The 57671-nt window shown below is 47.1% G+C and carries 47 protein-coding genes (1 of these 47 running past the window's edge); 19 read left to right on the forward strand and 28 right to left on the reverse strand.

Features of this window, described 5'->3' with window-relative positions:
* Positions 1-386: 386 nt before the first annotated feature.
* The 3 genes from R3289_RS02720 to R3289_RS02730 are packed head-to-tail and all read right to left on the reverse strand — an operon-like array spanning position 387 to position 2952.
* Complete coding sequence (locus tag R3289_RS02720; RefSeq protein ID WP_318923945.1) at positions 387-1067, reverse strand: 3-oxoacid CoA-transferase subunit B; 681 nt, start codon at positions 1065-1067, stop codon at positions 387-389.
* A gap of 4 nt (positions 1068-1071) precedes the next feature.
* Entirely contained in the window at positions 1072-1722 is a 651-nt protein-coding gene (locus R3289_RS02725) for a CoA transferase subunit A (protein ID WP_318923947.1), read from the reverse strand.
* A 15-nt stretch (positions 1723-1737) separates the two neighbouring features.
* Complete coding sequence (locus tag R3289_RS02730; protein WP_318923949.1) at positions 1738-2952, reverse strand: acetyl-CoA C-acetyltransferase; 1215 nt, start codon at positions 2950-2952, stop codon at positions 1738-1740.
* A 337-nt stretch (positions 2953-3289) separates the two neighbouring features.
* Here R3289_RS02730 and R3289_RS02735 point away from each other — a divergent pair, with 337 nt between their 5' ends.
* Complete coding sequence (locus R3289_RS02735) at positions 3290-4039, forward strand: sulfite exporter TauE/SafE family protein (protein WP_318923951.1); 750 nt, start codon at positions 3290-3292, stop codon at positions 4037-4039.
* On the opposite strand, the gene R3289_RS02740 is transcribed toward R3289_RS02735, so the two are convergent.
* Together R3289_RS02740 and R3289_RS02745 are read right to left on the reverse strand one after the other, a co-directional pair.
* Positions 4028-4912, reverse strand: coding sequence for a LysR family transcriptional regulator (locus R3289_RS02740; protein WP_318923952.1), 885 nt, complete (start codon positions 4910-4912; stop codon positions 4028-4030). The two genes, R3289_RS02735 and R3289_RS02740, sit on opposite strands and share 12 nt — an antisense overlap.
* 93 nt (positions 4913-5005) lie before the next feature.
* Positions 5006-6448, reverse strand: a complete 1443-nt coding sequence (locus R3289_RS02745) for a sugar porter family MFS transporter (protein ID WP_318923954.1) — start codon at positions 6446-6448, stop codon at positions 5006-5008.
* A 567-nt stretch (positions 6449-7015) separates the two neighbouring features.
* On the opposite strand from R3289_RS02745, the gene iolE reads away from it, so the two are divergent.
* The 8 genes from iolE to R3289_RS02785 all read left to right on the forward strand — a co-directional run bounded on the left by iolE (position 7016) and on the right by R3289_RS02785 (position 16072).
* On the forward strand, positions 7016-7909 hold the full coding sequence (gene iolE / locus R3289_RS02750; RefSeq protein WP_318923956.1) for a myo-inosose-2 dehydratase: 894 nt from the start codon (positions 7016-7018) through the stop codon (positions 7907-7909).
* A 137-nt stretch (positions 7910-8046) separates the two neighbouring features.
* Positions 8047-9918, forward strand: coding sequence for a 3D-(3,5/4)-trihydroxycyclohexane-1,2-dione acylhydrolase (decyclizing) (gene iolD, locus R3289_RS02755; RefSeq protein ID WP_318923958.1), 1872 nt, complete (start codon positions 8047-8049; stop codon positions 9916-9918).
* Between the two features lie 114 nt (positions 9919-10032).
* Entirely contained in the window at positions 10033-11208 is a 1176-nt protein-coding gene (locus R3289_RS02760) for a Gfo/Idh/MocA family oxidoreductase (protein ID WP_318923960.1), read from the forward strand.
* Between the two features lie 12 nt (positions 11209-11220).
* Positions 11221-12216 (forward strand): 5-dehydro-2-deoxygluconokinase, encoded by a 996-nt coding sequence (gene iolC / locus R3289_RS02765; RefSeq protein WP_318923961.1) that lies wholly within the window; start codon positions 11221-11223, stop codon positions 12214-12216.
* Positions 12217-12426: 210 nt separating this feature from the next.
* Entirely contained in the window at positions 12427-13299 is an 873-nt protein-coding gene (locus R3289_RS02770; protein WP_318923963.1) for a 5-deoxy-glucuronate isomerase, read from the forward strand.
* 12 nt (positions 13300-13311) lie between these two features.
* Positions 13312-14139 (forward strand): class II fructose-bisphosphate aldolase, encoded by an 828-nt coding sequence (locus R3289_RS02775; protein ID WP_318923965.1) that lies wholly within the window; start codon positions 13312-13314, stop codon positions 14137-14139.
* 77 nt (positions 14140-14216) lie between these two features.
* Positions 14217-15062 carry a MurR/RpiR family transcriptional regulator gene (locus R3289_RS02780; protein ID WP_318923967.1) on the forward strand — a complete coding sequence of 282 codons (846 nt, stop codon included), beginning with the start codon at positions 14217-14219 and terminating at the stop codon, positions 15060-15062.
* Between the two features lie 131 nt (positions 15063-15193).
* Positions 15194-16072: a DMT family transporter gene (locus R3289_RS02785; RefSeq protein ID WP_318923968.1), complete on the forward strand. Its 879-nt coding sequence runs from the start codon at positions 15194-15196 to the stop codon at positions 16070-16072.
* Positions 16073-16245: 173 nt separating this feature from the next.
* Here the strand turns inward: R3289_RS02785 and R3289_RS02790 are convergent, their stop codons facing one another.
* Positions 16246-17106 carry a MurR/RpiR family transcriptional regulator gene (locus tag R3289_RS02790; RefSeq protein ID WP_318923969.1) on the reverse strand — a complete coding sequence of 287 codons (861 nt, stop codon included), beginning with the start codon at positions 17104-17106 and terminating at the stop codon, positions 16246-16248.
* Positions 17107-17671: 565 nt separating this feature from the next.
* Here R3289_RS02790 and R3289_RS02795 point away from each other — a divergent pair.
* From R3289_RS02795 to R3289_RS02810, 4 genes are all read left to right on the forward strand, one after another.
* Positions 17672-19579, forward strand: a complete 1908-nt coding sequence (locus tag R3289_RS02795; protein WP_318923970.1) for a bifunctional 5-dehydro-2-deoxygluconokinase/5-dehydro-2-deoxyphosphogluconate aldolase — start codon at positions 17672-17674, stop codon at positions 19577-19579.
* Positions 19580-19630: 51 nt separating this feature from the next.
* Positions 19631-21142 (forward strand): CoA-acylating methylmalonate-semialdehyde dehydrogenase, encoded by a 1512-nt coding sequence (locus R3289_RS02800; RefSeq protein ID WP_318923971.1) that lies wholly within the window; start codon positions 19631-19633, stop codon positions 21140-21142.
* A gap of 354 nt (positions 21143-21496) precedes the next feature.
* The gene (locus R3289_RS02805; RefSeq protein WP_318923972.1) at positions 21497-22198 is read left to right on the forward strand and encodes a hypothetical protein; all 702 of its coding nucleotides are present in this window, start codon (positions 21497-21499) and stop codon (positions 22196-22198) included.
* Between the two features lie 384 nt (positions 22199-22582).
* On the forward strand, positions 22583-23551 hold the full coding sequence (locus R3289_RS02810) for a hemolysin (RefSeq protein ID WP_318923973.1): 969 nt from the start codon (positions 22583-22585) through the stop codon (positions 23549-23551).
* 378 nt (positions 23552-23929) lie between these two features.
* On the opposite strand, the gene R3289_RS02815 is transcribed toward R3289_RS02810, so the two are convergent.
* Positions 23930-24709 carry a helix-turn-helix transcriptional regulator gene (locus tag R3289_RS02815; protein ID WP_318923974.1) on the reverse strand — a complete coding sequence of 260 codons (780 nt, stop codon included), beginning with the start codon at positions 24707-24709 and terminating at the stop codon, positions 23930-23932.
* A 218-nt stretch (positions 24710-24927) separates the two neighbouring features.
* On the opposite strand from R3289_RS02815, the gene R3289_RS02820 reads away from it, so the two are divergent.
* A complete protein-coding gene (locus R3289_RS02820) occupies positions 24928-25914 on the forward strand; it encodes a universal stress protein (RefSeq protein WP_318923975.1) in 987 nt (328 codons plus the stop codon).
* A gap of 10 nt (positions 25915-25924) precedes the next feature.
* Here R3289_RS02820 and R3289_RS02825 read toward each other — a convergent pair whose 3' ends face one another.
* Positions 25925-28759 carry a cation:proton antiporter gene (locus R3289_RS02825; RefSeq protein ID WP_318923976.1) on the reverse strand — a complete coding sequence of 945 codons (2835 nt, stop codon included), beginning with the start codon at positions 28757-28759 and terminating at the stop codon, positions 25925-25927.
* Positions 28760-28934: 175 nt separating this feature from the next.
* Here R3289_RS02825 and R3289_RS02830 point away from each other — a divergent pair, with 175 nt between their 5' ends.
* Both R3289_RS02830 and R3289_RS02835 read left to right on the forward strand, forming a co-directional pair.
* Positions 28935-30785, forward strand: a complete 1851-nt coding sequence (locus R3289_RS02830) for an adenylate/guanylate cyclase domain-containing protein (protein WP_318923977.1) — start codon at positions 28935-28937, stop codon at positions 30783-30785.
* Between the two features lie 40 nt (positions 30786-30825).
* Positions 30826-31962 (forward strand): ABC transporter substrate-binding protein, encoded by a 1137-nt coding sequence (locus R3289_RS02835; protein ID WP_318923978.1) that lies wholly within the window; start codon positions 30826-30828, stop codon positions 31960-31962.
* Positions 31963-32049: 87 nt separating this feature from the next.
* On the opposite strand, the gene glgB is transcribed toward R3289_RS02835, so the two are convergent.
* The 13 genes from glgB to R3289_RS02900 all read right to left on the reverse strand — a co-directional run bounded on the left by glgB (position 32050) and on the right by R3289_RS02900 (position 45219).
* The gene (gene glgB, locus R3289_RS02840; protein WP_318923979.1) at positions 32050-34230 is read right to left on the reverse strand and encodes a 1,4-alpha-glucan branching protein GlgB; all 2181 of its coding nucleotides are present in this window, start codon (positions 34228-34230) and stop codon (positions 32050-32052) included.
* Between the two features lie 159 nt (positions 34231-34389).
* Positions 34390-35916, reverse strand: a complete 1527-nt coding sequence (gene glgA / locus R3289_RS02845) for a glycogen synthase GlgA (protein WP_318923980.1) — start codon at positions 35914-35916, stop codon at positions 34390-34392.
* Entirely contained in the window at positions 35906-37123 is a 1218-nt protein-coding gene (glgC, locus tag R3289_RS02850) for a glucose-1-phosphate adenylyltransferase (RefSeq protein WP_318923981.1), read from the reverse strand. Before glgC ends, glgA begins: the two co-directional genes overlap by 11 nt.
* Before the next feature lie 352 nt (positions 37124-37475).
* The gene (locus R3289_RS02855; RefSeq protein WP_318923982.1) at positions 37476-38153 is read right to left on the reverse strand and encodes a TIGR00153 family protein; all 678 of its coding nucleotides are present in this window, start codon (positions 38151-38153) and stop codon (positions 37476-37478) included.
* A gap of 171 nt (positions 38154-38324) precedes the next feature.
* Entirely contained in the window at positions 38325-39182 is an 858-nt protein-coding gene (locus R3289_RS02860; RefSeq protein WP_318923983.1) for a FoF1 ATP synthase subunit gamma, read from the reverse strand.
* Complete coding sequence (locus R3289_RS02865; RefSeq protein WP_318923984.1) at positions 39179-40693, reverse strand: F0F1 ATP synthase subunit alpha; 1515 nt, start codon at positions 40691-40693, stop codon at positions 39179-39181. The genes R3289_RS02860 and R3289_RS02865 overlap by 4 nt, the downstream gene beginning before the upstream one ends.
* Positions 40680-41429 carry a F0F1 ATP synthase subunit delta gene (locus tag R3289_RS02870; protein ID WP_318923985.1) on the reverse strand — a complete coding sequence of 250 codons (750 nt, stop codon included), beginning with the start codon at positions 41427-41429 and terminating at the stop codon, positions 40680-40682. Before R3289_RS02870 ends, R3289_RS02865 begins: the two co-directional genes overlap by 14 nt.
* A gap of 50 nt (positions 41430-41479) precedes the next feature.
* Positions 41480-41746 carry an ATP F0F1 synthase subunit C gene (locus R3289_RS02875; protein WP_318923986.1) on the reverse strand — a complete coding sequence of 89 codons (267 nt, stop codon included), beginning with the start codon at positions 41744-41746 and terminating at the stop codon, positions 41480-41482.
* A complete protein-coding gene (locus R3289_RS02880) occupies positions 41739-42386 on the reverse strand; it encodes a F0F1 ATP synthase subunit A (protein ID WP_318923987.1) in 648 nt (215 codons plus the stop codon). The genes R3289_RS02875 and R3289_RS02880 overlap by 8 nt, the downstream gene beginning before the upstream one ends.
* A 54-nt stretch (positions 42387-42440) precedes the next feature.
* A complete protein-coding gene (locus R3289_RS02885; protein WP_318923988.1) occupies positions 42441-42710 on the reverse strand; it encodes an AtpZ/AtpI family protein in 270 nt (89 codons plus the stop codon).
* A gap of 4 nt (positions 42711-42714) precedes the next feature.
* Positions 42715-43062 carry a F0F1 ATP synthase subunit epsilon gene (locus R3289_RS02890; RefSeq protein WP_413466659.1) on the reverse strand — a complete coding sequence of 116 codons (348 nt, stop codon included), beginning with the start codon at positions 43060-43062 and terminating at the stop codon, positions 42715-42717.
* Between the two features lie 53 nt (positions 43063-43115).
* A complete protein-coding gene (gene atpD, locus R3289_RS02895) occupies positions 43116-44504 on the reverse strand; it encodes a F0F1 ATP synthase subunit beta (protein ID WP_318923990.1) in 1389 nt (462 codons plus the stop codon).
* A 199-nt stretch (positions 44505-44703) separates the two neighbouring features.
* Positions 44704-45219 carry a lipocalin family protein gene (locus tag R3289_RS02900; protein ID WP_318923991.1) on the reverse strand — a complete coding sequence of 172 codons (516 nt, stop codon included), beginning with the start codon at positions 45217-45219 and terminating at the stop codon, positions 44704-44706.
* Between the two features lie 661 nt (positions 45220-45880).
* Between R3289_RS02900 and R3289_RS02905 the strand changes: the two genes are divergently transcribed.
* On the forward strand, positions 45881-47290 hold the full coding sequence (locus R3289_RS02905) for a hypothetical protein (protein ID WP_318923992.1): 1410 nt from the start codon (positions 45881-45883) through the stop codon (positions 47288-47290).
* 64 nt (positions 47291-47354) lie between these two features.
* Positions 47355-48374, forward strand: coding sequence for an AraC family transcriptional regulator (locus R3289_RS02910; protein ID WP_318923993.1), 1020 nt, complete (start codon positions 47355-47357; stop codon positions 48372-48374).
* A gap of 281 nt (positions 48375-48655) precedes the next feature.
* Here R3289_RS02910 and R3289_RS02915 read toward each other — a convergent pair whose 3' ends face one another.
* Positions 48656-49039: a VOC family protein gene (locus R3289_RS02915; RefSeq protein ID WP_318923994.1), complete on the reverse strand. Its 384-nt coding sequence runs from the start codon at positions 49037-49039 to the stop codon at positions 48656-48658.
* A 485-nt stretch (positions 49040-49524) separates the two neighbouring features.
* Here R3289_RS02915 and R3289_RS02920 point away from each other — a divergent pair, with 485 nt between their 5' ends.
* Positions 49525-51276 (forward strand): diguanylate cyclase, encoded by a 1752-nt coding sequence (locus R3289_RS02920; protein WP_318923995.1) that lies wholly within the window; start codon positions 49525-49527, stop codon positions 51274-51276.
* Positions 51277-51610: 334 nt separating this feature from the next.
* On the opposite strand, the gene R3289_RS20520 is transcribed toward R3289_RS02920, so the two are convergent.
* The 6 genes from R3289_RS20520 to R3289_RS02945 form a co-directional block, all read right to left on the reverse strand.
* Positions 51611-51796: a GreA/GreB family elongation factor gene (locus R3289_RS20520; RefSeq protein WP_413466671.1), complete on the reverse strand. Its 186-nt coding sequence runs from the start codon at positions 51794-51796 to the stop codon at positions 51611-51613.
* Positions 51797-52592: 796 nt separating this feature from the next.
* Complete coding sequence (locus tag R3289_RS02925; RefSeq protein WP_318923996.1) at positions 52593-53249, reverse strand: NAD(P)H-dependent oxidoreductase; 657 nt, start codon at positions 53247-53249, stop codon at positions 52593-52595.
* 52 nt (positions 53250-53301) lie between these two features.
* Positions 53302-53916 (reverse strand): glutathione S-transferase, encoded by a 615-nt coding sequence (locus tag R3289_RS02930; protein ID WP_318923997.1) that lies wholly within the window; start codon positions 53914-53916, stop codon positions 53302-53304.
* 20 nt (positions 53917-53936) lie between these two features.
* Entirely contained in the window at positions 53937-54974 is a 1038-nt protein-coding gene (locus R3289_RS02935) for an NADP-dependent oxidoreductase (protein ID WP_318923998.1), read from the reverse strand.
* A 135-nt stretch (positions 54975-55109) separates the two neighbouring features.
* Positions 55110-55706 (reverse strand): TetR/AcrR family transcriptional regulator, encoded by a 597-nt coding sequence (locus R3289_RS02940; RefSeq protein WP_318923999.1) that lies wholly within the window; start codon positions 55704-55706, stop codon positions 55110-55112.
* A 785-nt stretch (positions 55707-56491) separates the two neighbouring features.
* A protein-coding gene (locus R3289_RS02945) for an alkaline phosphatase (RefSeq protein ID WP_318924000.1) crosses the window boundary here: on the reverse strand, positions 56492-57671 show its 3' portion. Its footprint extends 389 nt past the window's final position; the window shows 1180 of its 1569 coding nt (coding positions 390-1569); its start codon lies beyond the right edge, outside the window; it ends in the stop codon at positions 56492-56494.

Below are 57671 nucleotides of genomic sequence, written 5' to 3' on the forward strand. Positions count from 1 at the left end.
AGCTTGTTGAGCTAGAGGAATACGCGCGTTGTTCGCCGCCAGAGATGCAGCACGGAAGATTTTGTCAACTTGCTCTTGAGAGAAAGTCGCAAACTCTTTTTGAGCAGCTTTGACACGGGCAACCATTGCATCTAGTTCAGCTATATTCGTTACAGGCATAGTTAACTCCTAACTTAATATTAATAACTTTTAAATCAAAGATGTTTGCTTCAATCCAAAATACAGCAAGCGGTATCGTGGCTTCTGATGGTATTCTTGCAACAGACAGACTCAGTAGACGGGCTCAAGCGTAAATTCAGAAAAGCTCGCCGGGTTCGTTTTGACATCGTGGTGTATTTCCCCCCACAATGCCGCTGTTGTGACAAATAGAAGGAATGGTGATTCACCTAATTGAATGGTACCGCCATGATGGTTAACTGTGGTGAAATCTGTAATTCAGCTTCTGTTGCGGCCTGCACTTCCTCAATTGTTGTATCCGGTGCAATTTCAATCAGCTCCATCCCGGAGCCTGTTAGCTTAATGACACCCAGCTCGGTGATGATCAAATCAACTTGATTGGCCGCTGTCAGCGGTAAAGAGCAGTGCTTTAGAAGCTTAGGCTTACCTTTGACGGTGTGCTCCATTGCCACAATGACTTTCTTTGCTCCAACAACCAGATCCATTGCGCCTCCCATACCGGGCACCATCTTGCCGGGGATGATCCAGTTGGCAAGGTTCGCATGCTCATCGACCTGAAGCGCGCCGAGTACCGTGACATCAACATGCCCGCCGCGAATGATGGTAAATGAATCTGCACTGTCAAAATAACAAGCACCGGTTGTTGCCGTGATCGGCTGGCCTCCCGCATTAACCAAATCAGGGTCAAAACTGTCAGAGTCCGGCATTTCGCCAATCCCGATCAACCCATTTTCAGACTGCAGCAGAATTTCAATATCACTGGTCACTTCATTGGCAACCTGTGAGGGAAGGCCAATACCGAGGTTGACGACATCACCGTCATGAAGTTCCTGAGCGACACGCCACGCAATCATGCGGCGGATCTGATGTTTATCATGTTGCTTAGCCATGCTGCTATTCTCCCTGGTAGATATAGTCGACAAAGAGCCCCGGTGTATGAACAGATTCCGGTTCGATGTCACCGGCTTTAACCAGGATTTCAGCTTCGACAATGACGGTATCGGCCGCGGTTGCCATCAGCGGGTTGAAGTTCTGGGTAGTTCGCTTATAAAACACATTGCCTTTGGTATCGACGATGGAACCACGGATCAGTGCCAAGTCTGCACGAAGGGGCTTTTCAAGTAAGAAATCGGTGCCATCGACGTTGATGACCTGCTTATCTTCAGCCACTAGCGTGCCAAGACCTGTCGGGGTCAATACGCCGCCTAATCCCGCCCCTCCGGCCCGGATCTTTTCAGCCAGGCTGCCTTGTGGAACCAGTTCTACATCCAGCTCGCCGCGGTTCATCTGGTTCCCGGTTTCAGGGTTTAAACCAATATGAGAGGCATAGAGTTTGCTGACGGAACGATTTTTAATAAGCCTGCCCGAACCGGTATCGGGTGTTCCTGTATCGGTACTGATCAATGTGATATTTTTAATCCCTTTTTCGATCAGGATGTCGATCAGGCCTTCGGGGGCGCCATTGGCCATAAATCCGCCAATCATGATGGTCATGTCATCATGGAGAAGCTCGGCAATCATTTGTTTTGTAATCGCTTTTCTCATTGGTGGCTCCTTAATTTATGCTTGTTTGCAACGACGAAGGATCACCGCAGTACCCATTCCGCCACCAATACACAGTGATGCCAGCCCGTACTCATGATCCTGTCTTTCCATTTCGTAAAGCAGTGAGGTAAGAATACGGCCGCCTGATGCGCCAAGAGGATGACCAAGGGCAATTGCGCCGCCATTGGGGTTGGTTCGTTCTTGAATCCACGCTTCGGACACGGCGTGTTGTTCTGCGAGCTGCTTGACCACTCCCAGTGCCTGTGCCGCGAAGGCTTCATTTAACTCAAAGCATTGGATTTCATGAAGTGACAGGTTGGCTTTCTGGAGGGCATTGGCGATGGCGGGAACAGGCCCTAGCCCCATGACTTCAGGTGAAACACCTGCTTGGCCATATTCCACAATTTCAGCTAGCGGAGTCAGTTGATAGCGCTCTACGGCAGACTTTGACGCCAGGATAATCGCAGCAGCGCCATCATTAATACCGGACGCATTCCCTGCCGTGACTGTTCCTTCTTTCTTGAAAGCGGGGCGAAGGCTTTGCAGTCCTTCCAGCGTGGCATCAGCTTTCGGGTATTCGTCGCACTCTACCCGATACTGGTTGCGGCGGAGAGTTACTGTAACCGGCTCTATTTCACTGTTGAAGCCATGGGTTTCTAATGCTGCTGCGGCTTTCTGCTGGCTGCTAAGAGCAAAGCTATCTTGCTGCTGCCGAGTAATATTAAGTTGTTCTGCAATGTTTTCTGCAGTCATCCCCATGTGATACTGATTAAAAACATCGGTGAGACCGTCTTTGATGATGCTGTCTTCAATGGTCTGGTGCCCCATTCGTACCCCCGCACGCAATTGTGCTGACGTAATAAAAGGGGCCTGCGACATACTTTCCATGCCACAGGCGAGCACTATTTCTGCATCGCCGGCGCGGATGTGGCTGGCCGCATCCATGACGCTTTTCATTCCGCTACCGCAAATCATATTAAGGGTATAAGCGGGGACGGTGTCAGGAATACCCGCAGCAATAGCGGCCTGACGACCCGGGCCCATACCGATGCCTGCGCTGAGGACATTGCCGACAATCACTTCGTCAATCAATGTGGCGTCGAGCTGGCACTGGTTCATGGCGCCGCGAATAGCAACAGCGCCGAGCTCTGGTGCCGTCAGAGGAGCCAAAGAGCCGTTAAAACTGCCAATTGGTGTGCGCTTTGCTGCCACGATGTAAATAGGTTCCATAAACTTCAATCCTGTGAATTTTCTTATAGATACCTCATCAGTTTACGAGTCCGCCCTTGGTTAGTGTTATAGCCAAAAATTCAAATCAGATTTGCGTAAATGCAAAACCTGTGTGAGTGCCGCTTCACGAAACGCCCTTCAGGTTTGTAATAGCCTAGGCATTATTTATGTACTGTATTTAGGAAAAGTCGTCAGTTTTTATCAGAGAAAGGATTTTGTTTGTAGTCAGTGGAAGTCTGGTTGCAAGGTAAAGGTTTGATCATCGCGGGAATAAAACGATGGCAATAAGAGTCGCGCTTTCTTGCGAGAAAATGGTTTATAGGAGTCACCTTTAAGTATGTTTATCACCGATCCTTGGTTCTATCTAACGGCTATTCCTGCAGTACTGGTTTATGGGATCGGTAAAGGAGGCTTGGGTGGGGCATTGGGAATTATTGCTGTCCCGTTGATGGCGCTGGCAGTTTCTCCGACCCAAGCGGCCGCAATATTGTTACCGACCTTGTGTGTAATGGATGTATTTGCCGTCAGGCAACATTATAAGAGTGCAGACTACACCGTGATAAAAAGGATGTTACCCGGTTCGCTGCTCGGTATCCTCTTTGCCGGCCTTTTTCTAAGCATTACCCCAGAGGCAGGGCTGAAACTGCTTATAGGTGGCTTGTCGCTACTCTTTTGTATCCAATATATGTTGCAACGTGGTACTCGCCAACATCCAGCAGGGCTAGTTGCTGCGTGGTGGTGGAGCACGCTCGGCGGTTTTTCCAGTACTGCCATTCATGCCGGTGGCGGGCCTGTCAGCATCTATCTATTACCACTTCGATTAGAGAAAGTAACACTGGTGGCGACCATGGCTGTACTGTTTGCGGTTATTAATCTGGTTAAGCTGATCCCCTATGCCATGATCGGCGGATTCGATACCACCAATCTCATGACGGCATTGTTACTTACCCCGTTGGCACCTGTCGGCGTTTACATCGGGATCTGGCTCCTTCACCGGGTCAGCCAAGATTGGGTATACCGGCTATGTTATCTGTTTCTGTTTATCTCAGGGCTCAAGTTATCGATTGATGGCGTCTCAGTTTTCTAAGAGGTATTGTTTGAAATGCATGGCAACAGCTGACGCCGTCGTCGTTGAGTGGTAATACAGATTCAAGCTCCAGATACTGGTTTCAAATTCGTCCAGCAAGGAAACCAGTTCCCCATCATTGATCGCTGTTTCGACAAGAAAAGCGGGCAGGTAGGCAATGCCGGCCCCCATTTTTGCGCTTTTCAGCAGCAGATCACTGTCATTCACTTCAAGCGATTTAGGTACTTTTATCATCTGAGTCTCGCCTTTTTGGGTAAATATCCAGTCATTACTGCCTGTCAGTGTTGTCGCGAACAAGCATTGGTGCTCTGCGAGATCGGCGGGCACAACCGGAGCAGGCTTATGTTCGAGATAGCTTTTCGCTGCAACCACAACAAAGGGGCTTTGCATGATCTCTCGTCGTACTAAATGGAGATCTTTCTCTCGATAGCCCTGATAGCAGGCATTGGCACAGATGATTAAATCGCTATCGGCAATATGGTCAAGAGCCCATGGCGTTATATTGAGGTTGAATGTGACCTCTGGATTGGTGTTGAAATAATTGCTTATCTTCTGCATTAGGAAATGGTTGGCAAAAACAGGTGTACAGGCAATATCAAGATGGCCTTTATCATGATGCTGAAAATCTTGCATGGTGCGGCAAAGATGCTCTGCATCGTTGACCATCGGTGAGAATTCATCAAACAGCTTTTGCCCGGCAGGAGTGGGGGTGATTCTGCGGTTACTGCGGCGGCACAAGCTGATGCCAAAGCTCTGTTCTAGATCTTGTAACCAGCGACTGCCGGCCGACACCGATACCTTGAACTTGCGTGCGGCCGCTGAAATTGACCCTGTGCGGATCACATAGATGAAAAAAGCCATTTTATCTAACATTTTATTTTCCCCACGCATTACCGTTTGTTGAAAAAAAACAGGCTTATCAAGAGATAAGCCTGTATAAAGCGTTAACCGAAATATTTCAAATCGTTAAGCGTTGGATTCAGCAGTATGAACAGACTGTTTCTTGCCAAGTTTGGCGGCCATGACTTCTTCCATCTTTTCTAAGCTGACACCTTTCGTTTCAGGTACGTACTTAACGACAACGACCATACAAATGATAGAAAGAACCGCGAAAATCCAGAAGCTGAATGCACCATTAAAGTGCTCTTTCAGGAAGGCATTATCGTTTAGCATCGGGAACGCTTGGGTAACGATAAAACCTGTGAACCATTGTGCACCAACAGCGATTGCCATTGCGCGTGAACGGATGCTGTTCGGGAAGATTTCTGAAATCATCGTCCAACATGCACAGCCCCACGACGTCGCGTATGCCACAACATATAAACACAGTGCGAATAATGCAGCGTAGCCTTCAGTACCAGTGTAAAGCACATAACCGACAATTGTCATACCAAGAGCACAACCTAATGTACCGTATTTCATGAGTGGCAGACGGCCCACTTTATCAATCAGGTACATACCCAAGGCGTTACCCAGGATAAAGACGACACCGACAAATGTGGTCTGGAAGAGGGCATTTTCAGTACCGCCAGCAATTGGCTTCAAGATTTCAGGTGTGTAGTACATGATAACGTTGATACCGGTTAGCTGCTGGGCAGCGGCAACAAAGGTACCAATAAGTAAAATAGAGAAAAGAAGCGGAGAGCGCAGGCTTACCTTATTCTTATTCGCTGAATTGAGATCTGTTAACGATGCTTGAATTTCACTGATTAAACGGTCGGCATCTTCCGGGTTTGAAATACGGGATAGGGTTTGTTTGGCTTTACCTAGCTGGCCCTTAAGTACTAACCAGCGTGGCGATTCAGGGATCATGAAGAGCAGAACTGCGAATAACAGGGCGGGAATAATTTCAGAACCGAGCATCCAACGCCAGCCTAAATCAACCAGCCACTCTTCAGACATACCTTTTGCAATCAAATAGTTGACATAAAATACGCCCGTCTGACCAACAACCGCTGATTGTTGGAACATACTCACTGCCCGGCCACGGAAGTCTGCTGGAGCCACCTCAGACATATACATTGGCGAAACCACACAGGCCAGGCCGACAGCCACACCCCCTACAATGCGAAGCAAAACGTAGAGAATGAAAGTCGGTGCTAGGGCAGAGCCTACGGCCGAGATGGCAAATAAGATAGCGGCGATTAAAAGTGTGTTTCGACGACCATATTTAAGGGCACTCCAGCCCGCGCTGATAGCACCAAAAATACTACCGAGTACGACACTCGATACGGCCCAACCGGTTTGAGCGGACGTTAAGCCGAAGTACTCACGAATGGGCCCAATAGCACCAGAAATTACGGCGGTATCGTAGCCAAGTAAAATCCCTCCTAAAGCTGCGATACAACAAATTCTAATAATGTAGGCGAAATTATGTTTCTGGGACGGTGTCCTGGTATTGAGTGACATCTTCTACTCCTTTATTAAGATTCCCATCTCTTTCTCAACCACCGAATAAGTTTGAGTTGGGTAGTTATCCGATATCCATATGTCTGTAGGGTATTGGTATCGGGTTGCGTCATTTGCCAAGTATTTTAATAATTATAAATATTTGTTGAAAAATATTTTCCATTTGGCGTTGTTTTAATCATAGGGATTCAAAATGAATCCGGCTACCATTTAAACTTACTTTTCTCGAAAATGTTACCTTGGTCAAATTGTGGAAAATATTTTTCAAACGATAAATTCCATATAAGTCATTGTTTTTTAATGTGGTAGTCATTGTTGTGATCTTGTTCAAAAAGCTCGTCAGGCCGCGTTGGCTCTGTGTTTTTTCAGAAAATAATGGTTGTTTGAAAAAATGCTTTTGGCGTGAAAAATATTTTTCATTTCGTTCTTATTCGTTTATATTGATTTCCAGTGAAGCAAAGTGATGAAGATTGAACCGGTTTTTTGCGAAGTTGTGCAAAAGACATCATCAATAGGACCAGAGAGTCAATCTCATCTTCCTAATACTTAAAAATTGTGGAGAACAACATGAGCAAAGTGCAATACGGTATCAGCCCTTTGACCTGGACTAACGATGATATGCCAGAGCTTGGCGGTGATATCCCACTGGAAACGTGCTTGAGCGAAATGGCGGAAGCTGGATTTACCGGTACGGAACTAGGGACTAAATACCCACGTGAACCTGAAGTGTTAATTCCCCTACTGGAAAAACACGGACTGGTTTTGGCTTCTGGCTGGTACAGCGGCAACCTGATGACGCTGACTGCTGACGAAGAAATTGCGGCAATGCAAGAGCACATCAAATTACTAAAAGCGGCAGGTTGTAAGGCGATGGTGTTCGGTGAGGTGAGCAATACTGTTCACGGTGATATCAATACACCGCTGTCACAGCGCGTCATCCTGACCATGGATGAGTGGAAAATATACGCTGAAAAATTAACAACCGTAGCGGATTATCTGCTGAACGAGCACGGTATCAAGCTCTCTTTCCACCATCACGTTGGCACCATCGTCGAAACAGAAGATGACATCAATCTTCTGATGGAACTAACGGGCGACTCCGTTTATCTGACGCTGGATACCGGCCACATCACATATGGCGGTGGTAACCCTGTCACCATGATCAAACGCTGGGGTCACCGTATTGGCCACATGCACTTCAAAGATCTTCGTTTGGAAGTGATGAAGGCAGCCCGCGAGGCAGATAAATCATTCCTCAACGCAGTTCTTGATGGTGTATTTACCGTTCCGGGTACTGGCGATGTGGATTACGACGATGTCTTCGCAGCACTGAAAGAACGTAACTACGAAGGTTGGTTATTGGTTGAAGCTGAGCAGGATCCAGCTAAAGCTCCCCCATTAACATTTGCCAAGACTGCCTACGAAAATATCACCGGCTATGCAACAAAATATGGCCTGTAAGTAGCAACATTCAGTTCTGTTGGGGGGCGCTGGTTCCCCAATTAAAACACTGGCTGCAATTAAAGCAGGAAAACACACTGTAGCCGGGGCAAGGGCAAGGAAGCCATTATTTTGTGTGTCGAAGATCGAGGAAGAAGATGAAAACTGTACGCCTGACTGTTGCTGAAGCGCTTGCTAAATACCTTGCAGCACAGAAAATAGACATTGATGGTAACCAAGAGCAGCTTTTCGGTGCTGCATTTGCCATCTTTGGTCACGGTAATGTGACATGCTTTGGTCAGCAACTGAAAAACATCGAAGATAAAATTCCAACCTGGCGTGGTCAGAACGAACAGTCGATGGCAACAGCAGCCATTGCCTACGCCAAGGCTAATCAACGCCGACGTATTGGTATTGCAACCAGTTCTATTGGTCCAGGTGCGACCAACATGGTAACGGCAGCCGGTATTGCTCATACTAACCGTTTACCACTACTGCTTATTTCGGGCGATGCGTATGTAAGCCGCTTGCCTGATCCCGTTCTTCAGCAGCCGGAAAACTTTGAAGATCCGTCTGTGACGTCAAACGACGCCTTTAAGCCGCTAACTCGTTACTGGGATCGTATCTTATCGCCGACTCAGTTGATGCATACTCTGCCTCAAGCGTTGGATACGATGCTAGACCCTGCAACTTGTGGCCCGGTATTCCTCGGTTTACCACAAGATATTCAGGGTGTGGCGTACGATTTCCCTGAAGTGTTTTTTGCTGAAAAACTGCACCGTATTCGCCGTCCAGAGCCTGAAATGGTGGTGTTGGAAGAAGCGAAAGAGATCCTAATTAAGGCTAAGCGACCACTGATCATCTCTGGTGGCGGTGTGCATTACTCATTGGCAACCGATGAGTTGGCTGACTTTGCGGCTAAGCACAATATTCCAGTCGTTGAAACGATTGCAGGTCGCGCCACTATGCTGCAGGACAACCCATTAAATGCTGGCCCAATTGGTGTTACGGGATCAGATTCAGCTAACCATATGGCGAACGAAGCCGATGTTGTTCTGGCTATCGGTACTCGCCTGCAAGATTTCACCACCGGCTCCTGGACAGTATTCAAGAACCCGGACATGAAGCTGGTCAGCATTAACGTGGCGAAGTTTGATGCTATCAAGCACCTCTCTTACCCGGTACTGGGTGATGCCAAAACCTGTATGACCAAGCTGTCTGGCTTGCTGGGTGACTGGCGTTCAGGTGATGAGTGGTCTGCAAAAGCGAAAGCAGAAGCCGATGAGTGGAAAGCCCTGGTCCAGCGTCGTACCCATCCGCAAGAAGGTGATTTGCTGCCTGGCCTGTCTTCTTATGCTGAAGTGATTGGCAAGCTCAATACCTCAATGGAGAAAGGCGATACTGTGCTGACTGCGGCAGGTGGTCTGCCAGCTGAGCTTTCAATGAACTGGCAGAACTACCAGATCGGTAAGTTCGATATCGATTTTGGCTACTCGTGCATGGGATATGAAATTGCCGGTGGCTGGGGTGCCAAGATTGCGAATCCTGATAACGATGTCGTGGTACTGGTGGGTGATGGCTCTTACCTTATCCAAAATTCAGACATTTACTCTTCAGTGTTAACTGGTCACAAAATGATTGTGGTGGTGTGTGACAACGGCGGCTTCGCAGTTATCAATAAACTGCAAAACAATACCGGTAACGAGTCATTCAACAACCTGCTTGCAGACTGCCGCCGTCCAGATGGTGAGGTGGCTCGTGTGGATTTTGCCAAGCATGCCGAAGCACAGGGCGCTATCAGTGAGAAGCTGACCTCTGTCGATGAGTTTGATGCTGCCTTTGCCCGTGCAAAAGAAGCTGATCGCACGTATGTGATTGTTGTCGATATTGATCCTGTATCACCTGCGGCCTGGTCGAAATGTGACTGCTGGTGGGAAGTCGGTCTTCCTGAAGTGACTCGCAATGAAGAGACCGCGAAGAAAGTCGCTGACTGGGAAGAAGGTCGAGCCACACAACGTCGCGGTGTGTAGCCCCGAATCATATAAGCAATAAAGATAACAATTTTTCATTTTCCTCAACCTATACGCAGGCATCACCGAAAGCACAGCCTAACGTGGTCGTGATGCCGGCAAAGGAGCAAAGCTATGTTTAATGAAGAACGTCATTTTGACCAACCAATCCGCTGGGCAATGGTCGGTGGTGGTCGTGGAAGCCAGATTGGTTATTCACACCGTAATGCAGCACAGCGAGATGGTTTGTTCAAGCTGGTTGCGGGTGCTTTCGATTTAGATCCTGAGCGTTGCCGCGATTTCGGTACCAACCTAGGTCTGGATAGTGACCGTTGCTACGCTAACTACAAAGAAATGTTCGAAAAAGAAGCTCAGCGTGAAGACGGTATTCAGGCGGTCTCTATTGCCACACCAAACTCAACCCACTACGAAATTTGTAAAGCGGCATTAGAAGCAAGCTTGCACGTGGTGTGCGAAAAGCCAATTACCTTTACCACGGAAGAGGCGGAAGAACTAAAAGTGCTGGCTGCTCAGAAAAACCGTGTTATTGGTGTGATGTACGGCTATAGCGGTTTCCCAATGGTTCAGCAGGCACGTGAAATGGTTCAGCGTGGTGACCTTGGTGACGTTCGTGTTATCAATATGCAGTTCGCGCATGGCTTCCACAACGAAGAATATGAAAAGAATGATCCGGGTCTGAAATGGCGTGTAAGTCCTGAAGTTTCTGGCCCAACCTACGTGCTTGGCGATATCGGCACCCATGCGTTCTATCTGTGTGAAGTAATGACAGGCCTGGAGGTAGACCGTCTATCTTGCATGCGTCAAAGCTTTATCAAGTCTCGTACGCCGCTGGAAGATAATGCGCACGTCATGATGGAATTCAAAGGTGGCGCGGTCGGTACGCTCTGGGCATCAGCGGTTAACTCTGGCTCTATGCATCAGCAGAAAATTCGTATAGTCGGCTCAAAAGCTTCCATTGAATGGTGGGATGAGCAGCCAAACCAGCTTCGCTACGAAGTGCAGGGCGAACCTTCGCGCATTCTGGAGCGTGGCATGGGCTACCTGCACCAAGATGCTCAAGGTGTGGCGGCTAACCGTGTTGGCGGTGGTCACGCAGAAGGTTACTTCGAGTCTTGGGCAAACCTCTATCACCGTTTTGCGTTGGCATTTGATGCCGCAGATCGTGACGACCAAGAAGCGCTGGCGGGGATCTGGTTCCCGGGTATCGATGCGGGTATTGAAGGCGTTCGCCTTTGTGAGAAGTGCGTAGAGTCAGCAGACCAGAACGCCGCTTGGGTTGAATACAAGTAATAGGAAATTACGATGACAAAGATAGCACTTCAGCAAGACCGTCAGCTGGATGCCATCGTGTTAGGTCGCGCGGGCGTTGATTTATACGCCCGTGAATCAAACACGGATATGGCTGATATTTCAGGGTTTAATAAGTTCGTCGGTGGTTCTGCAGCCAACATTGCAGTGGCGATCAGTAAGCTAGGTGGCAACGTCGGCTTTATTGGCTGTGTCGCTGATGATGCTTTCGGCGGCTACGTAAAAGGCTATATGAACGAACAGGGTATCAACCTTGATGGCATGATGACTGACGATTCGGGTTCACGGACTTCTGTTGCGTTTACCGAGATGAAGCCAAGTGATTGTACGGTTCTAATTTACCGTAACAAAGCATCAGATTTAACCATCAAACCAGAACAGGTTGACCCTAACTATATTGCCAGCTCGAAAGTGCTGGTAGTAACAGGCACAGCACTATCAGAAAGCCCAAGCCGTGAAGCAACGTTAATTGCAATGGAGCATGCTCGCCGTAATAACACCGTTGTCGTTCTGGATGTGGATTATCGCCCTTATTCATGGCGAACCGATGTTGATGCCTCTATCTATTACGGCATTGCTGCAGGCCTGTCGGATATCGTTATCGGTAATCGTGAAGAATTCGACATGATGGAAACCGTGTTGGCTCCGGGTAACAAAGACGATGATGCAACGGCAGAGCGTTTCTTGCGCGCCAGTACCCAGGTGGTAGTGATCAAGGCCGGAGAGCTGGGCTCGAAAGTCTACTGCCGCGATGGATACCGGTTTCAGCAGGGTATATTTCGGGTTGATGTCCAGAAGCCCTTCGGCTCTGGCGACTCATTCGCAGGTGGCCTGATTTGGACGTTGGTAAACGGCGGCGATCTTGAAACGGGTGTCAAGCATGGCTCGGCGGCGGCGGCCATTAATGTGAGCGGCAACAGCTGCACCGAAGCGATGCCAACCAAAGAACAACTGCTTGATTTTATTGAGGCCCGAGAACAAAACCTTTGATATTTCATCTTCGGACGAAATGAATAGGGTTATTTAGGTCAGTCGGGCCAGTATTAACCGTCAGTATGGCCAGATAGGCCATCGCGGGCAATACATACCATCGAGGCCCGGCTTTTTTATCGACATTTTTAATAAGTCATTATTCAAAAATAGAATTTCTATTGCTATGCAGGTCTGATCCCTTGCGTGGCAAGTGAGGAGAAAGTGACAATGGGTAAACATATCCCACCATTTGATAATAAAAATCAGCCAATCATTGATATCAACGACGAAGTGACACCTTTGTGTTATTTCAATCAAGTTCGCTTAAGCCAAGGTGAGACACACCTGCACACTGTCGAAGGCTATGAGTCGGTGATTGTGCTGGCTGGCGGTACTTGCTGTATTAAAGTGAGTAATGGTGATCAGCAAGAAACGGTATTTGACAACATTGGCCAGCGAGCCTCAGTTTGGGAGGGAGACCCAGAATCTGTGTATGTCCCCGTGGGCTATACCGCAGTCATCGAGTGTGTGAGTGACACGGCTGACGTGATGATTGCAGGTGGCCGTTTTGAAGAATCCCTCGAACCATTTTGTATCCGCCAAGATAGCGTAGACATGATTCAGTACGGGTCAGATGACACCAAAACACACCGTAAAATCAAGCATGTGCTGGGTCAGAGTAATTCCGACAAGCGTGGGCGTTTACTGGTCAGCGAGCTGTTTACGGTCGGTGCGGGTGGCTGGTCGGGTTTCCCGCCACATAAACACGATGAAGATCGCACCAAGCCAGACGGCAGCAAAGAGACACTCTATGAAGAAGTGTACCAGTTCCGCTTTAATCCCGATTTTGGTTTCGGTGCCCAGTTCCTGTATGAGCATGAAGATGACTTCGGCCCGGTATACCACGTACGTACCGGTTCGGTGATTGCGATCGATAAAGGCTACCATCCAAGTGTCGCGGCACCGGGTTATGAAATGTATTACTTCACTATTATCGTTGGCAAAACATCCAAGTCACTGGTGCAGCACTTCGACCCGCACCATGAGTATCAGGTCGAGACCATCCCTGGCATCAAAGACATGGTTGCCAAATTCAAATAACAAGGAGCAATTATGCTGGTTAATTTAAATGATTTATTGCCACAGGCAGCGGCGTCTAACTATTCCGTTCCTTGTTTCAATATCTTTGGTTTTGAAGATGCGCGTGCCGTTGTTGAAGCGGCAGAAGAAGTCAACAAGCCGGTGATTCTTGCATGTAACAAAGATGTCGTGGATTTTTATGGTGTTGAAACCGCCGCAGCGATGTTTCTGAGCCTTGCCCATAACAGCACGGTGCCAGTTTGTTTACACCTGGATCATACCTATGAGGAAGATATTGTCTTTCGGGCATTGAAGGCCGGTTTTAGTTCCGTGATGTTTGACGGCTCACAGCTACCACTAGAAGAAAATATTGCACGAACACGTAGAGTGGCTGATGTTGCCCATGCACTGGGTGCGTCGGTTGAAGGTGAGATTGGTTCGGTACCTTACGAAGAGGGGCGTGATCATATAAAATCTATCTATACCGAACCGTCTGATGCCGCTAGGTTTGCCGAAGAAAGTGGTGCAGATTGTGTCGCGATATCGGTGGGGAATGTCCATCGTCTGACAGAGCCTACGTGCACCATCGATTTTGGCCTGCTGGATCGTATTGCCAACAAGGTCTCGATTCCATTGGTGATTCACGGCTCAAGCGGTATTTGTGATCAAGATATGGAGAAACTGAAGCAAAGCAGGGTCTCGAAATTTAATATAGGCACCTGTTTGCGTCAGGCATTAGGGTATAATTTGCGCGATCACATGAACAATGAGCCAGAAAAGTTTGATCGTATCTACTTTATGCAAAAGGCAATGCCCTTTGTGAAACAAGAAGCGATCCGCAACTTTCAATTACTATCCTAAAATACGTGCCCCAAGATGCTTCGCCTTGGGGTATGATCATTTTACTCAATAGCTTTCTAACGGGAGAGCAGCCAGATATGGAAGCTGAAGATATCCAATTACAACAAATGCCAGCCGATCTGGATACGCTACGAGAATTAATTGTAAAGCGTTACGATAAGTTGAGCCTGCGACTTCAGCAAGTCGCTGATTATGTGATGGCCCAGCCAATGTTAGTCGCAGTCGAGACCATGGCGACGATTGCCGAGCAGGCCAATGTACCACTATCGACCTTAAGCCGATTTTCTAATGCCATGGGTTTTAGTGGTTTTAGTCAGATGCAGGCATTATTCCGTGATCAGTATCTGAATCGACCAAGAGACTACAAAGAGCGTGTTCGTCAGGCTCGTGAGCAAGACACTGTGGGGCCTGAATCGCCGACTGCGATTTTTCAAGATTACGGCACCGCCAATATTGAAGCCATGGAGCAGCTCCAGATCTCGATATCACCGCAAAAGCTTGATCGCGCCGTCGCACTGATGGATAAGGCCGATACGATTTATATTCAGGGTATGCGTCGCGCCTATCCCGTCGCGTTTTATCTGTGGTATGCCTTGATGAAATCCGACAATAATGTGGTGTTGCTCGACGATCATGGTGGAATGCTGACCCCGATGACACGTCGAATGAGTGACAACGATGTATTAGTGGCGGTGACTTTTGCGCCTTACGCTCCTGAAACCGATGAGCTGATTGAAAAAGCCTTCGACAAAGGTGTGCCGATTGTTGCTATTACCGACAATCAAATGACTTCTCAAGGCAGCAAGATGGATGTTTGCTTTGAAGTCGAAGAAGGTGAGGTCATGGGATTTCGTTCACTGAGCAGCTCGATGTATCTGGCACAAACCCTGGCAGTCAGCCTGATGTGCCGCGAAATAAAATAACCCACATTTCAGGCCAAAGAAGTTGGCGTAGGTCAGCTTTTTTACTCCCCGTCATACCTAATAACAAGAGAATAACCATTATCCACCTTTATGCCGTCTGGTATTTACTCTCAATTTAACTCAGGAACGCTATGACGCAGGAACGCCGCGCAGATTTTATTTTAGTCGTGACCACCATGCTGGCTGCCGCCGGATGGATTTTTTCCAAACAAGCCATACAAGGGCTCCCCCCGTTTGGGTTTATTGGCTCACGGTTTGTGTTGGCCTCACTATTTCTATTGCCATTTAGCTATCAGGCATTAAGAAAGGTCAGCCGCGGTGATCTTGTTCGCGCCATGAGTGTTGGTTGCTTGCTGGGGAGTGCGTTATTACTTTGGATCTATGCCATTTCGGTGAGTGATACGCTCGGGGAAGGGGCATTTATCATGAGCCTTTCCATGTTATTTGTTCCTCTGGTTGCCTGGCCGTTGTTTAAACAGCGACCTCCCCGAATGTTCTGGCTCTCCTTACCGATTGCGATTGCCGGATTGGTGCTGCTGTCATCGGCCTCTGGTTGGCAGCAGTCAGCAAGCCAGATATGGTTTGTGTTGGCTGCCGTTATGCTGGCGGTGCATTTCAACTTCAACAGTCGTTTCGCCCAGCGTATTCCGACCTTGCTTCTGACCAGTATTCAGCTGTTTGTCACCGGCGTTATGGGGCTAGTAGCCTCACTGAGCTTTGAAACCTGGCCAGAGCAGATCAGCATTGATATCTGGGGCTGGTTTGCGATGAGTGTGCTACTTGCCACCAGTCTGCGCTACGTCATGCAAACCTCCGGACAGAAACATACTACCGCCGCCAATGCAGCGATTATTATGGTGCTAGAGCCGGTCTGGACAGTGGTACTGAGTATGTTGTGGTACGGCGAGCAGATGCCGATAAATAAATTGCTAGGCTGCGCCATGATTTTATGTGCTCTGTTGGTTTATCGAGGCAGCGCGAGGGTAATGGCAAAATTGCCAGGAGGATAAAAAATGGTCTCTAATTCAGAAGCCATTTGTTATAACCTGAGTGCGGATCTATGCCAATTTGTTAGCCCCCAAGGCACGAGCTCGATACGGTAAAATTGCTTATGACCCGAAGGAAAAATCCAGCTTCAGCCTTGCGAAGGCAAGGCTTTTTTTGGGCGTGCATTTATGACGAGTTAGCCGGAAAGAGCGTCTGTATCGTCACCCTGTTTTTTCCCTTGCCTGAAAGCAAGTGATACAGCCAGCGTTTGAGCCAGGCATAGTGAGGCAGACTGAGAGCGGAAGGCATCAACTTGCGCTTCTTTAACAACAAAACACACATCGCTGAACGAGGCGAGAGGGCTGATCTGGCTATCTGTAATGATAATTTGCTTGGCTCCCGCCTGAGAGGCGACTTCGCTCAGCATGACAGTTTCTGGTGCATAGGGGCTAAAGCTAATTGAAATAACCGCATCATTGGGTCCAATCATACTTAACTGTTCTTCAAACATTCCACCCAGGCCATCAATCAGAAAGGCTCGGCGTTCGACGTGACGCAAAGCATAAGTCAGGTAAGACGCGATGCTGAAAGAGCGGCGTAAACCGATAATGTAGATATTCTCGGCACTTGCCAGCATCTCAATAGCTTGCTCCATCTTGTCTGGAGAAGTTTGAGTCGCCAGTTGTTGCATCGCCTGGGCGTTGGCCCTTGCAAATTCTTGCAAAATGTCTTCGGGGCGCTCAGGCGGCTTCTGTTCAGTTTCTAGCTCTTTGAACAGGCGGGCTCTGTCAGTATAGCTTGCCGTTTCTTCAACCAAATTACGGCGGAATAACTGTTTCATTTCGTTGAAACCTTTGAAATCAAAGGCGTTGGCAAAACGGATCAGGGTTGATGGTGGTACACCTGCCTGTTTGGCGATAACGGCAACGGTATCGAAGGCAATGCTGTTAGTGTTGTCCAGCATATATTGAGCAACTTGTTGAAGGCGCTTGCTCAGATCACCGTATCGTGAACGGATCTGATCCTGCAGTTCGGTTAGGTTAGTCGCAATAGGCATAGAAGGCTCCCTGATTTCTACATTTTCTGATTGTAGGGGCTTGACGAACAAGATGAAACGTTTTTTTCAATAATGTCTATTTAGCTTTCATGCCGAAATATACATTTCGAAACAAATTACAAAACCAGGGCAAAAGCCACGACGCCTGAAAGAGCCGCTGCAAGCTATACGCTATCCACCCAGCAGCAAAGTAAACCCCGTGTTGCTGGTTGATGGCGTTGTCGGCTCTTTTTCCATTTTTACATCCCGTCCGGTAACGTATTTCCGCCATGTTAAACACCTCACCGCTACGGCCGTTATTTTTCCTGGCTATGGCTTAACTCCTTGTTCCGTCGTCAATCGGAATCTATTTCATGTTGCTTGAGAAAGACTATCAAGATCACAAAGAGGTTTTTTTGTTTCAATTTACATTGAAAATGAAATATTTGTTTCGTATAAGGGTGTTGTTGAAACAAAAACGTTGAAGCAATTTAGCGCCGATGCCTGGCCTGCCTCCTTATATTAGGAGGCTGGCCACTAGGGTTCAGGGCGACTTGTTCAGTGATCCGAGGAAGGAGTAAAAAGGATGAATACCAGCAATAAGAAGCTCGATCTTATTTGTATGGGTCGTGTGGCTGTTGATTTATACGGACAGCAAATAGGTACCCGCCTGGAAGATATGGGGTCGTTTTCCAAGTATCTTGGTGGTTCATCAGGGAATGTTGCTTACGGTACTGCACGACAAGGTCTCAAGTCGTCAATGCTGGCTCGAGTGGGCGATGAGCACATGGGCCGCTTCCTCAGGGAAGAGTTGGAAAGCGTGGGTGTCGATACCAGCCACCTGATCACAGACAAAGATCGCCTAACCGCATTGGTGATTCTGGGTATTAAGGATGAAGAAACGTTCCCGCTGATTTTCTATCGTGATAACTGTGCAGATATGGCCATCACGGCTGATGACGTTTCAGAAGAATACATCGCATCGGCCCGTTGTTTGGCCATTACCGGTACTCATTTATCCAATCCGAAAACCCGTGATGCTGTTCTTACTGCTCTCAAATATGCCCGCCGTCATGGCGTAAAAACAGCACTCGACATTGACTACCGCCCGGTACTGTGGGGATTAACATCACTGGGTGATGGCGAAACCCGTTTTATTGAATCGGGGCCGGTAACTGAGCAGTTACAGGAAGTATTGGGTTTGTTTGACCTGATTGTCGGCACGGAAGAAGAATTCCATATTGCCGGCGGCTCAACCGATACTGTTGAAGCTCTGTGCGCAGTACGCGAAGTAAGCCCGGCGGCATTGGTGTGCAAGCGTGGTCCGTTAGGCTGCTCGGTGTTTAGCCATGATATTCCCAATGATCTGGATGAAGGGATCACCATCGAGGGAGTACGTGTCGATGTGCTCAATGTCCTGGGGGCTGGTGATGCCTTTATGTCAGGGCTACTGCGTGGCTACCTGAATGGCGAAGGCTGGGAGCAGGCTTGCGCCTATGCCAATGCGTGCGGTGCACTGGTGGTTTCCCGCCACGGCTGTGCACCGGCGATGCCCTCCAAAGAAGAGCTGGATGATTACCTTGTCCGGGCCAACGAGGTACCGCGTCCGGATCGGGATCAGCGACTCAATCACCTCCATCGCGTGACAACCCGAAAGACAAACTGGGAAGAGTTATGTGTTCTGGCGTTTGACCATCGTATTCAGTTTGTCGATATGGCACGTGAAGTGGGAGCAAGTACCGACCGCATCTCTCCCCTGAAGCAATTGATCCTGAAGGCGAGCCAGGAAGTCGCTCAGGAAGCAGGGTTAGAAGGAAAAGCCGGCATTCTGTGCGATAGCAGCTTTGGTCAGAATGTCCTGAATGAAGTTACAGGCTCAGGCTGGTGGATCGGACGTCCGGTTGAATTACCGGGGTCGCGCCCGCTCCGTCTGGAGCATGGCAACATAGGATCACAGCTTATCGGCTGGCCACTGGAGCATGTTGTTAAGTGTTTAGTGTTCTTCCACCCGGAAGATCAGCATACCCTGCGTCTGGAGCAGGAGAATATGGTCAAAGAGGTGTATGCCGCTTGCTGCCAATCTGGCCATGAAATGCTGCTGGAAGTGATTTTACCGGCAGATATGGAACGTAGTGATGAGCTATACCTGGGGGCGATGACGCAGTTCTATAACCTGAATGTGAAGCCGGACTGGTGGAAACTGCCGCCATTGTCTGCACAATCCTGGGCAGAAGCCAGTGCCTTGATCGAAGCACGAGATCCGCATTGCCGTGGTGTTGTCTTACTCGGACTCGATGCACCAGAAGCCGAGCTGAAAGCGGGGTTTGATGCGGCTGCCAGTAATTCACTCGTTAAAGGATTTGCCGTTGGGCGCACTATCTTCGGACAACCGTCTCGAGATTGGCTGGCTGGAAATATAGATGACAGCGGATTGATCGAACAAGTAAAAAATAATTATCACAATCTGATCACGCTTTGGCGTCAGCGCGGTTAATCCGGGCTGTTTAATAGCAACCGCAATCAATGATTACAGGAGTAAAGAGTCATGGAAACCGTTCAGAATTATATCAACGGCCGGGTAAGTGAAAGTCACGGTAACCGCTGTGCCCCCGTATTTAATCCCGCGACCGGCGAGCAAACCCGTCAGGTTGTTTTGAGTTCGGCTGCTGAAACGGCAGAAGCCGTTGCAGTGGCAGATAACGCTTTTCCAGCATGGGCAAAAATATCCCCGCTGAAGCGGGCGCGGGTGATGTTTAAGTTTAAAGCCTTACTTGAAGCGAATATGGACAAGTTGGCGCGTATTATTTCCAACGAACACGGCAAAGTGTATTCCGATGCGGTCGGTGAAGTCACCCGCGGGCTGGAAGTGGTCGAGTTTGCATGTGGTATTCCTCACCTGCTGAAAGGCGAGCACTCTGCCAATGCCGGTACTGGTGTTGACAGCCATTCGTTGATGCAACCGCTTGGTGTCTGTGTCGGTATTACCCCGTTTAACTTCCCGGCAATGGTGCCGATGTGGATGTTTCCGATTGCGCTGGCAGCCGGTAATACCTTTGTGCTTAAGCCGTCTGAAAAAGATCCTTCTCTTGCCCTGATGCTAGCTGAACTGTTGAAAGAAGCAGGCCTGCCCGATGGTGTCTTCAACGTCGTTAATGGCGATAAAGAAGCCGTTGATGTGTTGCTAACGGATCATCGAGTCCAAGCCGTTAGCTTTGTCGGTTCAACACCCATTGCAGAATACATCTACAGCACAGCGTCAGTGCACGGTAAGCGCTGTCAGGCACTCGGCGGGGCGAAAAACCATTGTATCTTGATGCCCGATGCCGATGTGGATATGGCCGCCAACGCGATTATGGGCGCAGCTTACGGCGCAGCCGGTGAGCGTTGCATGGCGTTGTCAGTCGCCGTTGTCGTCGGTGATGAGACAGGCGATCTGCTGATTGAAAAGCTACAGCATTACATCGGTGAAATGAACGTCGGCCCAGGTCTTGTTGAAGGGAAAGAAAACGACATGGGGCCGGTCATTTCAGCCCAGCACAAAGCCAAGATCTGTGACTACATCACCTCAGGCGTTGAACAAGGCGCCTCGCTGGTTGTTGATGGCCGCGAGCTGGTGGTTGACGGTCATGAAGAGGGGTATTTCGTCGGGCCAACACTGTTCGATAATGTGTCGCCAGATATGGCGATTTATCAAGAAGAGATCTTCGGCCCGGTTCTGGCCGTGGTTCGTGTTTCTGATTACCAGACTGGATTGGATTTGATCAATCGTCATGAGTACGGCAACGGAACCGCTATCTTTACCCGTGATGGCGAAACAGCACGTCAGTTTAGCGAAGATGTGCTGGCGGGAATGGTCGGGGTCAATGTGCCCATTCCAGTACCAATGGCATTCCACAGCTTTGGCGGCTGGAAACGCTCGGTGTTTGGTCCGCTAAATGTTCACGGTAATGACGGGGTGCGTTTTTATACCCGAATGAAGACCGTGACCAGCCGCTGGCCGGCCAGTGTGCGCTTAGAGCAACATACCAGTGCTTTTGTTATGCCAACGATGGAGTGACATATTAATTTCGAACTAATCAAAAGGGGGCTGAGTCATTGATTTTCGAATCATATAGGTATGGCGAACCTGGCCTTTTACAAAAGTCGCCATAGGCGACTTCAGTACGCTTGTGCTTCTGTATAACTTAGCGACACAACCTTTCAGAGATTCATCGTTCGGGTGCTATGGCAGAGATGGCCTAAAACCGCCTAAAACCGCCACTTTACAGGTGGCGGTTACCCATCTTGCTGGCTTGCATCAAGTCGCAGAATTAAATAGGGACCATCTGTTCAGACTCTGGATTGATCAGCAAAGTCATGTAAACTATCGTTTTATAAAATTATTGTAAAATCGAAGGTTGGGAATATGGAAATGGCGTATTCTGAAGTAATGGCACTGCCAGCAAAAGAGCGGGGGCCTTTGCTTAAGCTTCTGGCAGAGTCCGGAGATAATGATGCCTGCTTAGAGTATGCAAAGTTGATTTTTGCCGACAAATACAGTGGCACGCCTTCTGCGGGACAATCGAAAGATGAAGCAAAAGCAGAAGCACGTTCAGTCGCCGTAACCTTTCTACATGACGCCGCTCTGCGGGGGCACCTGCCAAGCATTATTCTGGGACAGGATGCCGTCTTTTTAGGTCGTCATGGCGCATTTAACAAAGTGCTCTGCAAGGTGAGTTACACAAAGGCGATTGAGTTCTTAGATCTTTGGCTGGCACAAGAGCCGGAACCGAATGATCGCGCACTGGCACTGTTTCGAAAAGGTCTGTGTCTGAAGCTTATGAATGCGGAAACGCCTTGGGATGAAGTTAAGTCACTTTGGGAGCAATCAGCCAACCTAGATGGAGAGCATGGTATTGCAGCCGCGGCACAACTCGGAGTCTGGTATTATGACAATGGACGCTATGACGAAGCGATCCCATGGCTTGAAAAAGCCAAAACCACATCTATGATGGCAGCATCACACCTGATGTTGATCCACAAAAAACATACTAAGTCTGAGGATGATTATAAAGTGTGCTCAGATATTTGCTTAGCGCTGTGCAGCAGTAAAGCCAAACCGGGCCAAACTTAGACCGCTCTATTCGGAATGCTTGAAAATATGGACGGAGTGACTGTACCCCACTCAATATGCGGATGTTCATTCCAGTTTGCTACATAGTCCCTGAGAGACTAGTTTGTACTCACGATAGTTTTTAACACGTGGTGTGCTTGTTAAAATGATGGTGTTTGGCGTTAACATAACACTTACTATGCGGCGGTGAGAAAGATAACGGATGTGGCCAAGATATTCCTAGTAGCGTTTATTGCCAAATTCTGATTAATATCAGGTCCATATATCACCGTGACATAACTTTCTAGTTTTTCATTCTAATGGCACGTTCGGTTGATTATACTGTTGATGCTCTGTAATCAGCCTGCTATTTTATGGGAACACTCCCATAAAATAGTAGGAATAATGAAAAGAGTATTAGCACCCGTTCTTTTGGGGCTTACTGCTGCGGCATCGGTATCAGCAACTGAGATTGTAGAAAGTGTTATCGTTGATGACGTGAGCTTAAATGGGTATTCAAAGAAGAGCTATGAGGTAGTGCTCGAAAACGAGTCTGAAAATTCATCTTATGCTTTTCGTGGAAGCAGGGTTCAAATGAAATTGCTTGTCGAGCTGTTTCACAATTCAAACAATGGAAAAAAAGCAGCACGAGTTGTAACACTCGGCAGCGGTTATGTACCAGGGAAATCAGGGGTAAAGCAGACTTATAACTCCCCATTGCTTGCCCGGTTTACGCAAACATATCCTGTTGCATTTGACTATAGTATTTACCAAGCTGGAGGTACGTCGATTTTTGGCGATGACTATTCTCCGCAAAATGAAACTAATGACGTTTCTGTGTCGTCTACGACGGTTGCACCATCTATTGGTCTGACTGTGACGGCAACACCAGGAGCGATGCCGAGCTTCTCCGGTACACTGGGAAGCCAGCTGGGAGTAAGCTATACCTCTCGGTATACAAGCAAAGATTATGTTACGGCAGTGGTTCCACATGTCGGTGCTGGACGTGGCACCGGGGTTAAATGGGAAACATCACTAAATCAGCTTTATACCAATGATTACCAGTATTACGGTAAGTGGGCTGGGGTCTACCACTATACTGACTGTTATAATGAAAACTTGCTGCCCGAAGAAAACCTACCCCGCCTGATTTATGGATTTAAGCCGAAATTCCAGTACGTGTTCACGCCAGAACCTGAAAGTGGCACTGAAGCCAAAACTGAGATGATTGTCCGGGCCGGAATGAAGGAAGTAGAAGAAGGATTTAGCCGCAGTGCCTGTACCTGGTCTGACTATGGAACAAAAAACCATTACACAGAGGCACAGGTTCGATTCACCATCGACTGGGATAAGTTGGCCGTAAGCCAGTTTTAACAGAAAGAGTGAACTATATATATTTAATTAATATTAGTTAAGCAAGAGCGGCAAATCTACAATTGCCGCTCTCCTTTTTACAGTTAAGTCTGATTGGACTCGCCTTCTTAAACAATACGAAATTCGAATGCCAATGTGTTAGCGCTACATAATATCAATGTCCAACTCTGGTTGGCGGGGAAGATGCTCAACCTGGTTGAAGTGTTATTTGAACAACGTAGTTGAATAAAGCCATACTCGCCAGCGAGGAGCTGTAGTCGATGATTAAAAATGGGCAGCTCGATAACCTCCATCTGGGATGAGTTTTACGCGTTGGAAGACTAGTAGTATCTGGAAATCAGTACGATTGTGCTTCTGTATAACTTAGCGACACAACCATCATTCCAGCTTTTTACGATACTGCTCTGGCGTACAATGTGCGTGTTTCTTGAACAGGGTAATAAATGGCGAGGCCTGATGGTAACCCAAGGTCAGGGCTATTTCTTTGACGGATAAACCCTTGCGCAACAGGTGTAAGGCGTAGATAAACTTACGCCGTTGGCGCCATTCGGTAAAACTCATCCCCAGCTTATTCTGACAATGCCGGGCTAACGTACGTTCAGTGGTGTGAATCTCTTTTGCCCAGCGGGCCAGAGTTTTGTTATTGGTCGGGTCGCGTTCCAGTTCGGTCAAAATGGGTTTTAATAACTTATCTTCACTGCCTGGCAGAAATTGTTCGTGCTCATTGGCACAAAGCACCTGATCGAGAAGCACTCTCACCATTCGTTGATCTTCGCCGGTGCTGGGCACCGTAATACGACGTTCGCGCAGATCATTAATAATTGCATTCATGATCGGGCTGACTTCTAACAAGCATGCATAATCCGGCAGATCGTCGGCAAAGGGCCTGACGATATTCATCGAACAATAGTTCATGCTGCGACGCATATAACTCTCATGTTCAATTCCTGCTGGTACCCATACCGCATATTGTGATGGTGACAAAAACCGTTTGCCTTCTGCATTCAGCTCCAGAATACCGCCATTAATCAGCTGTAGCTGACCCCAGGAATGGTGGTGCTTCTGAGTGGTGCTATTAGGCAGAAAAACGTCATGGCCAAAAAAGATATCGCCTGGCGGGTTGTCGTTATCAAACAGTGGTTGATGGACATTTTTCATAAGGGCTGCTTATTATCAGAGATGGTCAGTGATGGCTATCTTACAGAAAGTTGTCATCGTTGAAGATCAAAAGGGGCAACTTTGCTGGGTAAACCGTGAAGAAATCGGCGTATATGGCAAAGTTACTTGATGATACTCAGCTAAGATTATATCAACAGAAAAGTGCCTTGATGAATTCAGTTTTACATAACCTTGAATATAAACTGGAGGACCGTGACATGGAGAGATTTAAAAATATAATTGTCGTCGCAACAGCCGAGGCGGCCAACGAGGCGGCATTGGAACGTGCCGCCGATCTGGCGAACAACAACCAGGCGCGTCTTACCGTTGTTGAAGTCATTGAAAAAATACCGACCAACCTGAAGTTATTTCATAACGACCTGTCCCCCGAGATCCTCCAGGCGAACATTGTTGCCGAGCATGAAAAAAGACTGGCAGAGTTGATTGCGCCGTGGAGCAAAAATATCGATATTCAAATCAAAGTGCTTATAGGTATCCCGTTTTTAGAAATCATCCGAGAGGTGATCCGAAATGGACGTGATCTGTTGGTCAAAGCCGCAGGCTGCGATGGATTGCGGGCGCAGGTTTTTGGCAGTGACGATATGCACTTGTTACGTAAATGTCCATGTCCGGTATGGTTAGTCCATTCGAAATCCCCGAAAGCATATCGCCGTATTCTGGTGGCGGCCGCGGTGGATATTTATAGCTCTTTTTTGCCGCAAGAGTCAGAGACCAAACATCAGCTTGATCTTCAGATCCTCGACCTGGCGGGTTCCTTAGCGCTGTCTGAATTCGCCGAGCTGCATATCGCGCATGTATGGGAGGCTATTGGTGAAAGTTCGCTGCGAGGCGGGTTTATGCACAAGACGGAAGATGAGGTTGTTGCCTATGTCGAAAAGGTCAAGCAGCAGCATCAGCAAAACTTGAATGAATTAGTGGCAGAGTTCACCAATCATTTGGGCAATCACGCCTGTGCCTATCTCAAACCTAAAATTCATTTGCTAAAAGGCTCACCACGCAAAGAGATCCCGCTTTTTGCCGATAAGATTGAGGCCGATCTTGTGGTTATGGGGACCGTGGTTCGCACGGGTATTCCCGGGTTCCTGATGGGTAACACGGCAGAAACGATACTCAGCCGAATCGACTGTTCGATACTTGCGGTCAAACCGCAGGGGTTTGTCACGCCGGTTACCCTCGAGGAATAGGTATAACGGGCTAACGGATGCAGATTCGGTCTTTCAGCTCAGGGTTTGACTCAAGGAGCCGGTGGAAGTCATCGCCCTGCAATACCAGCACCTCGCAGTAGCTGGCAGCAGTGACGTCGGCATTGCGCGGTCCCTGAGTCAGTAGTGCCTGTTCACCAAAGAAGTCGCCTCTGCCCAAGCGGACGGGGGCATGATTGTTCGTTACGTCAACTGAGCCGGCAGCAATAAAATACATCGCATTGCCTGCCTCTCCTTTATGTACCACCTGTTCGCCCGGCGCGACGAGAAGCGGTTTAAGGTGTCCGGCGATTTCAGCAATATGGCTGCTGTCCAATGGTGCAAATAAAGGGACCTTTGCCACCAGATCTTCCGGATCCAGACGCTTGCTGGCAACCTGGGTGATACGCTCCTGCAGATAGGGATGGGCTGAGGTTATTTTTTGGAAGTCTTTTACCGGCAGGACAAGCAGCTGGCAATAGGCAATTGCGGTGACAGTGGCACTGCGGGGTTCCTGGGTGAGCAATGCCAGCTCGCCAAAGAAGTCGCCGCTGCCAAGGCGTATCGACTGGTGCTTTGTTGCGGCTTCGACTGCACCGCTGGAGATAAAGTACATCGCATTGCCTGGTTCATCCTGAGTGACGATCCGTTCGCCCGGCACGACCAGCTGCGGGGTGAGCATCGCGGCAATTTCGCTGATACGGTGCGAACCCAGCTCAGAAAAGAACGGGACTTTGGCGACCAGCTTGGCGGGCTCGAGCCCGAGATCCAGCCGCGGCTGGCGATCCATGATGCGACTGCGTTTGTCGATCTCCCGCCCCAGCTCATTAAACACTTCCTGACTGATGATATCTTCATCAAGCATACGGCGGTAACTGGCTTCCTCTAGGCGTAAGGCCACCCGGACAAGGTGGCGCTTCTGGAGCGTTTCTGCGTATTCCGGATATTGTAAGTGAAGCGCTTCCAGCGCCTGCTGGGTGGTTTTGAGGCGGGCGGTTAATAATTGTTCCAGTTCATGGGCGGTGCTCTCGCCAAATAGTGAAGGGATTGTCTCCCGACTATAGCGGATAAGCGCAGTGACCACGGTATCGGTAACTTGCAGCACTTCAAAGCGGTTGGCCAGCTGTATGGCCAGGGGGCGAGAAAGCCCCAGATGCCGCTGCAGCAGCATGGCAGTATGAAAGAGGGGGCCGAATTTCAGAGCGGCATTGATAGTCTCCTGATAGCCGCCTAGCTTGCCAATTTTCAGCCCGTCTTGCAGATCATCGGCGTGAAACATCAGCGTGCGGGTGATTTTGGCAGAATCCAGCCCGTCGCCGAAACGTTGTAGGTAGAGATGACGTTCATGGTTGATCAGGGTGCTGAGTCCGACACAGAGGGTGATGGTATCGGGTTTCTGGCCAGTGCGCGCCATCGAGTGCTCGATCCTGTGCAGTCGCTGCTCATAAATATCAGCCACCCCGGTGGCGATGGTCGGATTGATTTTATCCTCCAGCGCAGCATGTTCAAGCCCCTCACGGATATGGCCTATCGAGAGTGCCATGACCCGGTTGCGAATTAGTCGTTCTTCGGGGGGCAGCTGATCAAGTCCAAAAAAACGCATCATCATGCCCATGGTCGGTGCGTTTACAAAAAGCGTGAACAGCACAAAACCGGTAACCAGCGAGGCGACAAAAGCCTGAATGTCAGGGGCAATGCCCGGCGTTTCGAGGATCACCAGCGCCAGTGCCAGCGAGACGGCACCGCGTAATCCTCCCCACAGCATCACAGTGCGAAAGGCCATGCTGATTTGCTGTCCCAGTCCGAGCCTATTCAGCGACGGCAACACCAGGTAGAGCACCACAGCACGGGCCATGAATGCCGCAATGATTAAGGCGAGCAGGGCGAGTAGCTGGGCTGAGGTAAAATTGACCAGGACTTTGGGAACCAGCAGGCCCACCAGAAAGAAGATCAGGGAATTGGCCCAGAACACCAGCTCTTCCCAGGTTTCGGTCAGCGTGTGCCAGGTATGGGGCGAGATCTTGGTACGTCCGAACGAATTGATCACCAAACCGGCTGTGACGACAGCCATCACACCGGATACATGCAGGTAGTGTTCGGCTAGCAGAAAGCTCAGATAGGCCAGACAGATGGTAAGAGTGATCTCGACCAGAGGGAGATTACGCAGCTGGCCGATCAAAGAAGCGACGAGCCAGGAGGTGATCAGGCCGACCAGAATGCCACCGAAAAACACTTCGATAAATTTGCCGGCCGCAGCCAGCATGCTCTCTTCTGCGCCACTGATCAGCATTGTCACCAGAATCGTAAATAGCACGATAGCCGTGGCATCGTTAAACAGGCTTTCGCCCTCGACCAGGATAGTAAGCCGTTTGGGGGCCCCGAGGTTTTTGAAGATGGCGACGATGGCGACCGGATCGGTGGCCGATACGATAGCGCCAACCAGTAAACAGGCTACCAGGCTGATACCGGAAACATACCAGACGGATAAGCCGACAAGCAGGGTGGATATCAGCAGGCCGATCACCGCAAGCAGGAGGATGGGGCCGAGATCCGCTACCAGGTGGCGGGCATTGATATTCAGTGCCGATTCGAAAATAAGCGCGGGCAGGAAAACAAAAAAGACAGCTTCGGAGGTAATATCCAGCGCTTCAAGTGAAGCCAGAAAATCCCCCAGTATTCCGGGTGCCTGAACGCCGCTCATTGCCAGTACGATGCCACCCAAGAGGCTTCCTGCGGCGGCCAGTAACACCGTATAGGGAAAATTGATACGGTTGGCGATGGGCAGCAGAAGACTTGCAATGGTAAGCAGGCCGACGAGCCCCAGGACCAGGAGAAATGTTTGATGCATGGCAACAGCCTCTACGATTGATCGTTTCCTGTCATACCAACCGCTCCGGCGGCTTGAAGTAAACGTCGGCGGCTGAACTTGGCATATGGCGTGAGAAGGTATCGCTCCCGGAAATGTTGACTCATCAGCCCACTCCTGAGCGCTGGTGGAGCAATATATTTAGGTTAGCTCAAAAATGGGTATTGAAGTCTATACTGACTTTGTGAGGAGCATTTTTTATTTGTTTTTCAGGGGGATTCCAATGGGGCTTTTGCAAAAGAGCCTGAAGGCGCGGATGACGGTCTACTTCTTGCTGGTTTCGGTACTGGTTGTTGTTGCGCTGGCGGCAGTGACGTATTTTCTTTCCGCTGAGACTCAAAAGGAGGTGGCAATCGCGCAGTTTGAGGTTATTGCTGATCACAAAGAATTTGAAATTAATCGGTTTGTTTCCGAGCAGATTGCCATTGCGACGAAAATTGCCGGACTGGATGAACTCCGTAAAGCTGCTGATTCACTATTGTCGAAGGAGTTTGATAGTGCACAGTACCAAGCCGCATATTTGGAGTTGGCCGAAGTCTTGTTTTTGTCCACGTTTCTTGACTATGGTTCAGCGAGCGCCTCTGATTTGACGGAAATTTTATTGCTGACAAATGTAGGCGGCCGGGTTTTCTTCTCCACTGATCCGTCTCATGAGGGGCAATATCGGCTCAGCGATCAGTATTTCACCAAAGGGCGTCAGGGAACCTACTTGAGAAAGGTGTATCCGGGAGCCGAGAGCGGCGTCCCGACCCTGACGGTGTCGACGCCGCTTCTGAGTCCGGCAGGAGAACTGCTTGGCGTGCTGGCAGCCCATATCCGGTTGTCAGTTCTGGTCGAGATTGTCAGCAGGCGAACCGGGTTGGGGGAAAGCGGCGAGGCTTATTTGATCGATGCCCACAACCGTTTTATTTCAGCCGAACGCTTTGGCGATGAATCCTACCCGCGGGGTGTACACAGCGTGGGTATCGAAGCGGCCCTGAAGGGGGAAAACGGAGCGGGCTTCTATGACAACTATTCCAACGTACCGGTCATTGGCAGTTACCGCTGGCTTCCCGATCTGGGCCTGGCGCTGATCACTGAAATTGAGGCTGCCACTGCCTTGGCACCTGCTAACCGTCTTGGCGGGATGATCCTGGGCGTTGGATTATTGGCGGTTGGGGTACTGAGTATCGGGATTTACCTGATTGCCTTTCGGATTGCCCGACCTATTTTGGCCGTAACGGATACCACCTTGAAAATCGCCGCCGGGGATCTCAATCAGACGGCGCCGGTTCTGACCCAGGATGAAACCGGGGTACTGGCGAAAAACTTTAATATTATGATCGAGCGGCTTAAAAGCACCCTTGACGACTTGGCCGAGGAGCAGGAAAAGTCGGAACATCTACTGCTTAATATTCTGCCGGCACCGATTGCAGAACGTCTCAAGCATGGCGAGGATACCATCGCAGACAGCTTTGCCGAGGTTTCGATTTTATTCGCTGATATCGTCAACTTCACCCCCATGTCTGCTCAACTGTCTGCTGCCGAATTGGTCGGGCTGCTCAACGAAATATTCTGTGAGTTTGACCGCTTGAGTGAGCTGCGGGGGCTGGAAAAGATCAAGACCATCGGGGATGCCTATATGGTTGGGGCCGGGATCCCCATCCCGCGAGATGATCATGCCCAGGTGGTTGCGGAGATGGCACTGGACATGATGGAGGTGATTGAGTGTTTCAACCGAAGGCATGGTAGTGATCTGAGCATGCGGATTGGGATCAACAGCGGGCCGGTCGTGGCAGGGGTAATTGGTACGAAAAAATTTGTCTATGACATCTGGGGAGATGCGGTGAATACCGCCTCCAGAATGGAGTCTCAGGGGCTTAAAGGAGGGATCCAAGTCACCGAAGCTACCCACAGGCACTTGCGGGATCAGTTTGTTTTTTCCGATCGCGGGATGATAGGCATCAAGGGTAAAGGAAAAATGCACACCTATATTTTAAAAGGGCGTAAAGAAGAGGCGATCAGTTAGGTTGCTTTTGTTATGCAGGGCTTGAATGAAGGATACTTACATGAAGTTAATGATTACCTTGCTGATGCTTGCCAGCCTTTTTTTGAGCGGTTGTAACGATCGGCAATCCAGAGTCAGGGAGTTCAGGATTGGCTTGATCGCGCCGATAAGCGGTCATATTCCGGAAGTAGGACTGGCCACGGTAGAAGCTGCGCAACTGGCTGTGCAGGAAGTCAACGACAGCGGCGGTCTGATCATTGACAATCAACGCTACCGGGTGGAACTGCTGATTGAAGATAATGAGGATAAGGCCGAGCAGGCTATCAGTGCTGCTCTGCGATTGATCAATCAGCAAAACGTCAGCGCCATTGTTGGTCCTCAGGCCAGCCGTAACGCGATCCCTGCAGCAAGATATGCCGAGTACGCCCGGATCCCTATGATCAGTCCCTGGTCGACGAATCCGGAAACAACCCGGGATAAAAGCTGGGTTTATCGTGTCGCTTTTGTTGATACTTTTCAGGGCCAGGTGATGGCAAGTTTTGCCTACGATGAACTGGGGTATAAAAAGGCAGCCGTGCTGTATGATATCTCCAGTGAGTACAACCGTAATCTGGCAGAGGTTTTCAGAACTGCTTTTAAGGCACTGGGAGGCGGGATCGTCGCCTTTGAGTTCTATACCCGCGACACCGAGGATGTTACTAAGCAGTTACGCCGGATTCAGGCCGCCGAACCCGAGGTGCTGTTTCTGCCCAATTACTACAATGAAGTGCCAGGCCAGGCCCGTCAGGCAAGAAAGATGGGAATAAGCGCCCAATTGCTCGGTAGTGATAGCTGGACTCAGATACCGGCAATTCAGCGTGATGCGATTGAGGGCGCTTTTTTCAGCACCCATTATGCCGTTGATACTTCCAATGACGAGACGATGAACTTCAGGGCGCGTTATCGTCAAGCGTTCAACAGGGAGCCTGACGATGTGGCCGCCCTGACTTATGATGCCTTCGGGATGTTATTCGAGGCCGCGAAACGTTATGGCGGGGTTGAACCAGAAGGGATCCGCGATGCGCTTAACAACCTCGACGTTTATAACGGTGTTACCGGGAAAATTAAGTTTCGTGATTCCGGTGACCCGATCAAAAGCGCTGTGCTGCTTGAGGTCAAACAAGGCGAATTTTCATTCAGTATGCGGGTTGAGCCCTGACGTCTCACGGTCACACACTCTTTTTGCAGTGTTTGAAAAAGCCAGCGGATTGCTCCACTGGCTTTAACTTGACTCTTTATTCGACATTCAGTTTTTGCTAAAGACCAAAAATTGGGTTGATAACGGCGGTAAAGTCACCTTGACGGAATACGGCAGGCCATGACTTGGCTCTTCCACCGCTTCAATACATTCATCGACGGCATAACCGCTGCCCCAGTAGCAGGTGGCATCCGTATTGAGTACGAGACGGTATTGCCCTTTCTCTGGCACACCCAGGGTATAACCGTTGCGCGGTTCTGGCGTGAAGTTACTGATCACCAGCACTTTGTCGCCATTGAGCGCGAAACGCTCATGGGCCAGTACGCTTTGCTCGGCATCATCTTGCACTCGCCATTGAAAACCTTCCGGCAAACAGTCGAGCTCATACAGTGCCGGAACACTGGTGTACAATCGGTTTAGGTCTCTCACTAAAGTTTGCACCCCTCGATGGCGAGGATACTGCAGCCAGTGCCACTCAAGCTGACTGTCGTGGTTCCACTCGGCACTCTGGGCAATTTCGGTTCCCATAAAGTTCAGCTTTTTCCCCGGCTGGCCATACATATACCCCATATAGGCACGCAGGTTGGCGGTTTTCTGCCACTCATCCCCCGGCATTTTATTCAGCATCGATCCTTTGCCGTACACCACTTCGTCGTGAGAAAGCGACAGAACGTAATTCTCACTGAATGCGTAAATCATGGGGAAGGTGATGGTATTGTGGTGGTATTTGCGGTGAATCGGTTCTTCTTTGATGTATGACAGACTGTCGTGCATCCACCCCATATTCCACTTAAAGCCAAAGCCCAAACCACCCATTGTCGTTGGTTTGGACACACCGGGAAAAGCCGTAGACTCTTCGGCAATGGTCATCGCATTGGGATAATGGCGATACACTTCTTCATTCATCCACTTCAGCAGGCTGATGGCATCATAGTTTTCATTACCGCCATCCTGGTTGGGGATCCATTCACCGTGCTTACGGGAATAATCGTGATAAAGCATGGAGGCAACCGCATCGACCCGCAAGCCATCAATATGGAAATGCTCAAACCAGTACAGCGCATTCGATACCAGGAAGCGGCGGACATGATCCCGGCTATAATCGTAGATATAGCTGCTCCAGTCCTGATGCCAGCCACGCCGCGGATCCGGGTCATTGAATAACGCGGTACCGTCAAAGTTTGCCAAACCGTGATCATCGGAGGGAAAATGTGCCGGCACCCAGTCAAGCACCACACCCAGACCGGCCTGGTGACACTGATCAACAAAAAACTTGAAATCATCCGGTGAGCCAAAGCGGCTGGTAGGAGCAAACAGGCCTATCGGTTGATAACCCCAAGAGCCATAAAACGGATACTCTGACACCGGCATCAGTTCAATATGGGTATACCCCATATCGGTTAAATAAGGGATCAGCTGTTGCGCCAACTCCCGGTAAGTCAGAAATTCACCGTGTTCATTCCTGCGCCATGACCCGACATGCAGTTCATAGAAAGACAGCGGCTGTTGGTGCTTTGATGTGACTTCCCGGGTTTGCCATGCCTGATCTTGCCACTGGTACTTGGCCTGATCAAAAACAAGCGACGAGAAAGACGGGTACTGCTCGGCATGGTAACCCCATGGATCGGCTTTATGGGGCAGGCCATTGCCAGCACGGTCTTTCAGCTCAAACTTGTAACACTCACCCTCGGCAAGCCCGGGAATGAATAATCCCCACAGGCCATGAGCCATGCGTTGCAAGGGATGGCGGCGGCCATCCCAGCCATTAAATTCACCGACGACACTGACAGCAGAAGCATTGGGTGCAAAAACCAGAAAACGAACACCTGACACCCGCTGGCCAGCTTTTTCCAGTGTGATGAGTTGTGCACCCATTTCTTTGTACATCTGTGACGGGGTGAAAAGTGCCTGGTCAGAAGGCAAAATACGATGATACTGATACGGGTCATTAATCGATTGCTGGCCGTCCGGCCAACACACCTGCAGCTGATAATTTGCCGTGGTCAGGTCTGTTTTTTCTTTCAGGATAAAACCACTGGCGGATTCACGTTCCATCGTGAAGCGTTCGCCATATTCGAGCTCTACCTCAACCTTTTCAGCTCCTGGCATCCATACCCGAAGTGAGATCTCTTCAGAATGGTATTGTGGCCCTAGAAAGGAAAAGGGATCTGAAAATGCGGCTCTCTCTAGCTGGCGGTATTCCTTTTCACCCTGTATTTCTCTGTTCAACGAAGTACTCCTTATTTAATCATTGAAGAGCTTTTGCTCGCACTTCTGCTAAGTGTGGTGTCAAATCGATAATTTCCTGATGGACAAAGACATCATCTAAAGCGGCAATGGACCTCCGAAAAGCCCTAATATGCGGGCTTTCGAGGTTAGAACGGCTGATTAAACGCCGGATACAGACTCTGTAGCTGTAGCGGATGGCAATCCGCGACCATCAAGGTACATCTCAAGGTACTGCTGTGCCGATTCCTGCCAGCTGAACTGGCAGGCTATTGCATTTTGTTGCAAGCGTTTAAATTCCTGTGGCTTTTGGCAGTAGAGCAGAAGGCTACGTTGCAGTTTAATCAACAGAGCCTCTGGGGTCGGATCGCTAAAGATAAATCCGGTCGCGACCTGAGGCTTGTCGTCATAGTCAATAACGGTATCAATCAGTCCGCCAACACCGCGAACGACGGGCAATGTACCATACGCCAAGCTGTACATTTGATTCAGGCCGCAAGGCTCAAATTCAGAAGGCATCATAAAAAAGTCAGCCCCGGCGGTAATACAGTGAGCCAATGGGTTGCTGTATGCCTCAACAAACGCGAATTGATCGGCATGCGCTTCGCTAATTTGACGTAAAGCCGACGCCAAGGCCGGATCGCCGGTTCCGACAATAACGACCTGAACCTCATTGACCAGGAAGTCGTTTAATATCGGGATCAGATACTGGATACCTTTTTGTTCGGTCAGGCGACACACCATGCCGTACACAGGTAGATCAACAACCGGCAAACCCACCTGTTGCTGCAAGTCTTTTTTGCAGGCCTTTTTGCCCCGAGCGAGGCTGATTTTATTTGCTTTGAATTTTTGCTTGATATAAGGATCGGTTTCCGGATTCCAATCGGCATAATCACAGCCATTTACAATGCCAGATAAATCACGGATTCGGTTTTGGAAGTCAGCCTCCATACCGTGTGAGCCGAGATGAGTCAGCAATTCTGAGGCATAGTTAGGGCTCACCGCATTCACTTTATCAGCATAAGCGACACCCGCTTTTAGCATACTGATATGGGAGGGATCTATTTCAGCATTAATGTAACGGTGCTGGATCAATTCTGGGATCAGGCGATACTGGTCGTAATTGAAAATACCTTTAAATACCGCATTATGAACAGTGAGCACACTCTTCGTATTAGCAAAAAAATCACTCTGGGCATAACGGGTTTTTAGTAAAAACGGCACCAGGCCGGCATGCCAGTCGTTACAGTGAATAATGTCTGGCTGAAAGTCGACTTTTTCACACATATCCAGCGCCGCTGCACTCAAGAAGGCAAAGCGCTCACCATTGTCTGGGTATGCCTGATTATTTTCGGCATACAATTCAGGGCGATCAAAGTATTGTGGTGCATCCAGCGCATAAACGGGCACATCACCACTTTTCAATTGCATGATCTGATACTCAACGGCAGCAGGCTGCGATTCTACGTATAGTGCTGTTGTAAGTAACGAAACCGCCTGGTCACGTTCTGTAACGGTCTTATAAAACGGCATGACAATTCGAACATCGTGCCCCATCTGCTTTAAAGCGGCCGGCAACGATTTAGCGACATCGGCAAGGCCGCCGGTTTTCACCAGCCCCTCTACTTCAGATGAAACAAATAAAACCTTGAGCGGCGCTGTTGGTATTACTTTCTTTTTAGTAGCCAATTTTCGCTCCTTTCGGGATCACAACAATACCGTCGTCAGATACGTGATATTTCTTTTTATCTTCTTCAAGATCCTCACCAATCACCGTACCCGGGGCAATCTGCACATCTTTATCGATAATCGCACGACGGATTATGCAGTTTGCACCTATTTTTACATCACCCAAAAGGACAGATTCAGAAATTGTGCTGTTGTGATCAACATTGGTGCGGAAGCCTAGTACTGATTGATAAATTTTAGCGCCTCGAATATAGCTACCGGCTGAAATCATGCAGTTATTAATATCTATCTTACAATTTTCGGTATCGAGAATTGTCGCGGGTGGCAATGGAGGATAATGAGTATGGAGCTGCCATTGGCGGTTATACAACGAAAAAGGGGCATCTTCAGAAAGCAGATCCATATGTGCTTGCCAGTAGGCTTCGATGGTACCGACATCACGCCAGTAGCCATTACTTTTCTCACCAGGGATAATGTTTGAATTGAAATCATAAACAAACACTTTTCCCAGCGGAAATAACTTAGGAATAATGTCTTTACCAAAGTCATGGCTGGAATTTTCGTTAGCCGCATCTTCATTTAATTCGGCGCACAAGGTGTCAGTATTGAAAATATAATTCCCCATTGAAACCAAGGCATGACCAGGATCACCCGGAATAGATTTTGGTTTGGCGGGTTTTTCTTCAAAACCAATCATGCAGCCTTTTTCATCGACTTCAATAACACCAAAGGCACTGGCTTCGTGAAGAGGCATACGCAAGGCAGAAACTGTCAGTTCAGCCTCTTTTTCTTTGTGGAAATCCAGCATTTGTTTCACATCCATTTTATAGATGTGATCACTACCAAAGATACAGACTTGGTCCGGTTCAGCCAGTTCAATAAAACCAATATTCTGATAAATAGCATCCGCTGTGCCATCATACCAGCGCTTGCCCATTCGCATTTGTGCCGGGATCGGGTCAATAAAACGGTCGGTGATACCTGTCAGGTTCCATCCCTTTTTCATGTGGACATACAATGACTGAGACTTAAATTGAGTCAGTACATATATCTTCAGAATATCGGCATTCACAAAGTTGTTTAATGCAAAATCGATAAGCCGGTAACTCCCGCCAAATGGAACCGCAGGTTTAGTCCGTTTATCCGTCAAAGGGCGTAATCGAGACCCCTCGCCGCCAGCCAGTATCATTCCTAAAACGCCAGACATCCTATACTCCATTATTACTATGCCGTTAATGCATGCGCAATTCGTATACATCATATTGGTTTATATCATATGGTGTATTTAATTTGAACTGTAAAATTAATAAAGGTGAAGTCATGTATACCTACATCACAGGTTATATTCTTTATGCAAATTCTTCACATTTTTAGCCATGACTAATGAGTCTATAACAAACGATCTTAAGGCCCAGAGTCTATGATGGGTAAAATGACGCTAACAGGATAAAATAAAGTGTTTATTGGCTTTGGGGAAGCGGTGGGTCAGAGGTATCGCAGATGGTCGGAACTGTACTTTTAGCTCGCAGTTATTCATTATTTACAAGCGGTAAACAATATTACCGAGCCAGCATGATTTCTAAACGTGCACCAACACGTTCGGCTAAATCGGCAAGTTCGCCGACCCATTCGATAATTTGATATAAAAATATGGCATCAATGGGATTTAAATCGGCTTCTATTGCCAATAAAGAACGGCGCAACTCAATTTGCATAGAATCGGTGCCATCTTCAATTGTATCGAGCTGATTGATCATTTTGTCAACCTGATCCACTTCGCGACCCTTAAAACCCGTTTCTAACAAGTCATCAAGTTCGTTGATCGCATCGGCGGCTTTTTCGGCCGCATCAATGCAGAGGCTTAAGTAATCAAAAAACTGTTTAGATAGTTCGTTGGGGATTTGTAACTTACGGCCGATTACCCGGCCTGAAATATCTTTGGCTTTGTTGGCAATCTTATCCTGCTGAGTCAGCAGTTCAAGCACATCGGTACGTTGTACCGGCATGAAAAAATTATTGGGTAATTCAAGACGGATTTCGCGCTTTAACCGATCGGCCTCTTTCTCTAGTTCCGATATCTGCTTGCGGATCTCTTCGGCCTTTCCCCACTCATTCTCGACACAAGCATGGAAAAATGGTTTTAATTGATGACAACATTGAGTAACCAGTCGAATATGCTTCTCTAATGGTTTCAGTGGCGATTTAGCAAAGACATCCAGTATCAAATTTCTTGTCATAGTGTGATCCAACGAAGTGATAGCTTCATGTTCAAATTTCAGACTGTTGCATGATGAGAACACGTTAGCTTATAAATTAGATTGTAAACAAAACATTGGCCTTCAGTCCTAATTATATATCTGGTTCTCGGTAATGTTATTATTTTACAACTTTGTTGTATTAAGAATAACTTATTTTCGTTTATGCCAATCATCATCAAGATTACCGGTATTAAGCAAAATGACCTCAATTTCTTCGATGATCTCTTCCCGGCGCAGGACATTAAATTGCTGGGTCAGTTCATCAGATAGATTGTCAAGGTGCTTGACTGCGCCTTCAAGATGTATCATGCGACGGTGGTTTTCCTCTATCAAAGAGGTATAGAGCAATTCATGCAAAGCAGCAAAAAGATACTGTTCGGTCAGATCGAACAGAAACCTTTTGGGGGGGAGGTTGAGTATCGGCGGATACGGAAAGCGCGGAGATTGCTGCCGGTTATGCTCAAAAGGCGGTAATAATTTTTTCGTGACTATACCTTCCTCGCCACTATGGTAAACACTATACAAACTTATTACCGTGTGTTGCGCCTGCAAGTCAGCGAGAGCTTCCACGGCACGGTCGAGAATGGCGGGTACTTCCTCCACGACGCTCGGGCCATCAATTCGGGCAAAGACGTGCATATCGTCTTGCATTAGGTTGTAAAGCTTGCGTCCGACCACAATTAAGGTTGGCTGCATGCTCGGGTGGGCCTTTAAAGACTGCTCAGTATGACGTATTACGGCTTGGTTGAAATCACCGCAGAAGCCCCGCTCGGTTCCGATCAGAAGGTAGACCGGGGTCGCCTCCATGGTTTCTGGCAGTGCTTCGGGGTGAAAGCTAATAAAGTCGGCGGCCACTTCCGTTAAACCTTCAACGACCTTGTGCTGAGAATCAAGAAACGTGCTGAGCTTGCGGCTTTCCATGTAGGCCAGAGTTTTCATGGCGTTCAGAATATTTCTGATCTCGTGCAGGCTATGGCGATGATGTTGTAAGTCTTGGCGTCGAGTCATCGGGCATTTTCCTCGGCGTTTACCTGATCGGTTGTGGCGGATGACAGCCAATCGGTTACCGCATGGCTCCATTTGTCCCTCGGGCTGTCAAGCGTCAGGCTGGTTTTTTGTGCCTGGTGCTCGAGGATATCAAGAAGTGAGCGAATTTTTTTCCGCTCGATATGATTGAAATGACCATCGTTAAAAGCCACGAGCCATGCCAGTTGAGAAGCTTCATCGAGCGGTGAGAATTGTTCTTGCTTGAGGATCTCTCTTAATATCAGGCCGCGTTCAATCGCCGCTTCCATGGAGGCCTCCAGGCGAGCGCCAAAGCGGGTGAAGCTCTCCAGCTCGAGGAACTGCAGGTAATGTAGTTTCATACTCCCCGCTTCCTCCTTGATGCGAGGGTGCTGTGCTTGTCCGCCAATACGAGAAACCGAACGGGCAATATCGATCGCAGGACGGAAGCCGCCGGTGTACAGGTTGCGTTCAAGGTAGATCTGGCCGTCTGTTATCGAGATCAGGTTGGTGGGGATATAGCCGGCGATTTCTCCCTGCTGGGTTTCGACAATAGGCAGAGCGGTCATGCTGCCGCCGCCATGTGCCGGACTCAGGCAGGTGGTGCGTTCCAGCAGTCGGGCATGTATCGAGAAAATGTCGCCGGGATAGGCTTCTCGTCCCGGTGGCCGCCGCAAAAGCAGCGACAGCTCGCGGTATATCTTAGCGTGAGTACTGAGATCGTCATACACCACCAGCGTGTCGTGGCCTTGCTGCATCCAAAACTCGGCAATTGCGCAACCGGAAAATGGCGCCAGGTGTTGTAAGCCGGGCAGGCTGCTCGCCTCTGCAACCACCACTGTTGTATAGTCCAGCGCCCCATATTCGCGCAGAATGTCGATGGTATTGATCACGGTAGAGCGTCTCTGACCGATGAGTACATAGACGCAGCGTACATTTTTATTGCGTTGGTTAATCAACGTATCCAGCGCGAGTGCACTTCGGCCCAGACCTTCGTCTCCAATGAGTAACTGGCGTTGCCCCTTGCCGATGGGGATCAATGTATCAATGATCTTGATCCCCGTATACAAAGGCGAATGAACAAAGTCGCGGCTGATAATGGGCGGGGAAACGCTATTGATACGCTGCCATGCTGAAGCGTTCGACGCGGCTTTGCCATCAAGCGGGATGCCCAGCGGATCGACGACCCGGCTGAGTAATCCGTCACCGACAGGTACGCTTAAAGAGTGGCAGGCACGGTGGACCGGCGTACCCGAGGTCAGGTTTTTTGTTTCATGCAATAAAACGGCGCCGACCTGATCGTCGGTCAGATCAAAGACCATTGCTCGGCTACCGTCCTCCAAGGTGAGGATATCGTCCATTGCCGCCGAAGGAAGCCCTGTGATCCTTGCGATGCCATCACCGACCGATAGCACGATGCCACGCTCCTCGATGCGCAAGCCCGATCGAAAATCCTTGAGCCACTCGGCTTGCTGCGAAAGCGGACTGCTGAGTTCGTATTCATTTACTGGCATAGGCAAATTCCGCAAAACCTTTTAAGTCATCCTGTACATTGGCATGTAATCTCCAGGCGCCGATAGTGATTCGCAATCCCGCCAACAGCTCAGGATCCTGGTCATAATGTACCGGTACTGATAATCCGGTGATGGTTGCGATCACGCTCTCCAGCTGTTGCCGCTTGTTCTCGGGTAATGGGTACACGCTGGTGATCGTAATCGATTCAGGTAACTCCCCCCATTGCAGCCGCAGGGCGGCGGTATCGTCACGGGAGAGTGTGGATAAATCGTTCAGCAATATATCCAGCAGACGTGCTTCCAGTTCGGGCCCGGAGGCTCTACTGAGCAGGGCGGTGGCGAACTGCGCACTCTGCTGTAATGCCTGGTACTCTATCTCACGAGTGGCTTCCATCCGTTGGCGAGATTCGGCTACCTTGGCTTTTTCTCTTTCCTGTTCAAGTGTCTGTCTCAGCAGATTTAACTTAGATATCCGCTCGGCGTTAAGCTCCTCCATCAACTCGGTTCGTGCCAACTGACACTCATGCTCCCAATTCGCCAGGCGGTTTTTATATTCTTTTTTTAATACTGTGGACTCATCATTAAGGCGCTGGGACTCGGCGAGTTGTTCCTCAATACTGGTACGACGCTGGGTGATCACCGCCATAACCGGTTTAAAAAGAAAGTGCTTGAGAATCCAGACCAAAACCAGGAAATTGATGATCTCCAGCAGGAAAGTAGACCAGCTAAACTCCACAACATCACTCCTTCATGGTGGCGTGCTATCAACGTCGTTGCCTGCTTGACCTATTTAATAAGGTATTCCAGCAGCGGATTTCGGAACAATACGATCAGCACGATAACGAGTACGTATATCGCGAGTGACTCAATCATGGCCAAGCCGATGAAGAGGGTGCGCATTATTGCTTTCTCCGCCTCGGGTTGACGCGCTAATGCATCCATGGCTCGGCTGACAGCCCACCCCATCGCAACCGCCGGCATCATGACACCCAGTGATATACCGAATATTGCTGCAGCGGTCGATGACGTGACGAAGATAGATAAATCAGGCATTCGATTTTCCTTCTTGTTGCTGCCGCTGGTGTTGATATTGCAGACCGCCGGCGACATAAATGAGTGCAAGCATGCCGAAGATGTAGGCCTGTACCAGCGCTTCGATGATGTGAAGCATCAGGATTGGCACCGGTGCCAGGAATCCCGCCACCATAAGAAACATTAAGGCTGCCATTTCCAGGCTCATCATGTTGCCAAACAGCCTCACCGCCAGAGCCACTGTACGGGTGATTTCCGCGATGAGGTGAAACGGCAACAGGATTGGACTGGGTGTGATGTAATGGATCAGGTAGCGCTTCAGGCCCTGAAGCCGGATGCCGTACCAGTGTGTTGAGAGGAAGACGATAATTGCCAGCGCGGAAGTCGCCGACAGGTCACGTGTCGGGGAATGGACCCCCGGGATGAGTCCGCTGAGATTGGCGATAGCCAGGAATACCCAAAGGCTGCCAATGAATGGCATCAGGCGTCGGGCGTGTTCAGGTGCGACCTCCGCAATAGCATCCTCAATACTGACGATGATGCCTTCAACGGCGGTTTGCACCAGTCCGGGACTGACACATAACCGGCGCGATAATAACCAGGCGAGCAGCCATACGACGCCGATGATTATCCATGTTGTGACTACCGTGCTGTCTATCATACCAAGCGCAGCATGAAGTCGGTTGGTGCCGGTAAGCTCTCTTTGTTCATGGCACTATTCCTTTATAAAAAGATAGACGTTTACTGCTCCCAGCATTACGCCGAGCAGGATCAGGCTGGTTGTCCAGCGAATAGAGTAACCGTCCATCATGCCGTCTAGCCAATGGCCCAGATAGGCCCCACCAACAATGGGCAACACAAGAAGCAGACCTAAGGTACCAATGTAGATGGTCTGACCGATAAGCGTCTCTCGCTCGCGCTCCGCTTTCTTCATGCGGTTTGCCTGACGTTCTATTTTTTCTTTCAAACCATTAAGTCTGGGCATAGTATTAAACCGACTCTTTTTTGCCAATTTCCCAAAACCGCTTGAACACTTCCTCTTCCATATGATGAAGGCTTTCTTTGAGCTTCTGTAACATCTCTTCCTCTGCGAGCAGTTGTTGTTGTAGAGCCTGGCTTAAGCGCATGTAGTCATCGTCCAGCAGATAGCGGTAGGTACACAATGTGAGTATGTTGTGGTGAAAATAGATAACACCGCCAGGTACAGCCAGGTATTTCCAGCGACCGCTGCCGATTCGGTACTTCGTTATCCCGATCGACATAATCGTCATGAAACGCGCGTGATCTGCCTGTATTCCGAAACTGCCGGAGGCGTCTTCACCAACAAAAGAGGACACATCCGCTATTTCCTCGGAATGAGTGGCGTCCTGTAGCTGGAGCCTAAATGCCTTCACCGTACCAAATCCTCCATCACGCCCCGCATATAACAGCGCTCTTCGGGGATCTCATCGTAGTGACCAAGCAGGAAATTCTCGCAGTCGGTAAGCGTCGATTCCAGCGGTACCGACACGCCGGGGATCCCGGAGTGGACGGCTGTCGTCCAGAAAGGTTGAGTCAGATAACGTTGAAGCTTGCGTGCCCGCATGATGATTTTACGATCGGCAACCGAGAGCTCTTCTACCCCTAGCATCGTGATAATGTCCTCCAGCTCATGGTAGCGGGCCAGGTGTTCCCGAACACCTTCTGCAATGCTGTAATGGCGTGGTCCGAGGGTATGGCGATCCATCAGCTTGTTGCTTGACTGCAAGACATCAACCGCGGGATAGATACCTTTACTGGCTTGGGCTCGCGACAAGATCACGGTGCTATCTAAGTGGCTGAGGATAGTGCTGACTGCCGGATCTGCCATATCATCGGCAGGTACATAAACCGCCTGTACTGAGGTGATTGAACCGTTGTGGGTCGAAAGGATCCGGTCTTGCATTTCGGCGACATCCGTCGACAGGGTGGGCTGGTAGCCTACGGTCGCCGGCATACGGCCGAGAAGGCTGGAGACCTCGCTGCCGGCCTGGACGAAGCGAAACACGTTATCCATTACAAACAGGACATCTTTTTTCAGGGCATCACGCAGATACTCGGCATAGGTCAGCGCCGAAAGCCCGACTCGGAAGCGGACGCCCGGCGACTCATCCATTTGCCCGAATACCATCAGCGTCTGCGGCAATACCCCGGCGTCGCGGATCGCGTGCCAAAGCTCATGACCTTCGCGTATCCGTTCGCCTACGCCAGAAAAGACCGAGACTCCCTTGTGGAGTGTAGCGACGGAGTGCATAAACTCCATGATCAGAACCGTCTTGCCAACGCCTGCCCCCCCGAACAGCCCTGTTTTACCGCCTTTGATAAAGGGGCAGAGCAGATCGATGACTTTGATCCCGGTCTCTAGCACTTTGCCGACTCCCACAGACTCATGGATCGGAACGGGCTTGCTATGGACGTCACGGTATTCCGTTGTATTAAGCGTGCTGCCGCCGTCAAGCGGCTCGCCGAAAATATTCAGTAAGCGTCCGAGGCAGTCGGGCGTAACCGGGACATGGAGTGACGCGCCAGTGTCATAAACCGTCATGCCCCGGTGCAAAGAGGCATTTCGGTGTAAAATGATGGTGCGGATATGGCGCTTATCAAGGTGTTGGTGGACTTCGAACAGGTAGGTTTCTTCAGCAATGTTGGCACACAAGGCCTGATGCAGAGGCGGTAGTTTAACACAGTCGATGACCGCCACTGGGCCGTGGATCTCAGTAATAACCCCTATAGGTACCGGCTTCCTTTCTGCTTCAACCATGAACGCCTCAGCCACAAATTGTGTGTCGAACGATTAATTTGCTTGTATTTTTATGCTTTATATTCTCATCGTAGCAGAATTGCCCAAGATTGCTGTATGGCCTGTGTGGTTGACCTTATGTGTCACGTTATAACTATTCTATTGACTGCAGAGGGTTGGGGGACTGAGGCTTAAAGCCCCTCGGTGACTTGGACAGGTATTATTTCTGTTCAACTAAGATCAGTTCTTTTGTGTCGAAACCTAATTCTTCAGACAGGGTAATAAATCGTTGCAAGATCTCAGGTGCGATGTCTGGAGTTCGGGATAGCAACCATAAATACGACAAGTCAGGACCTGAGACGAAAGCATACTGATAATTCTCTTTATCCAAATCGAATACGACGTAGGAGCCATAGAACGGACCAAAAAAAGATACTTTTAAATAACCTTCATCCGGTGATTTTACAAAGTACGCTTTTCCTTCTGCTTCTTGCCATTCACCTTCTGATTCAGAGAAGCCTCGATTAAGAACAGCAACACCACCATCTTCTCGCAAATTGTATTCAGCAGTAACGTTTGTTAGACCTCTTTCAAATGAATGGTCGAGTCGAGCTATTTCATACCACTTACCGAGGTAATTATTAATTTCGAATTCATTTACCGGAGTTACTCGCTCTGGCATACCAAGGCAGCCACTTAGAAACAACAATGAGATAATGCTCAGTATCTTTTTCATGTTTTCTGGTACTCCTGATTTCTAAAGCTAATAATCAATAAGTGAAGGACACTTTACGATAGTTATGATAAACGAAGAAATCACTTAATGCTTTTTGCTTTGTTTTATTAGAAACCGTTCTAACTAAACGTTTTATGTTTTCCTTTCTAATCGAGGGATTGAACCTTTTCCTGAGTGATTTAATACCACTGTTCCCGTATGGTCCGTCCAATGTTGGGCATCCTATTTTCGGCTCTAAAGCTCTAGTGTTCGATCTTTTAGCGGTGCCTCGCTCCGCACATTGCGCATATCGATAATTATATCTGGATAATACTTAGTCTTGAATGTTGTGCATTTAGTGGCACTAAAACAAAGTTTGTATTAAAAAAAGAAAATAAAAAACAACAGTGTTCAATAGTTGCAGATGTGGCGCAAAATGACAGGATATTAATGACTTTATATATATGATGAATACATCATGCGAATCTCAATCACAATATAAAGCAACAAATATAGGTAGGCATTATTGTTTATAAAATAATGTTAATTAAAAGCGTGTAATTTGAATGTTATGTGTGACTGATTTTCAACTAGTGCCGTTCGTTTACAATTTTGGTCTTAAACAAGACTGCCAATAATGATTTAAGAAGTCGTTCTAAAAATAATAGAAGGTTTAAGAAAAGTGAAAGATTTAAGAACATGCATATTATCCGCTATAATTTCTTCTGCCCTTATTGGTTGCGGAGGTGGTGGCAGTGGTAAATCAAATGTTGTCATCGACGATACGCAGGCTGTATCCTATGATATCGAAAATATTGTTGAAGCATTCCTCAATTCAAATATTGAATATACGACATCATATAAGACAGAGGGTTATTCTAGCGAGCTTGAAAAATTCTATGACAAAAACAACAACATTATTGACTTCAAGATCCCAACCAATACAATCGCTAAAGATGGCTGTAAAGCTGAGCCATTAGCCCTTGATAATAGAAGTGTTAACCTGAATGGCGCTAGCTTTAATGTTGAGCCTATTAATGACAGTCGACGCTTAGTCAGCTTTACATCGTTACCAAAATCGTTTGTTAATACCGCTTTTGGTAACAAGATCTGTATATATAGTAATTTTTCTTACACCGGAAATTACATTATCGGAAACTCTAACCAAAAGTTAGTTGATCTAAGTAAAGATGAAAGTGTATTTAAGTCAACAGGTTTTTCCAATTTATCAACAATGAACCGATTGTTTAATACCGATGCTCAAACCATAGTCAAAGACGCAAAAGTATTGCTTAAGCCATATGTTTCCGCCAAGGTAAACTATGCCGAACATGAGTTTATTGTTAATAAAAACGGCGAGGTGAAGATCTTTGACAGCGCTACCGGGCAATATGTTGCGCTTCCAGATACAACGGGAGAAGAATGGCAATTCTTTAGTGACAAATACATTATTTCAAAACCACGTGGTGGCTCGGTCTCTGTTTATGATATTACCCTAAAACAACGAGTCAAGGCCGCATCTATTTCAGCGCTCCAAAACCTTGAAACCAACCTGAATAATACTGAAACAGCTACATTGAGCTATGGCATATGGCCAGGTCTTGATGATATCAGTCACTATGGTATACCTTTCAAGCTTATTTCTGAAGATTATGGTAATGAGTCTAACTTATACTTATGGGATGAAGGAAAGTGGGTCATAGTCACAGTAACCGATTTAGCCAATGCAAAATTGTATAATGATCTGAAGCAATCAATAAGCGCTATCCAAGCAGTAGCAAAGAGCACTGATAGCAATATTTATTTAAACCAAAAAACTGATCAGTTTATTGCTGCTAATAATGTATCAAACAGCGGATTTAATCTTGTTTCAGGAAAAACATCCAGTCCATTTGGTGCTGTAACTATTCCAGACTTCGCTCATTATCTAAATAATGTAAATACGATTAATGGCAAAGTCGTCATTGAAGCATCTGATAAAATACTCAACAATGAGCATAAGTCATTTTACCTACTCGATGGCGATAAGAAGCAAATTATTGGCAATGCGAGAGAGAATATTACCATGATCAGATCTTCATCTCATAATTGATCGATAACAATTATTGATAGTTAAGCCCGAGGCATCGTATTCGGGCTTGGTTTGATGCTATATTATGTATGATGAAACTAATAAAGAGCGATGGGAAATGATCGGATCACTTTCAGCACTGCCTTTGTCCAACGCCTTGGCATTATTACCGTTTCTGAATTACTATAATAAAATCGGTTTTAGTGAAATAGAGTTATTAAGTAACTTCAGTCTCACTCGTAATTATATTCATGGTAATTGCTATCTTCCAACTTTTCATATTTACAATATAATTAATGAAATATCAAACACGATTAATGTCGACAATATAGGCATAATGATACCAGTTCCAGATAACTATTTACATTTACCTCCTGTTATTAAAGAAAATATACTGGAGTCCGTAAGCTTTTTTGATCTATTTATTTTCGTATCATCTAACCAAAGTCTTCTCGGTTCTCATTTGAATATATGGTTAGAGCACGATAAAGATACCTTTTATATCTGTCATCAAAGAACGGCTCCACATAAAATTCAAGGGTTGTATCAAGGGGAATATCATAGAACATTAACAATAATTAATATTATTCGACGTTTTCTCGGTGATGATTGGAAACCTGAAACTCTGTATTTGGCATCCTGCATAGCGCCGCCGCATGGCATCATAACAATGACAAGTTCTGGTAAAGTCTTTAATAATCATATGTATGGATGTATCCCTGTTAAAGTTAGTGTTGATGATATCGCTGAAAAAGTAAAGATCGGTCAGATAATATCCCCAAATAATTCTGACCCTCTCGATAGGATCAAAGTTGCTGTAGATACATTTATTGAAAATGAAGATCTTGATTTATCTTTTTTGTCTGATATTTTCGGCTGCTCAAAACGGAGCATTCAACGAATACTTAAATGTCATGGCACCACTTTTCAGAATATTATAACGCAGCAAAAAACAGCGCATGCTATAACGCTACTCAATAGAGATATCAGTATCATTAATATTGCGCAAAAACTAGGTTACAGTGACCCAGCAAATTTCACCCGTGCATTCAAGAGACACACAGGATTATCACCGTCTTCATTTCGTCGGGAAGGCACTGTCTGACATAAAACCCGAAAATAAAATAATTATATTTATCCTCATGAATACCAATATGGTTTTATCAACAAATATTAGTTAAATAGCCATGAGGCCTAATATAGAAATAAAAAGGCTTTCAGAAACATCGAATTAGTATCTAGCTTCATAGATAATCAACAACCTGCGTCAATTCTCTACTTTCTTCAACAATAAGATAATGTTAGATCCATACGACTACTGATCCACTGCTAAAAAGCTGAAGGAAATCTCGGTCTGTGCTTACCCGGCTGCATAATCATATATATTCATAGCTCATACAGTTCAAGGGGTAATCCATCAGGATCGTTGAAAAATGTAAACATTTTACCGGTAAGTTCATCAATCCTGATTGGTTCAACGGCAATATTAAAGCCCTGTAAATGCTGAGAAACAGATTCGACAGAATCAACTTTGAATGCAAGATGCCTCAGTCCCTGGGCTTCAGGATAATTGGGTCTTGGTGGTGAATTTAAAAATGAAAACAACTCAATTTGGCTACCATCCGGCAACTTCAAATCAAGCTTGTAGGAATCACGATCTTCTCGATAATTTTCACCGATCACTTCTAGGCCAATAATTTCAGTGTAAAAATGTTTGGATACCTCGTAATCAGAGCAAACAATTGCAACATGATGAATACCTTTAAACATAATGATCCTTACTATTAACAACTAGAAGAAGGTGTACGATACTACCGCCCTAGTCAAAGTTAAAATTTTAATGACGAGAATGGCTATGTGAATTGATTTTATTCTTGCCTATTCTTCTTTATTACCTATCATTATGTGTGCTGGTGGGCGTTAAGCTATTGCATTATTTGAATAAATAGCAAAAAAACAGCTCCCTGAGTCTCAGAAGGCTAGTTTAAGTCGATTGATTAAGCTTAGGGGGCAACTTATGTAAAGCATCACTTCGCCAACAAGACTGAATTCGTACGAGTACTCGGCATGACAGAGGAAGTTGTAACAGAAACGGAGAAAAGATATGGCGTTTTATTTGTTGATATGGGTCATCAGATGTTATGCCTGCTCTTTCAATTAGACGCTAAGTTGACAGTTTTTTGACGCACTACAATGTGTAGTCAAGGAAAACTGCAGGGATAAACTAGGACTGCTGAGAAATGGGAACATGTTCGTTGCGTTGGTTGATTATCAGCCCGTTTTTTGTATTAATGCTGATATCTGGATTCGTCTTGTATCTATTTTCAACGGTTACAATATCAAATGTCGCCAACAGTATTGGAACCCAGTACATACAAGAAGTTGAAAGTCGAATATATGATCGAATCTCTGACTTTACAGCTCCACTTAGTTCTATTGTTGAAATTAACCGCAATGCTTTTTCCTATCAACCAACACGACTTGATGATCTAACAGCTGTTTCTGGTCGGTTATACGAACAGGCGATTCCTTATCCTCATATGACTTTTGTATCCATTGCGACTATTGATGGACGCTATATCGCGTCATCAAGAGACCCTATCGGGGAGATTCGGCACAACATTGCAGCAAACTATGTTAATCAAGCTTTCATGATGGAAGGGTTTGAGTATGACCCTGTTAACTTTATTGGAGATAAGATTCTAACCGATCCGAGTTTTAGTTATGATCCCAGAACGCGGCCGTTTTATACAGATGCCGTGAAAAATCGGGGGATGACTTGGAGTCCAATTCACCCGTATTACGGGTTTCCAACTCTGGGAATTGGTTTAGCTGGTCCAATATATAGCCAGCAAGGCGATCTGTTGGGAGTCGCAGCCGCAAGCATTGCTTTAATCGAGCTGGATGAATACTTAGAAGCCATCGACCTCGTTGAGAATGCTTATACTTTTATTGCAGAAGAAGATGGCGCTTTAATCGCAACCTCTGAAAGGGATGAGCTCTATAAGATCGTTGATGGTGTGGTGACTCGAATCACGCTAGCTACCCACGCAAATAAGTTATTTAATACTGCAAATCAATATCTTGACAACGGTGAACATAGTTTTGACGTCGACGGGGACTTGTACTTATATCGTGTACACCCGATCACTCTTCCCTATGGTAAAAAATGGTTGATAGGGATCATTATTCCTGAGTCTCACCACAAAAATTTACTAGCAGAGTATTCTCACTCCTTGGCTGCAATTACACTCGGCATCTTTGTTTGTATTGGCTTGGTCGGTTCACTCATCGCCCATTACATTAGCAAGCCTATACAACAACTAAATCTAGCCGCTAATGACAGTAAACTTGAAAGTATTCAGAGGCTTCCTCGACCAATAAGTCACATCTTTGAGATTAACTCTCTTGCCCAAGAATTGCAGAAAATGGCCAATATTTTGTCTGATATTATGCAAAACCTTGAACAAAAAGTGGCACAAAGAACCTCTTATTTACAAGGTGAAAATCAAGATCTGTTAGAACTGAGTCTTAAGGATGAACTTACCGGACTTTATAACCGACGAGGGTTCAACCAAATATTTAGTGAATCTTTAGCTTATGCAGAAAAGAATCATAAAACAGTCACATTTGTTATGTGTGATATTGATTACTTCAAACATATCAATGATAACTATGGGCATAACGTTGGAGATCTCACTCTCATATACGTAGCAGAAACCTTTAAGAGCCATGTGCGACCGCACGACATTGTGGCCAGATATGGCGGGGAGGAATTTGCATTAGTGTTTGTCGATATCGAGATTACACAAGTTATCTTGAGACTCAACCAAATTCGTCAATCATTATCAGAGAACCCAGCAATTGAAAATCATCATATTACGTTAAGTTTTGGTGTCACAGAACAAAAAGAAGTTTCACCCGCTTCATTTGAGGAGCTAATAAGTAGCAGTGATGGAAAACTCTACCAAGCCAAACACTGTGGACGAAATAGAATAATCAGTTAAATGTTGACTCATTCGGAATCAGCAGCTTGGATAGCAAGCTGAGCGGGGCTGTTGATAATAATATGAGAATTGTACTTAACCACGAAATAAAAAATCTTTAATCTGGTTGATGAAGGGTCAATAACAAAGGTTATAATAACCCCTCCCCCTTTTGACATGTTAGGGGAGGGTGGAAATTAAGTTGACATTATTTGTCACGACGTTTCCGTTGCTTTTTTACTATTTTTTCTATTGCTTTATCCTGCTTTATTTTCCTCTTTTCTTTGAGGGTTGCTTGAGGTTTCTTCATTTTATTCTTACTCATTTTACACCTTCAATATCATGGTTGTAAGGTTTATAATATTGTATTATTAATTGTTTTTTCAGGTGTTATTTTTGTTATTTCAAATTGATATAACTCACCTAAAACAAAAACATTAAATTTGTTATTTAATTCAAGCCCAAGTAAAGCCCCCCCTAAATAAGAGTAAATAGAAATAAAACCTTGCTTTGGATTGTTGTGGATAGAGCTAGCAATAATAACTTAAAATGGTTTATTTGTTTTAATGTTAACAAATTCAACTCTGTCACCAATAGCTATTCGATGATTACATGGTACATCTCTAGAGTACTCATACTTATCTAAAATACTTTGCAAAAACAATGGCGAATGATATGTGATTATATCACTCGTTAATAAAAAACTTTTCAGGGAGGTCGTTCCACTCCGAATTAAACGAAAAAACATTCCCAATTTCCCATTATCATAAAATACTGAGTTAGTGCCTTACAGGACCAACTTCAGACTCTACCTAAAATATAAATTAAAGCAATTGATGAAATAATAATGAAAAACACAAAATGCTTAGAGTAAATTTATTTAAAAATAAAGTTAACATTTCCCAGATTAAAGCGAAGCATAAGGCCAAATTAAAGCGATTTCCCAGAATAAAAAATCATTTGTAACTAATTGTGTTGGCTCTGTTCGGAAACGAAGGGGCGTAAGAAGGCACGTCGCTATCAATGCATCCCCGGATAGCCTCTTCGAGGCTGCCGATGAAAGTCACATCAAAGTGAGGTGGGGGAATACCAAAGCAAGCTTGATCAACCGCCCGGAATTTCGAATCATTACGGATGTTGAATAAAGACAGGATGTTATTTTTACGGGATGAAATTATGCTTGTTATTTTCAGGTCAACTTAAATAAATCGATAGGGTTTTACAGTTTGATGCTGGTTTTTTATTAAACAGCATAGCCTCTATTAACGCTATGCTGTTTATAAAAACATCAGAAATGGACTGATGTTTCTCCATTAAGTGTCTGAAGCCGAAATATTTTATAGCCTTACGATGACATCTTCCATCGCTAAGCGAGACTTGGGATATTTAGCATTATAGTCCATATTCTCGTCACGATAGCCAATGGCAAGTGCAACATGGCAAACATGTCCATCAAGCTCTTTAGCAAATTCCTTACTAATCATTTCACTATCAATGCCTTCCATTGTTGTCGAATCGATACCTAAACGAGCAACAGTGTGCAGCGTATTGCCAAGGGCAATGTATGTTTGTGCTTTAGTCCAAACTTCCGTGTTACCTGTTTCATCAGTATTTATCTCGGCAAATACAAAACCACCGAATGCACTTTCTTTATCTTCAGCCTTGGTACGCTTGTCTTCAATCGCTTTATCAACAACAGCTTCATAATTTGCACGTGTATATGCAGGGTTATGAGCAAAAAGAATAATGTGTGATGCACCGAACACATGTGGTTGGTTAAATTGAAACTTATTAATAAACGTATCATGCATACGTTGCTTTGCTTCATCACTCTCGATAACAATAAACTTCCAAGGTTGAGAGTTTATTGAAGAAGCCGATAAGCGAATAGCTTCCAGTATTACATTGAGGTCTTCTTGAGAAATTTTCTTCGACGAATCAAATCTCTTTGTCGTGTAACGAGCATTTAAATCATTGATAATTGGGTGAGTCATTTTCTATCCATAATAATAATTATACAGCCTAAGGCGATGGAGGAGGCTGCTATTAATAGCTTGCTTCTATCTTGTCAGATTTATGATAATGAGGGTGGATTTCTAGCTGCTTAGCATAAGCGGCGATATTGGAAAAGTTATCTAGTGCACCGCTGTTATGCAATATCTCAACAATAAAAGACATCATAATGTCAGCACCAGTCAGCTTATCTGCCACCAGATATCGCTTACCTTGTAACGCCTGGTTGAAATAGCTCATCACTTTTGCCGTTTCTGTATCGGCATAGCCGGCGAGAAAATTGGTTTCGCAGCCATCTTTGACAACAAACATCTTCAGCAGTAGCGGAAGAATGGCTGAGCTCTCGGCAAAGTGCAGCCACTGAGAATACTCGACGTAATCTTGCGTACCTCTCTCTGGGGACAATCGCTCGGCGCCATATTTATCGATAAGGTATTCTGTGATTGCACCTGATTCAGCAATCACCATCCCCCCGTCTTCAATCACCGGCGATTTACCCAAGGGGTGAACCGACTTCAGCTCTGGCGGTGCAAGAAAAGTAACACTATCACGTTGGTAAGGTGTAATTTGGTAGTTCACGCCTAACTCTTCCAATAACCAGATAATTCGCTTCGAACGGGACTTATTAAGATGATGTAAGGTAATCATTACAGGGTTCCTTTTGCTGTTTATAGCGGCTGATTGATTTGGATAACAAGCTTACCGAAGTTCTTACCTTCCAATAGGCCAATAAAAGCTTCAGGCGCGTTCACCAGCCCTTCGACCAAATGCTCACGGTATTGAATTTTGCCTTCAGATATCCATTGAGTCATATCTTGAGCAAACTCATTGTAGTGGGATGCATAGTCTTCAAAAATGATGAACCCCTGCATCTTAATGCGCTTGGCGAGGATAATGCCCATCAACATAGAGGTGCGGTCTGGGCCCTCAGGTAGAGAGGTCGCGTTGTATTGGGAAATCAAACCACATACCGGTACGCGAGCACTTGTGTTGAGGAGTGGCAGAACCGCATCAAATACCTTGCCGCCGACATTTTCAAAATAGATATCAATACCATTGTCACACGCTGTGGCTAGTTGCAGCTCAAAGTCTTCTGCCTTGTGGTCGATACATTCATCAAACCCCAATATTTCTTTTGCGTAACGACACTTTTCTTCGCCTCCGGCAATACCGATAACGCGGCAGCCTTTTAGTTTACCAATTTGTCCAACGGTTGCCCCGACAGGGCCTGTGGCTGCTGCCACCACCAACGTATCCCCTTGCTTTGGCTGGCCAATGTCCAATAAACCCATATACGCGGTAAAACCAGGCATTCCCATAATGCCTAATGCATAAGATGGGGCTGTCGGTTCTTTCCCAAGCTTGAGCAGGCCTTCGCCGTCAGAAAGACCGTATTGTTGCCAACCGGTATAAGCAAGCACCCATTCTCCCACCTCAAATTCTGGGTTATTAGACTGTTCTATCTGGCAAACCGTTGATCCAAGCATAACATCCTCCACGGCGAGAGGTTCAGCGTAAGATTTTGCGTCACTCATACGTCCGCGCATGTACGGGTCGAGAGAGAGATACACAGCGCGAAGCAGCACTTCACCGCTGGCGGGTACAGGTTTTGCCACAGTCTCTAAGCGAAAATTATTTTCTGTAGGTGCTCCTACAGGTCGTGAAGCTAAAACAATACGTGAGTTGGTACTTTGTGTCTCTGTCATAAGGGAATTCCTATTTGAGCCATTGTTAATGTGTTGATCAGACAGCCTGGACATGATTTTATTAGACCGGTCGTCTAGTCATTGTTTGAAAAAATCCCCGTCACCGAAATGACGGGGCGAACGATTCGATATATCTTAGTTTTCGGGATCGCCAACCAGGATCTGCTTGGTTGTTTTCATTGCCTGCTCTAAGCCGGTTTGATCTTGACTTAACTTACTCATCAAGCTTGCGCCAAGCCAAAGGCTGTAAAGTAGCTGAGCCGTTTCCTGGCTATTTTTTACTTTTATAGAGCCGTCACTATTACCCTCTTCAATACACTGGCTGACAGACGAAATAATTTGGGTGGCGCCTTTCAGTAGAGCTAAACGCATTGAGTCAGACAGATCTGAAACTTCTGCACTTAGTTTCACCACTAAGCATTTTTGTGCACCACAGGTGCCTTGTTGATCATCAAGCCAATGCTGCCAATAACTGATGAGGCGGTCGTAAGCACTTCCTGCCTCACTGCTAAATAGGGTATTTAACCGCCCAGAGTAGTTGGCAAAATAGTCATTGATTAAGGCTTCACCAAACTGCTCTTTCGACTTGAAATAGTGATAAAAAGAGCCTTTTGGTACTTCTGCGTGTTGTAGCAGTTGTGACAAGCCAACATTTGAGAACCCTTTAGCGACGATCAAGTCGTAACCGGTATCAAGAATATGTTGGCGAGTTGCTTTAGTTTGTGTGTTCATGGTGCAAGGATAGAGTAAAATAGACTAGTCGTCTAGTCATTAAGCAAGGCTGGGCTGATATGATTGGTTTTGGGCGTCCGTTGGTTTCTGCTCCGGATTTACCCGGCCGTATTGAAAAGGGTTGGGACTGCACGGCGCATCAAGCTATTTTTCTATTTTACGTGATTAATTGAAATTGACTCAAAAAAGTTGAGGCTTCCCTCTGGGCGATACCCCCGTTTTTTTGTGGTCAGAAGGTTACTCATCCCTCTTCTTTGTGGCACGGAAGAACTCGTAGTGAGTAGCGTGGCGTCACATTAAAAGCCTTTTACTATTACTGGGTTACTTTATTTTTGTGACTGTCGGTGATAGGTTGGATTGTATTTTATCTCGCCATGTACAGGTGCTGAATTTTTTTGTTAGGCTGAAATAAATTAGAAAATCGGTAATAAAGTGGTTGTTTCACACGGTTAATTATTGACGAGTAAAATCAAATTTACCGCTAATCATTAAATTATTTTTTGATTTAATCAAAAAATATGATAAATTGGCCGCAGATTTGAGTGAATCAAATTGCCAACACTTAGGCAGTTTTCCTTTTTGTAGGAAGGAAAACTGCAAAGGTCTAGGGAGCGACATGACGCCGAATAGATCTTGCTGGGGGCACCCAGCTTACCCTGCTTGGAACACAGGATAATTACGGAACGGAAACGGCCCTGAGCAGATGCTCAGGGCCGTTTTTTTGTTTCTATGTCTAGATGTCAGGGTGCTTATCGAATACCTACAGTGTGCATAGCCGTGGTAACTTACTCCACCATGCCTTTTATGTATTCGCCTAGCTCTGAGTGGTGCATGATTTTTGAGACAGGAATGATTTCTTTCAGTGGCCCCCACGCAAAGACATTGACTGGGGTATGAGTGTGGGTACCCGTTCCCCACACGGTGTTTTGGCCTGTGGCGTGTTCGCGAGCCAGCAAGTTGCCGCGATCGTTGTAAGGGAAGAAGGCATCAAAATCGTTGATTGCGGGCACCTCTTCCTCCGCTAGATACTGATGGTTATCTTGGTGGTATGGGTTTGGCTTCGTCGTCATTATGTTAGCGGCTTGAGCTACTGTGATGGGGAAATCGCTATTTGCATTGACGATTTCAGCAAGTTTCTCCGGTGTTTGCTGCGCTTTATCAAACTCGCTGAACATCGTGGCGTAACTCATCTTCTGGTTGTATAGACCATCCAGGATGTCAAACTTGCCAAAGTTGAAATTAGGGGCGTAATCGCGTTTTTGAAATGCTTGGCCAGAGCGTTTTTCCGGTTTTGGCAAGCCTTGCGAAGAGTAGCTAAAGCCGAATGAGCCTGTTTCGTGGTCTGCGGTAACGATGATCAGCGTATCATCTCGATCTTTGGCCCACTGGTAAACAGACTGTACCGCTTCGTCGAATTTGATCATTTCATGCAGCATTGTACCGGCATCGTTACTATGCCCCGCCCAGTCGATTTGACCGCCTTCAACCATCAGGAAGAAACCGTCTTTATCTTTGGAAAGCAGGTCGAGTGCTTTTTCGGTCATCTCTTTTAGCGCAGGCTGAGTACGGTTTGGATCATTTCTCGATTTGCTATAGGCAATCCCGTCATTCATACCTGAATAGGAAAACAGACCAAGCAATTTTTCGCCTTGCGCTTTATCTAGCATCTCTTTGTTAAACGCCAGGCTATAACCTTGGCTTGTCGCTTCAGTCAGTAGGTTGCGGTCATCTTTACGCTTAGATTTCAGGTATACATCCCCTTGAGTAAGTTTCTCAAGCTCCTTATAGATTGCTCCTTTATCGTTAGTTGATTTTGGAATCCAGTGACGAAGCCCACCCGATAGCATGACATCAACGCCCGTTTCCAGCATGTCAGATGCAATCTCGTTTTCTAATGAGCGATGCGGTTGGTGAGCGGCAAATGCTGCTGGCGTGGCATGGGTAAGGCGAGTATCAGAAACCAAA

The organism is Photobacterium sp., assembly GCF_033720175.1.
Lineage (GTDB): Bacteria > Pseudomonadota > Gammaproteobacteria > Enterobacterales > Vibrionaceae > Photobacterium.

Coding starts and splice junctions, on each gene's coding strand:
- R3289_RS02720 (WP_318923945.1), bottom strand. CDS start 1,067: ATGGCTAAGCAACATGATAAACATCAGATCCGCCGCATGATTGCGTGG.
- R3289_RS02725 (WP_318923947.1), bottom strand. CDS start 1,722: ATGAGAAAAGCGATTACAAAACAAATGATTGCCGAGCTTCTCCATGAT.
- R3289_RS02730 (WP_318923949.1), bottom strand. CDS start 2,952: ATGGAACCTATTTACATCGTGGCAGCAAAGCGCACACCAATTGGCAGT.
- R3289_RS02735 (WP_318923951.1), top strand. CDS start 3,290: ATGTTTATCACCGATCCTTGGTTCTATCTAACGGCTATTCCTGCAGTA.
- R3289_RS02740 (WP_318923952.1), bottom strand. CDS start 4,912: ATGTTAGATAAAATGGCTTTTTTCATCTATGTGATCCGCACAGGGTCA.
- R3289_RS02745 (WP_318923954.1), bottom strand. CDS start 6,448: ATGTCACTCAATACCAGGACACCGTCCCAGAAACATAATTTCGCCTAC.
- iolE (WP_318923956.1), top strand. CDS start 7,016: ATGAGCAAAGTGCAATACGGTATCAGCCCTTTGACCTGGACTAACGAT.
- iolD (WP_318923958.1), top strand. CDS start 8,047: ATGAAAACTGTACGCCTGACTGTTGCTGAAGCGCTTGCTAAATACCTT.
- R3289_RS02760 (WP_318923960.1), top strand. CDS start 10,033: ATGTTTAATGAAGAACGTCATTTTGACCAACCAATCCGCTGGGCAATG.
- iolC (WP_318923961.1), top strand. CDS start 11,221: ATGACAAAGATAGCACTTCAGCAAGACCGTCAGCTGGATGCCATCGTG.
- R3289_RS02770 (WP_318923963.1), top strand. CDS start 12,427: ATGGGTAAACATATCCCACCATTTGATAATAAAAATCAGCCAATCATT.
- R3289_RS02775 (WP_318923965.1), top strand. CDS start 13,312: ATGCTGGTTAATTTAAATGATTTATTGCCACAGGCAGCGGCGTCTAAC.
- R3289_RS02780 (WP_318923967.1), top strand. CDS start 14,217: ATGGAAGCTGAAGATATCCAATTACAACAAATGCCAGCCGATCTGGAT.
- R3289_RS02785 (WP_318923968.1), top strand. CDS start 15,194: ATGACGCAGGAACGCCGCGCAGATTTTATTTTAGTCGTGACCACCATG.
- R3289_RS02790 (WP_318923969.1), bottom strand. CDS start 17,106: ATGCCTATTGCGACTAACCTAACCGAACTGCAGGATCAGATCCGTTCA.
- R3289_RS02795 (WP_318923970.1), top strand. CDS start 17,672: ATGAATACCAGCAATAAGAAGCTCGATCTTATTTGTATGGGTCGTGTG.
- R3289_RS02800 (WP_318923971.1), top strand. CDS start 19,631: ATGGAAACCGTTCAGAATTATATCAACGGCCGGGTAAGTGAAAGTCAC.
- R3289_RS02805 (WP_318923972.1), top strand. CDS start 21,497: ATGGCGTATTCTGAAGTAATGGCACTGCCAGCAAAAGAGCGGGGGCCT.
- R3289_RS02810 (WP_318923973.1), top strand. CDS start 22,583: ATGAAAAGAGTATTAGCACCCGTTCTTTTGGGGCTTACTGCTGCGGCA.
- R3289_RS02815 (WP_318923974.1), bottom strand. CDS start 24,709: ATGAAAAATGTCCATCAACCACTGTTTGATAACGACAACCCGCCAGGC.
- R3289_RS02820 (WP_318923975.1), top strand. CDS start 24,928: ATGGAGAGATTTAAAAATATAATTGTCGTCGCAACAGCCGAGGCGGCC.
- R3289_RS02825 (WP_318923976.1), bottom strand. CDS start 28,759: ATGCATCAAACATTTCTCCTGGTCCTGGGGCTCGTCGGCCTGCTTACC.
- R3289_RS02830 (WP_318923977.1), top strand. CDS start 28,935: ATGGGTATTGAAGTCTATACTGACTTTGTGAGGAGCATTTTTTATTTG.
- R3289_RS02835 (WP_318923978.1), top strand. CDS start 30,826: ATGAAGTTAATGATTACCTTGCTGATGCTTGCCAGCCTTTTTTTGAGC.
- glgC (WP_318923981.1), bottom strand. CDS start 37,123: ATGTCTGGCGTTTTAGGAATGATACTGGCTGGCGGCGAGGGGTCTCGA.
- R3289_RS02855 (WP_318923982.1), bottom strand. CDS start 38,153: ATGACAAGAAATTTGATACTGGATGTCTTTGCTAAATCGCCACTGAAA.
- R3289_RS02860 (WP_318923983.1), bottom strand. CDS start 39,182: ATGACTCGACGCCAAGACTTACAACATCATCGCCATAGCCTGCACGAG.
- R3289_RS02865 (WP_318923984.1), bottom strand. CDS start 40,693: ATGCCAGTAAATGAATACGAACTCAGCAGTCCGCTTTCGCAGCAAGCC.
- R3289_RS02875 (WP_318923986.1), bottom strand. CDS start 41,746: ATGCCTGATTTATCTATCTTCGTCACGTCATCGACCGCTGCAGCAATA.
- R3289_RS02880 (WP_318923987.1), bottom strand. CDS start 42,386: ATGATAGACAGCACGGTAGTCACAACATGGATAATCATCGGCGTCGTA.
- R3289_RS02885 (WP_318923988.1), bottom strand. CDS start 42,710: ATGCCCAGACTTAATGGTTTGAAAGAAAAAATAGAACGTCAGGCAAAC.
- atpD (WP_318923990.1), bottom strand. CDS start 44,504: ATGGTTGAAGCAGAAAGGAAGCCGGTACCTATAGGGGTTATTACTGAG.
- R3289_RS02900 (WP_318923991.1), bottom strand. CDS start 45,219: ATGAAAAAGATACTGAGCATTATCTCATTGTTGTTTCTAAGTGGCTGC.
- R3289_RS02910 (WP_318923993.1), top strand. CDS start 47,355: ATGTATGATGAAACTAATAAAGAGCGATGGGAAATGATCGGATCACTT.
- R3289_RS02915 (WP_318923994.1), bottom strand. CDS start 49,039: ATGTTTAAAGGTATTCATCATGTTGCAATTGTTTGCTCTGATTACGAG.
- R3289_RS02925 (WP_318923996.1), bottom strand. CDS start 53,249: ATGACTCACCCAATTATCAATGATTTAAATGCTCGTTACACGACAAAG.
- R3289_RS02930 (WP_318923997.1), bottom strand. CDS start 53,916: ATGATTACCTTACATCATCTTAATAAGTCCCGTTCGAAGCGAATTATC.
- R3289_RS02935 (WP_318923998.1), bottom strand. CDS start 54,974: ATGACAGAGACACAAAGTACCAACTCACGTATTGTTTTAGCTTCACGA.
- R3289_RS02940 (WP_318923999.1), bottom strand. CDS start 55,706: ATGAACACACAAACTAAAGCAACTCGCCAACATATTCTTGATACCGGT.